This is a genomic window from Xanthomonas pisi DSM 18956, assembly GCF_001010415.1.
GTDB classification, from domain to species: Bacteria; Pseudomonadota; Gammaproteobacteria; order Xanthomonadales; family Xanthomonadaceae; genus Xanthomonas; species Xanthomonas pisi.
The window spans coordinates 1-57,201 of sequence record NZ_JPLE01000035.1 but is presented as its reverse complement, the minus strand read 5'-3'; the positions used below and the strand labels follow the sequence as shown (position 1 = coordinate 57,201).

Below are 57,201 nucleotides of genomic sequence, written 5' to 3'. Positions count from 1 at the left end.
GGATCTTCGATTCGCCGGATCTGGCGGGCGAGGCGTTCCGCGAATTCGTGACGCTGTTCTACCAGCGCAACGGGCTCGTCACCGGCCAGGTGAGCATCGGCGGGCAGGCGGTGGACCTGCAGGACGTCGATATGCCGGTGCTCAATATCTACGCCGAACACGACCATCTGGTGCCCCCGGATGCCTCGCGTGCACTGCGTGGGCTGGTCGGCAGCGACGACTACAGCGAGCTGAGTTTTCGCGGTGGACACATCGGGATCTACGTGTCCGGACGTGCCCAGCGCGAGGTGCCGGTGGCCATCCATCGCTGGTTGCAGGAGCGCGACCGCAGCGCCTGACGCGCCGGGTGCAACCGCGCCGATCTTGTGTGCGACCGCATGCCGCCGCCCATCACGGTCCGCTGCCGCCCGGCTTTTTAGACTGCGCGCTACGTTTCAAGGAGCCTTGCCATGGCCACCACTGCACTGTCCCGTTCCCTCAATGACCGCATGATCGCCGGCGTCGTCGGCGGCATTGCGCGTCGTTTCGGATGGAGCTCCACGCTGCTGCGCATCGTGTTCGTGATCGTCTCGATCGCGTCGGCGGCGTTCCCCGGCATCCTGGTCTACCTGATCCTGTGGCTGCTGATCCCCAATCAGGCCGACTGAGCCCGTTGCGGCACGCGCCATCGCCATGGCTGGTGCTGGGCGCGTTGTGGACGCTGCCCAACACCGTGCTTGGCCTGTTGATCGGTGCGGTCGGCAGTTGTTTCGGCGCGCGCCCACGCTGGTCGGCGCACGAGCTCGCGCTTGTCTTCCATGCCTGGCCCTGGGGGCCGGGCGGGGCGATGACGCTGGGCAATGTGATCCTGCTCAAGGGCGCATCGCTGGATCTGCAATGCAGCACCTATGCGCACGCGGCCGGCCGCTGCGAGCATCCGCCGGTGCGCCTGGGCGATCACGAGCGCGCGCACGTCTATCAATACATGCTGCTCGGGCCGCTGTTCCTGCCGGTGTATCTGATGTGCGGCGGCATCCATGTGCGCAATCCGCTGGAACGGGCGGCCGACGCCTATGCCATGCACGGCCGCGGTTGGTGGCCGTGGTGGTCGTAGGCACGACCTGGACCTGCAGTGACTGAGAACGCTCCTGCGCTAATCTCCAAGCCTGCGCGTACACCCCGGTTGTGAGGAGTCAGTCCCTCTCGCTGACAGAAACACGCTCAGCGACTGCGCTGCAAGAGAGCATCCGCTCTCAACCAACTCGCGAAAATCCGAACAGGTCCGACAGCGGGTGCGGCTTTCCTTCCAGTTGCGCACGCAGCAAGCCGGCGCCGATTGCGCTGTAGGTGATGCCGTTGCCGCCATAGGCCATCGCGAACGACACGCGCGGGCCTTGCTCGGCATGCGTGCCGAAGAAGGGCAGGCCGTCGGCGGTTTCGGCAAACGTGCCGCCCCACGCAAACACCGGGCGTAGACGCGCGTCCGGCATGGTCTTGCCGATCTTTTTCAGCAGCGTCTTCAATTTGCTTTGCACGCGCGCATCGCGGCGTGCAGGGATGTCCACGTCGTCGTCTTCGCCACCGGCCACCACACGGCCATCGGGCGTGCTGCGCATGTACAGATACGGGCGTGCGGTCTCCCACATCATGGTGTGCTTGAGCGCGCCGATCTCGCTGTCGTGCAGCGGGTCGGTCACGAAGGCGTAGCTGCTGCGATTGCGTGCCACGCGCTGCGACAGCCACTGCTGGTTGCCGTAGCCTGCAGCCAGGATCACCTGCTTGGCATGCAGCACGACGCCGTCGCGTGTGCGCAATTCGACGTGTTGATCGTGCGGGACGATGGCAGCGATGGTGGTGCGATCGAAGATGCGTGCGCCGTATTGCTCGCATTCGGCAAACAGGCGATAGCAGAGGCGATACGGGTCGACGCTGCCGGCCAGGCGGCTGAGGATTGCGCCCTCCGAGCGCACGCCGTAGTCGTGCCACAACGCCTCGCGGTCGACCCATTCCACCGGCAGCCGATGCGTCTGGCGTGCATCGAGCTCGCCACGCAGGTCCTTCAGGTCACGCCGACGGCTGGCGTAATACAGGCTGTCCTGGCGGGTGAAATCGCAACCGCCCACGCTATCGCACAGATCCTGCAGATCGACGATGGCCTGCGCGCAGGCGCCGTAGGCGAGCGCGGCAGCCGGCATGCCATGCCGCTTGGCCAGGTCGATCAGTGGCGTATCGATTTCGTACTGCAGCAGCGCCGTGCTGGCCGAGGTGCTGCCCCAGCCGATTTCGCGTTGTTCGACCACCACCACTTCATGACCATTGCGCAGCAGCTCGTGCGCAATCAGCGCCGCGGTCACTCCGCCGCCCACAATCACCACCTCGCTGTGGGTGTCTTGCTCCAGGCGTGGATAGGCACGCATCAATCCGTTACGGATCGACCAGAACGGGTAGCCACTTTTGAGGTCCATGCGATGTCGTGAGAACGGGGGATCGCGATTGGGCGGCCAAGCGCGGTGAAGTGGCCGTGAGGCGCGGCTTGCCTGGAGGCCGTCACCAAACCGCAAACAGCCGGCGTTAACGTGCGTGGAAAGCTCCTCACGGCGCGCTGGTTATGCTCGCGCCCCAACGCAGCAACTGCAACAAGAGGGTGGGGTATGTCGATTGTCCTGTACGTCGGTGGCAGCAAAGATGGCGACAAGGGCGTTGTGCCTTACGGGTTCAGCAAGTCGCGGGCGATGACCGACGCCGGCCCGGAGGTCTATGTGGAACGGATGGTGCCGCTGAAGGACGTCGGCAAGATCCGCGTCATGGCGCTGGAAACGCTGCACGAAAGCATCCTGGTCGAGCGTGCGGCCACGTATTACGCAGGTCGCGCCAGCTAAGCGCAGCCGACCGGACGACTGCGCTCACTGTCAGTGGGCGCCAAGTGTCCACTGCTGCAGGTATCGCAACGGTACTTCAGCTCTTACGCACCATCTGTCACTACCTGACGATCGCCCGCTAGAGCTTGTCAGCCGTCGAAAGACGCGCCGGCATAGTGTTATGGAGATCCTGTCAACGGGTTCCCGCGGCGGGCCGGCACTGCGAAAATGCTTTTTTCAGTGAAGCGGCTCCGGCCGCGCCGTCATGCACGATAGCCAGCTTGCCCAGCAGATCGCTCGCACCATCGCCGACGAGATCGGTGCCCAACCCGCCCAGGCGCGTGCCGCCATCGCCCTCCTCGACGAAGGCGCCAGCGTGCCGTTCATCGCCCGCTACCGAAAGGAAGTCACCGGCGGTCTGGACGATACCCAGCTTCGTAACCTGGAAACGCGCCTGACCTATCTGCGCGAGCTGGAAGACCGCCGCGCAGCGATCCTGTCCAGCATTGGCGAGCAGGGCAAACTCAGCGACGAACTGCGCAACGAGATCGCCGCTGCCGACACCAAATCGCGGCTGGAAGACCTGTATCTGCCCTACAAGCCCAAGCGCCGCACGCGTGCGCAGATCGCGCGTGAAGCCGGACTGGAGCCGTTGGCCGATGGCTTGCTGGCCGATCCGACGCAGACACCGGACGTCGCCGCTGCCGCATTCATCGACGCCGACAAGGGGGTGGCCGACAGCAAGGCTGCGCTGGAAGGCGCGCGCGCGATCCTGATGGAGCGCTGGGGCGAAGATGCCGCGCTGGTCGGCGAACTGCGCAGCTGGCTCAACGATAACGGAGTGATCCGCGCGCGCGTGGCCGAGGGCAAGGAAGAGGCCGGTGCCAAGTACCGCGATTACTTCGACCACGCCGAGTCGCTGGCAAAGATTCCGTCGCACCGGTTGCTGGCGCTGTTTCGCGCGCGCCGCGAAGAATTTCTGTACCTGGACCTGGACCCGGGCAGCGATGCCGAAGCCGGGCATCAGTACGCCGAAGGCCGCGTGGCGCGCAGCGCCGGCATTTCCAACCAGGGCCGCCCGGCCGACCGCTGGTTGCTGGACGCCTGCCGCCTGACCTGGCGCGCCAAGCTGCACATGCACCTGCTGCTGGACCTGTTCAACCAGGCCCGCGAAAAGGCCGAGGCCGAAGCGATTGCCGTATTCGGCGACAACCTCAAGGACCTGATGCTGGCCGCGCCGGCCGGTCCGCGCGTGGTGCTGGGACTGGATCCGGGTATCCGCACTGGCTGCAAGATCGCCGTGGTCGATGCCACCGGCAAGCTGGTCGCCACCGAGACGATCTACCCGCATGAACCCAAGCGGCAATGGGACCAGTCGCTGCAGACCATCAAGAAATTGTGCATGCAGCACAACGTGGAGCTGATCGCGATCGGCAACGGCACCGCCAGCCGCGAGACCGACAAGCTGGCCGGCGAGGCGATTGCGTTGTGCGGGGCGACCAAGTTGCAGAAGGTCGTGGTCAGCGAGGCGGGTGCGTCGGTGTATTCGGCGTCCGAGTTTGCCGCCAAGGAATTCCCCGAGCTGGATGTCTCGCTGCGCGGTGCGGTGTCCATCGCGCGGCGCCTGCAGGACCCGCTGGCCGAGCTGGTCAAGATCGAGCCCAAGGCGATCGGCGTGGGCCAGTACCAGCACGACGTGGATCAGTATCGCCTGGCCAAGGCGCTGGAGGCGCGGGTGGAAGACTGCGTCAACGCGGTCGGCGTGTACGTCAACACCGCCTCGGCGGCGCTGCTGTCGCGCGTGTCCGGACTGTCCGGCACGGTGGCGGAGAATATCGTGCGCCATCGCGACGACAACGGCCCGTTCAAGCGCCGCAAGGACCTGCTGAAGGTGCCGCGCCTGGGCGACAAGACCTTCGAACAATGCGCGGGGTTCTTGCGCATCGCCGATGGCGACGAGCCGCTGGATGTGTCGGCCGTGCATCCGGAAGCCTATCCGGTGGTCGAGCGCATCGTGGCCAACACCGGCAAGCCGATCAAGGCGTTGTTGGGCGATGGCAGCTTCCTGCGCGGCTTGAAGCCGGAGCTGTTCACCGATGCGCAGTTCGGTGTGCCGACCGTGCGCGACATCCTCAAGGAGCTGGAAAAACCCGGCCGCGACCCGCGCCCGGAGTTCAAGGCCGCGCAATTTGCCGAAGGTATCGAGGACATCAAGCACCTCAAGCCGGGCATGGTGCTCGAAGGCGTGGTCAGCAACGTGGCCGCATTCGGTGCGTTCGTCGATATCGGCGTGCACCAGGATGGACTGGTGCATATCTCGGCGTTGTCGGACACCTTCGTCAAGGATCCGCGCGATGTGGTCAAGGCCGGCGATATCGTCAAGGTCAAGGTGCTGGAAGTGGACGTGGCGCGCAAGCGCATCGCACTGACCTGCCGCCTGTCCGACACGCCGCCGGCTGCCGATGGCGCGTCGCAGTCGCGCGATACGCGTGGCAATGGCGGGCCGGGGCAGGGCCGTCGCGACGGTGGTGGTGGACGTGGACCGGCGCAGGGCAACGGCAAGCCGCGCACTACTGCGCCGCCGGCCGATAACGCACTGGCAGCCGCATTCGCCCGCGCCAAGCGCACCTGAGCCAGCGTGCCCGGCGGCTGTCATGGCGTGGCCGGGCAATGTAGATAGATCCGCTCGCAAGGCGGCGGGTCCGGCTGCGATTGGATCGCTTGGGCAGCTCGCTAACAAGCAGGGTTTCCACATGACCACCGACCAACTTCTGGTGCGGTGTGCTCGTCGGTTGCGGGACCCTTGGCGGCATGGATGCCGCCAAGGAGCGTCCATGGATGGATTCACGGCGTGTCCCGCAAGTGGCGAGGGCACCGCGCACTCGACTCCCTGAGCTTTGGGCGTAGGCATCGTTCTGCAGCTAAATAACGCCGCTGCTCAAAATGGCGGCGTGTGCCTTTTGGGGAGCCTAGCGGGCAGATCAATCAGGTATGCAGAGCGCTTGATCTGCAGCTTGGCTGCAGGGCCCTTGCCCGCCCACCATCGCAGGACACGCCGCAAGTACGTCCATGTAGGCGCTTACGCGGCATCCATGCCGCGTAAGGTCCCGCGACGGTGGGCAGGCAAGGACCTGTTGGGATGGTCGGTGTATGTGCTGCAAGCAGCACTCGGTTGACCACACTGTTTTAGTGCGTTTCCAGGCGATCTCACGCTTTGCTGCGTACCGCGCGCATCGGCACCACCAAGCCTTCGATCAGATCGACCAGTCCGGGCGGCTCCACCGGCTTGCCCATATGCGCATCGAAACCGGCCGCCACCGCACGGTCGCGGTCTTCTTCGTGTACGTAGGCAGTCAGCGCGATCGCCGGAATATGCCGTGGCAGATCGGCGCGACCGGCGCGCACGGTGCGGATCAGATCGTAGCCATCGCGCAGCGGCATCGCGATATCGCTGACCAGCACGTCGAAGGCTGCAGCGGCCAGACAGTGTTCGGCCGCATCCACCGAGCCGGCCGCCTGCACCTGTGCGCCGGCAAGGAGCAGAAACTGCAGCACCGCCTCGCGCGAATCCTGATCGTCGTCGACCAGCAGCACCCGCACGCCATCCAGCCGCCCATGGCAATCGGCGGGAAGCGGCCCATGATGGCTCGAGTCCGCCGATTGCGGGCGCAAACCACTGACCCCATGCTGGAACGGCAGCACGATGGTGAATGTCGCACCCTTGCCTTCGCCGGCGCTGGAGGCGCCAAGGCTGCCGCCGTGCAGATCCACCAACTGGCGCGAAATCGACAACCCCAGCCCCAGGCCGCCAACCCGGCGCGTGGTACCGGCATCTGCCTGCCGAAACCGATCGAACACATGCGGCAGGAAGTCCGGCGCGATGCCGATCCCGCTGTCCTGCACGCATAGCCGCAGACGCCCGTCCTCCACATCCAGGCCCACGCGCACGCTGCCACCGGGTGCGGTGAACTTGAGCGCATTGCTGAGCAGGTTGGTGAGCACCTGCTGCACGCGCCCGGCATCGCCAAAGAACCACAGCTCGCTGCCAGCCGGTGCATCCAGTTCCAACGCGATGTCGCGCGCCAGCGCGGCCGGCTGCATCAGCTCCACGGTGCTATGCGCCAATCCGGCAATGTCGAAATGCCCGGACTGCAGACGAATCTTGCCGGACAGGATCGCGCTCATGTCCAGCAGGTCGTCGATGATCTGCGTCTGCGCACGCGCGCTACGCTCGATGATGACCAGGCCCTTTGCCAGATTCTCCGGCGCGAAGCCCTGCGACTGCATCAGTCGCGACCATCCCAGAATCGCATTGAGCGGCGTGCGCAATTCGTGGCTGAGCGTGGCCAGGAATTCGTCCTTGACCCGGCTGGCGTGTTCGGCCTGGCCGCGCGCAGCGGTCTCCGCCTGCAGCGACAGCTTGAGCTTGGCATCCACGCGCGTGCGTTCGATCACGATGCCGGCCAGGTGCGAGGCAGAGCGCGCCATCGCCTGTTCGCGCAGCGACGGCAGATACGGGCGGTCGTAGTAGATGTTGAGCGTGCCCAACACCTGACCATCGCTGGACAGGATCGGCGTCACGCAGCACGCCACGATGCCCAGCATCGCCGAGACCGCATGATGAGGAGCGAAACTTGGTTCGGCCTGGAGATCGGCGCAGATGACCTGCCGGCCAAGATGCGCGGCGCGCGAACAGGGCGGGCCACCCGGACCGATCGGCACCGGCTCGAAGTTGCCGTGATACGCGATTGGAAAATGCGGCGCCGAGCCGAAGCTCAAGGTATGCCGCACTTCGTCCAGCACCATCACCGAGCAATACAAGCCAATCTCACCGCGCGCCTCCACGCTCAATGCAATCGCATCCAGCACCACCGGCAACGGCGCGCCGGTCGTGATCAGGCTCAGGATCGCGCGGTCGGACGCGGTGGCATCTTCGATGTGCTTGCGTTCGGAGATATCGGTGAGCGAGCCGATGTGCCCGAGAAAACGCCCATCGCTGGCGAAATGCGGCGAGGCGGTATCGATGCACCAGCGGTACTTCCCGTCGTGGCGGCGCACACGGTACTCGGCCAGGAATTCGCCGCGCCGTTCCAGTGCCTGCTCGAACGCCAACCGCACGCGCCCGGCATCGTCCGGGTGCATCACGTCCCACCAACCCTGATCCAGGGCCTGATCTTCGGCTTGTCCGGTGAAGTGGTACCAGCGCGGGTTCCAGTACACGCAGTCGCCTTGCGCATCGGACATCCAGATCATTGCCGGCACCGTCTCGCACAACGCACGGAAGCGGATTTCGCTCTCGCGCAGTTGCTGCTCGAAGGTGCGGCGATCGTGGATGTCGGTGTAGGTGCCGATCCATTCGCTGATACGGCCGTCGTCGCCACGCACGGGCAGGGCGCGTGCCAGATGCCAACGCGCCTGGCCGTCGTACCGCAGCAATTCGCATTCGATCTCGTAGGCGTGCGTGTCGAGCAGTGCGTCCTGCCACGTTTGCACCGACAACCGCAGGCCATCGGCGGTGTGGGCCTGATGCCACGCCGCGCTCTCGTTGTTGGCCGGATCCAGCCCGGTGTATTCGTACCAGCGTTGATTGAAGTAGTGCGGCTGCCCATCCGGTCCGGCAATGAAGATGATCTGCGGCAAGGTGTCTGCAAGCCGACGCAGACGCGCTTCGCTGGCCGCCAGTTGCTGCTGCGCCTTGGCCCGCTGCATCAACTCCCAGCAGCGGGCCGCCACCAGCCGCACCAGCTCGATTTCGCTCGACAACCAGCGTCGCGGTGCGCGTTGATGCACGCCGATCGCCGCGACCAGACGGCCATGTTTATGCAGCGGTATCGCCAGCGATGCGCGCAGGCCGGAGTGGCGATACTGCTCGGCCACATAGTCCGGCGCCCCCGGCGCCATCGCATCGGTAGTGAACCAGGGCCGGTTCGCCAGCAGTGCATCGCGCAGGCCTCGGGCCACTTCCATCGGGAAGTCGCCCTGCAGGCTCGGCATGTCCTGCACATGGTCGCTGATCACGCGCATGATGCTGCCGTCTTCGGCCGCCAGTCCGAATGCACAGCGATTGGCCTGCAGATGTTCGCCTAGCAGGCGCACGCTGGTGTCGATGACGTGCCGTGGGTCGGAGACGTGCTGCAAGGCGTCTTCGAGCATCAGCAGAAAACTGTCGCGCCCTTCCACGCGCCGCTGCGCGGTGACATCGAATCCGTGCACCAGGATCGCATCGACGCGGCCGTCGCTGTCGCGCATCGGCTGGTACAGAAAGTCCACGAAGGTTTCGTCGAGCATGCTGCCGGGCGTGCGCTGCAGATAGGCCGTCATCGATTCGCCGATGAAGGGCCGGCCGCTACGACGCACCTCGTCGAGCAGGCCGAGATAGCCTTGATCGGCGATCTCCGGCATCGCCTCCAGCAAGGGGCGGCCCAGCAATGGGCGCTCGCCGACAAGATCGTGGAAGCGTTGGTTGACGCTCTCGATGATGTAGTCGGGCCCCCGCAGCACCGCCATGAAGGCCGGCGATTGGTCGAGCGCTGGCGGCGCTGCAAGCGACACCGCATCGCTACGCCACTCGGGCGCGCTGCGTGCAGGCGCAGTGGCCACATACAACGCACCTACCTGCTGGCCGGCATCCACGATCGGACTGCACGACCATGTCGACAGATTCAATGCAGCGCCTGCGCCGCCGGGCGGGTTGCCAGGCCTGTCGCTTGTCGTCAGCTCGGCAAGCGGCTGGCCGAATGCAGCAGGGTGCCGTGCGCCGAACGAAGCGATGCAGGCATCGTTATAGATGCAGCGTGCGTGCTCGCCCCAGACCAACAGCATCGGGTGCGCTGCGTGCAGGCATACCGACAGCGCGGTGCGCAGCGGCTGACTGCTGCAGAGCAGTGGGTCGGCCACGCATGCCGATGCCATGACCAATGCTGCAGTTTCGCTCGTCTGCGGTAACAGGCCGGCAAACGGCGAGGCGGCATTCTCCATCCAGCAACCACCTGCAAATCTTCGATGCCTGATTCTAGTGACAACCGCTCAGGTGGCAACCGCAGCCGACACCCGGTCGGATCGCGGCCAGGCAACCGGGGACGGTCAGCTGCTGGCGCCGCTCAGCTGACGCGCACGCGACAGCGCACCGACAAGTTCTTCGGACAGATAGGGCTTGGTCAGAATGACGCCGCGTTCGAAGCCGCTTGGAATGCTGCCGCTGGCAACGCCGGTTGCCAGTACAAAGGGAATGCCGCGCTCCGACAGCAGGCGGGCAACCGGCTCGCTGGTCTGGCCATTGCCCAGGCGATAGTCCAGCACCGCGATATCCGGCGCATCGTCCTGGATCAACTGCAGCGCGTCCTGCACCTCACCGACGGGGCCGACCACAGCCGCACCGGCGTGGACAAGCTGCAACTCGAGCAGCATGGCATTCATGTCATCGTTTTCGACCACGAGTACCCGAACTCCACGCAACACCGACATTGCTTACTCCTTCACCAAGTCGGCCAGTATATCGGGGCTGGTCGGCCACGGCGCTGCCGATGCCGCTTGCACCTGAATTCGTCAGGAGCGTCCTGACACTGTTCGTTTCATTCGCAAGCCGCTATACTGCGCGGCCACGCCGAAGTGGCGGAATCGGTAGACGCAGCGGACTCAAAATCCGCCGCCCTTAAAAGCGTGTGGGTTCGAGTCCCACCTTCGGCACCAAGATGTTGCGGTAACAGCGAAAGCCCTTCCGGCGCAATCCGGAGGGGCTTTTTGCTGTATGCCGTTTTGTCGTGCCGGCGACCGCTTTCGCCCTGCCACGACGTGCGCGGCGAGTTCTCGTGAGGTGTCGGTCCTTAGCGGTCGGCATCAATGTCGTCCGCCTGCGCTGACGTCGTTGCGTTGTCTGTCGTCGGTATCGATCCATCATTGGGTGGCAGTCGTCATCCGTCACGGAGCCAGGCTTGCGCTGCGCGTAGCAGCGGTACCGGAGGGCGTTGCAGGCACGCAGCCATCACGCCCGGTGCGTACCGTGGAGGTCTCTTTCAAGCGGGTGGCCATCATGGATTTCGATTCTTCGCAGCAGTTGCGCATTCTTCGCGACATCCACGACACCAAGCCGGTATCCGACGAGGAGGGTAACTGGGCGGTACGTGCGGGCTATGCCACGCAAGCCGAAGACGGCGATATCGATCTGACCCAGGAGGGTCGCAAGGCGTTGGACGACGGGCAGGCCTGAGCTTGCCATGCAGGTGCTGTGTCGTGCTGCGTGCTGCGTGCGCGCGTGTCGCATGCACGCAGCCAGCAGCACCTGCAGGGGTTGAATACTCCGCTCCAGCCGACTGTTGTCCTGCGCATGCTGCGAACGGCCAGGCATAAAAAAACCCCGGCAAAGCCGGGGTTTTTGGATGATTGGCGTCCCCACGGGGATTCGAACCCCGGTGTCCACCGTGAAAGGGTGGTGTCCTAGGCCTCTAGACGATGGGGACGCGTATCAAAACCTCGTTGTCCATTTCAGACGGCCTAATGTCTGAAGTGGTGGAGCCAGGCGGGATCGAACCGCCGACCTCCTGCATGCCATGCAGGCGCTCTCCCAGCTGAGCTATGGCCCCGCGTTGCTGCGAGCCGGCAATCATAGCGAACTCATCGTCGTTTGCAAAGCGATGTCGAAACTTTTTTGTCGTACGCGGTGGGGGGTAACGGCGGCGCACTCCGTGCGCGTTCGAGCACCGCAAGGGCTGAATCCGAATGCACGCGATCGCACCCGGTACTTGTCGGCACGCCGCGCGCGTCTGGGTTGCGATCAGCCGGGCGTGGGTGTCGTGACAACGGCGCGCGGCGTCAGATACAGCGCGTCATCGCCGGTGCGCGCTGCGTTCGACAGGGTGCGATGGCGAGACACGGCCTCGGCCGTGCGCCGCGCTTCACGGCACGCGTGTGTACCAACGTCCATGGCGTATTTTTTTGCAGGTACACCCGGTGAACTTGACTATCTTTTCAAGAATGCATCGTGGCGTATCGCTGTCTTTGTCATGATGCGACGTGTCGCAGTCATTGGGCTTTGCGCGACCTAGGGCCGAGAACAGGGAATGAGTGATCTTGATGTCGTGTTGTTTCGCCACACCCGCCCGCTGGCTGATGCGTACTGCAGTTTGCGTGTAAGGGCTGGGCTCGGTGCAAAGACGGTCGATGCGGTTGAGCGTGCACTGGCGAGCACGCTGTCTGGCGTCTTCGGCTGCTCGGGCGATGCCTTCATGGCGATGGGGTGCAACATTGCTGATGGCGGTTGCCACCGCAGGTCTGTGACGTTGCGGTACATCCGCATTGGCAGGGACGCGGCCTGGGCAAGCAGGTGATGCAGCAACTGAGTGACTGGATGCGGGCGAATGTACCGCCCTTGGCGGAAGTCAGCTTGCTCGCCCGAGGTGCGACGCAACAGTGGTGCGCGCGCTACGGCTTTGTTCCCGCATCCTGGATCGGCATGTGTGGTCGCTTCTGACCGACCGATTGGGTGGGCAAGGGCAAATCGACATCGGACAGCCGCTGCCGACCGCCCATCATGCAAAGAAAAAGCCCCGGCAGGGCCGGGGCTTTTGGATGATTGGCGTCCCCACGGGGATTCGAACCCCGGTGTCCACCGTGAAAGGGTGGTGTCCTAGGCCTCTAGACGATGGGGACGCAGATCAAAACCTGAGTTGTCATTTCAGACGGCCTAATGTCTGAATTGGTGGAGCCAGGCGGGATCGAACCGCCGACCTCCTGCATGCCATGCAGGCGCTCTCCCAGCTGAGCTATGGCCCCACGAAACTGAGAACGAAATGATAGCGACCTGTTAATGTTCGCGCAAGCGCTTTTTCATTCCGATTGAGACAGCGCGTGCGCTCGGGCGCCGCCGCCCGACACTCACTTGACGCCATGCAGATCGCGCAGCTGCGTCGGCCGCGCGCCAAAATAGGCAGCGAGGTCGGCGATGTCCTGATCGCTCAATGCCGTGGCCTGCGCGGTCATCAACGGGTGCTGGCGATCGCCGCTGCGATAGGCCTGCAGCGCATGCGCCAGATAGTCGCCGTACTGGCCGCCGAGCTTGGGGTAGCTGGGGTCGATCGGCGCATTGCCGTCGGCACCATGGCAATCCACGCAGCTCTGGCCGGTGGCCTTGCCCTTGGCATGGGCGAGTTTGTCGCCAGCGTCGGCGCGACCGGTGGGCAGGCCGGCAGAGGAGCCGGAGCCGTGTTCGCCGCTGGCATGGCCGGCATCGCCGGCGGAATGATCGGTGGATTCGACCTGGGATTGGGAACAGGCCGCCATCATCAGGGCAGCGACCAGGACGATGGCTAGACGCGGAGCGTGCAGGGCGTTCGGCATGTGGGCGCTTACTTGAGGGTGGACAGGAAGGCGGAGATGTCGGCGATGTCCTGCTCGGAGAAACTCTGCGCCTGCGCCTGCATGGTCGGGTGTTTGCGCTTGCCTTGGCGGTATTCGGTCAGCGCCTGGGTCAGGTACTGACTGGACTGGCCGCCGATCTTGGGCACACGGTAGCTGGGATAGGCGTTCTTGTACCCGGTCACGCCGTGACAGCCCTGGCAGGTATAAGCCAGCAGACGGCCATTGGAGGGATTGCCGGTAGGGGCTGCGGGCGCGGCAGCAGCAGGTGCGCCCGCGGCAGGCGCCGGCGTGGCGGGTACGGCTGGCGTGACTGACGGTGTCGCTGATGCGCCCCCAAACGGCAGGAAGACGACCAGAGCGAGACAAGCGGCGAGCGGCTGCGGGCGCATGGTTTCGTATCCGGAAGACTGATTGAGCGTCCGCACGTGGGGGCGTGACGGAACCGGACCGAGTATGCCTGCGATTTGGCGTGGCGCAAACGGGGTGAATACGCGAACTTGAACAGACCATGACCTTTGGCGCATTGGCGACATGCATGTTCGGGTGGTCTACTTGCCTACAACACCTGTTCACGCATCCACTAGGACACGACGATGTCGCCACTCTTCTTCTTGCCCGGCCGCAGCGGAATCTGCGCCGCAGTATTGATCTCTACCAGCCTGCTGTTGGGCGGCTGCAAGGCCGGCGATGGAGAGGCCAAGGCCGCAGAAGAAAAAAAGGCAGTGGACGCGGTGCCGGTGGAAACTGCCAAGGCAGCGCGTCGCGCAGTAGCCGCCAGCTATACCGGCACCGCCGCGCTGGAGCCGCGCGCCGAGGCGCAGGTGGTGGCCAAGACGTCCGGCGTGGCATTGGCGGTGATGGTGGAAGAAGGTCAGAAGGTGTCGGCCGGCCAGGCGCTGGTGCGGCTGGACCCGGACCGCGCGCATCTGGCCGTCGCACAGAGCGAAGCCCAACTGCGCAAGCTGGAAAACAGCTACCGCCGCGCGACGCAACTGGTCGGGCAGCAACTGGTAAGCGCGGCCGATGTGGACCAGCTCAAGTTCGATGTGGAAAACAGCCGTGCGCAGCATCGCCTGGCATCACTGGAGTTGTCCTACACCACGGTGCAGGCGCCAATTTCCGGGGTGATCGCCTCGCGTTCGATCAAGACCGGCAACTTCGTGCAGATCAACACGCCGATCTTTCGCATCGTCGACGACTCGCAGCTGGAGGCCACGCTCAACGTGCCCGAGCGCGAACTGGCGACATTGAAATCCGGCCAGCCGGTGACCCTGCTGGCCGATGCGCTGCCGGGCCAGCAGTTCGTGGGCAAGGTGGATCGCATTGCGCCGGTGGTGGATTCGGGGAGCGGAACGTTCCGCGTGGTATGCGCGTTCGGCAAGGGCGCCGAGTCGCTGCAGCCGGGCATGTTCGGGCGCATCCGGATCGATTACGACCAGCGCAAGGATGCCCTGGTGATTCCGCGCCTGGCGCTGCTGGACGACGGTGAGCCGGCGGTGTTCGTGGTGCGCAATGGCAAGGCAGTGCGGGTGCCGGTGAAACTCGGTTACGCCGAAGGCCCGTGGCTGGAAGTGCGGCAGGGCTTGAAGGAAGGCGATCAGGTGGTGACCGCCGGCAAGGTGGCGCTGCGCGATGGCACGGCAGTGCAGGTCATCGGCCAGCCGGATCGCAAGCCGGTGACGGCTGCGGCACCGGCAGCCGGCAGCGAAGAGACGCACGCATGAGCGACCACGGCCCCGTGCACGACCCGCATGCACCCTTGCCCAGTGGTGGCGGGCTGGTGGTCTTCGCCACGCGGCGGCGGGTGACCATCGCCATGATCACCGTGACCATGCTGCTGTTCGGCCTGATCGCGCTGCGCAGCCTCAAGGTCAACCTGCTGCCCGATCTGAGCTATCCCACGCTGACCGTGCGCACCGAATACACCGGCGCGGCGCCGGCGGAAATCGAAACGCTGGTGACCGAGCCGGTGGAAGAAGCCGTTGGCGTGGTCAAGAACCTGCGCAAGCTCAAGTCGATCTCGCGCACCGGGCAGAGCGATGTGGTGCTGGAGTTCGCCTGGGGCACCAACATGGACCAGGCCAGCCTGGAAGTGCGCGACAAGATGGAAGCCTTGTCGCTGCCGCTGGAAACCAAGCCGCCGGTGCTGCTGCGCTTCAATCCCTCGACCGAACCGATCATGCGCCTGGCGTTGTCGCCCAAGCAGGCGCCGGCGTCGGATACCGATGCGATCCGTCAGCTCACCGGCCTGCGCCGCTATGCCGACGAAGACCTGAAAAAGAAGCTCGAACCGGTGGCCGGCGTGGCGGCGGTCAAGGTCGGCGGCGGCCTGGAAGACGAGATCCAGGTCGATATCGATCAGCAAAAACTCGCACAGCTCAACTTGCCGATCGACAACGTGATCACCCGGCTCAAGGAGGAGAACGTCAACATCTCCGGCGGCCGGCTGGAAGAAGGTTCGCAGCGCTATCTGGTGCGCACGGTCAATCAGTTCGTGGATCTGGACGAGATCCGCAACATGCTGGTGACCACGCAGAGCAGCAGCGGCAGCGCGGCGCAGGCGGCGATGCAGCAGATGTATGCGATTGCTGCGTCCACCGGGTCGCAGGCGGCATTGGCGGCGGCGGCCGAGGTGCAGAGCACCTCGTCGTCGGCCAGCAGCAGCATCGCCGGCGGCATGCCGGTGCGATTGAAGGACGTCGCGGAAGTGCGACAGGGCTACAAGGAGCGCGAGGCGATCATCCGCCTGGGCGGCAAGGAAGCGGTGGAACTGGCGATCTACAAGGAAGGCGATGCCAATACGGTGTCCACCGCCGCTGCGTTGCGCAAGCGCCTAGAGCAACTCAAGGCGACCGTGCCCGGCGATGTGGAAATCACCACCATCGAGGACCAGTCGCACTTCATCGAGCATGCGATCAGCGATGTCAAGAAAGATGCGGTGATCGGCGGCGTGCTGGCGATCCTGATCATCTTCCTGTTCCTGCGCGATGGCTGGAGCACGTTCGTGATCAGCCTGTCGCTGCCGGTGTCGATCATCACCACGTTCTTCTTCATGGGCCAGCTTGGCTTGAGCCTCAACGTGATGTCGCTGGGTGGGCTGGCACTGGCCACCGGCCTGGTGGTGGACGATTCGATCGTGGTGCTGGAGAGCATCGCCAAGGCGCGCGAGCGTGGTTTGAGCGTGCTGGATGCGGCCATCGCCGGCACCCGCGAAGTGAGCATGGCGGTGATGGCGTCCACCTTGACCACCATTGCGGTGTTTCTGCCGCTGGTGTTCGTCGAAGGCATTGCCGGGCAGTTGTTCCGTGATCAGGCGCTGACGGTAGCGATCGCCATTGCGATCTCGCTGGTGGTGTCGATGACGCTGATTCCGATGCTGAGCTCGCTCAAGGGTGCGCCGCCGATGGCGTTCCCGGACGAGCCGAGTCATCCGGATTGGCGGCCCGAGCAGCGCTGGCTCAAGCCGGTAGCGGCCGGGCGGCGCGGCGCCGGGGCGAGCGTGCGCTATGCGTTCTTCGGTGCAGCGTGGGCAGTGGTCAAACTATGGCGTGGCCTCGCGCGGGTGGTGTCGCCGGTGATGCGCAAGGCCAGCGATCTGGCGATGGCGCCGTATGGCCGCGCCGAGCGTGGCTATCTGGCGATGCTGCCGGCAGCCTTGCGTCGACCCGGCCTGGTGCTGGGACTGGCGGCGGCCGCGTTTGTCGGCACCGTGTTGCTGGTGCCGATGCTGGGCGCGGACCTGATCCCGCAGCTGGCGCAGGATCGCTTCGAAATGACCGTGAAGCTGCCGTCCGGCACGCCATTGGCGCAGACCGATGCGCTCGTCCGCGAGCTGCAGCTGGCGCACGACAAGGACCCGGGGGTGGCGTCGTTGTATGGCGTCAGTGGCAGCGGTACGCGGCTGGATGCCAATCCCACCGAAAGCGGGGAGAACATCGGCAAGCTCACCGTGGTGATGGCTGGCGGCGGGAGCCCGGAAGTGGAAGCGGCGGCGACGCAGCGGCTGCGCAGCAGCATGGTCGGGCACCCTGGTGCGCAGGTGGATTTCGCGCGGCCGGCGTTGTTCAGTTTCTCGACCCCGCTGGAAGTGGAATTGCGCGGGCAGGACCTGGGCGAGCTGGAGCGTGCAGGGCAAAAGCTGGCTGCGATGCTGCGCGCCAATGGGCACTACGCCGACGTCAAGTCGACCGTGGAAGAGGGCTTCCCGGAGATCCAGATCCGCTTCGACCAGGAGCGCGCCGGTGCGCTGGGGCTGACCACGCGCCAGATCGCCGATGTCATCGTCAAGAAGGTGCGTGGCGATGTGGCCACGCGCTACAGCTTCCGCGATCGCAAGATCGATGTGCTGGTGCGTGCGCAGCACAGCGACCGTGCCAGCGTGGATGCGATCCGCCAGCTGATCGTCAATCCGGGCAGCAGCCGGCCGGTCCGTCTGGCCGCAGTGGCCGAGGTGCTGGCGACGACCGGCCCGAGCGAGATCCATCGCGCCGATCAGACCCGCGTGGCCATCGTGTCGGCCAGCCTGAAGGACATCGACCTGGGTGGTGCGGTGCGCGAAGTCGAAACGCTGGTGCGCAAGGACCCGTTGGCAGCTGGTGTCGGCATGCATATCGGCGGGCAGGGCGAGGAGCTGGCGCAATCGGTCAAATCGCTGCTGTTTGCGTTCGGTCTGGCGATCTTTCTGGTCTACCTGGTGATGGCGTCGCAGTTCGAATCGCTGCTGCATCCGTTCGTCATCCTGTTCACCATTCCGCTGGCGATGGTGGGCGCGGTGCTGGCGCTGCTGATGACCGGCAAGCCGGTGTCGGTGGTGGTGTTCATCGGCCTGATCCTGCTGGTGGGCCTGGTGACCAAGAACGCGATCATCCTGATCGACAAGGTCAACCAGTTGCGCGAAGAAGGCGTGCCCAAGCGGCAGGCCTTGATCGAAGGCGCACGCTCGCGCCTGCGGCCGATCATCATGACCACGCTGTGCACCCTGTTCGGCTTCCTGCCATTGGCGGTGGCGATGGGCGAGGGCGCGGAAGTGCGCGCACCGATGGCGATCACCGTGATCGGCGGCTTGCTGGTGTCCACGCTGCTGACGCTGCTGGTGATTCCGGTGGTGTACGACCTGCTGGATCGCCGCGCAGATGCGTACTACCTGGAGCGCGGCCGGCGCATGGCGCGGCAGCAGGCGCAGGCACGCGAGACCACCGACGGGCTGGAGGCGCTATGAGCGTTGCGGCTTTCAGCATTCGTCGCCCGGTCACCACCATCATGTGCTTCGTGTCGCTGGTGGTGGTGGGCTTGATCGCCGCCTTTCGCTTGCCGTTGGAGGCGTTGCCGGATATCTCGGCACCGTTCCTGTTCGTGCAATTGCCGTACACCGGTTCCACGCCGGACGAGGTGGAGCGCAACCTGGTGCGGCCGGCCGAAGAAGCCTTGGCCACGATGACCGGCATCAAGCGCATGCGCTCCACCGCCACCGCGGACGGCGCCAATATCTTTATCGAGTTCTCCGACTGGGACCGCGATATCGCCATCGCCGCATCGGATGCCCGCGAGCGGCTGGATGCCATTCGCGACGATTTTCCTGACGATCTGCAGCGCTTCCATATCTTCAAGTGGTCCAGCAGCGACGAGCCGGTGCTCAAGGTGCGCCTGGCCAGCCAGACCGATCTGACTGGTGCATACGACATGCTCGACCGCGAGTTCAAGCGGCGCATCGAACGCATTCCCGGCGTGGCGAAGGTCGAAATTTCCGGCGCCCCGCCCAACGAGGTGGAGATCGCCATCGCGCCGGATCGCCTCACCGCGCACGATCTCAGCCTCAACGACCTGAGCGAGCGGCTGGGCAAGCTCAATTTCTCGGTGTCCGCCGGGCAGATCGATGACAACGGGCAGCGCATCCGCGTGCAGCCGATCGGCGAGTTGCGTGATCTGCAGGAGCTGCGTGAGCTCGTACTCAATGCCAAGGGCCTGCGCCTGGGCGATATTGCGCAGGTCCGCCTCAAGCCCACGCGCATGAACTACGGGCGCCGGCTGGACGGGCGCCCGGCGATCGGCCTGGATGTCTACAAGGAGCGCAGCGCCAATCTGGTGGAAGTGTCCAAGGCTGCGCTGAAAGAGGTCGAAGACATTCGCGCCGAGCCTGCGATGCGCGATGTGCAGATCAAGGTCATCGACAACCAGGGCAAGGCCGTGACCTCGTCGCTGGCCGAACTCGCCGAAGCCGGCGCGGTGGGCCTGCTGTTGTCGATCACCGTGCTGTTCTTCTTCCTGCGGCATTGGCCATCGACGTTGATGGTGACGCTGGCGATCCCGATCTGCTTTGCGATCACGTTGGGCTTCATGTATTTCGTCGGCGTTACGCTCAATATCCTGACCATGATGGGCTTGCTGCTGGCGGTCGGCATGCTGGTGGATAACGCGGTGGTGGTGGTGGAAAGCATCTACCAGGAGCGCGAGCGCATGCCCGGGCAGCCGCAACTGGCGGCGCTGCTCGGCACCCGCAGCGTGGCGATTGCGCTGAGCGCAGGCACCTTGTGCCATTGCATCGTGTTCGTGCCGAATCTGTTCGGCGAGACCAACAACATCTCCATCTTCATGGCACAGATCGCGATCACCATCTCGGTCTCGCTGTTGGCGTCGTGGCTGGTGGCGATCAGCCTGATCCCGATGTTGTCCGCGCGCATGAAGACGCCGCCGATGGTCACTTCCGACCATGGGGTGATCGCCAGACTGCAACGCCGCTATGCGCGGCTACTGACGTGGACGCTGGCCCATCGCGGCTGGAGCGTGACCGGCATCATCCTGGTCAGCGCCATCAGCCTGGTGCCGATGAAGCTGACCAAGGTGGACATGTTCGGCGGCGATGGGGGCAACGAGGCCTTCATCCAGTATCAGTGGAAAGGCTCCTACACTCGCGAGCAGTTGGGCGAAGAGATCGGCCGTGTGGAAAATTATCTCGAAGCCAATCGCGCCAAGTACCACATCACGCAGATCTATTCGTGGTTCAGCGAAGTGGAAGGCAGCAATACGGTGGTGACCTTCGACGCGAGCAAGGTGAAGGATCTGCCGCCGCTGCTGGAAAAGATTCGCAAGGAACTGCCGCGCTCTGCGCGCGCCGACTACAGCATCGGCAATCAGGGCGATGGCGGCAGCGGCAACCAGGGCGTGCAGGTGCAGTTGGTTGGCGACTCCACCGAGGCGCTCAAGTCGCTGGCCGATGACGTCATTCCGCTGCTGGCGCAACGCAAGGAATTGCGCGACGTGCATGTGGATACCGGCGATCGCACCAGCGAGCTGGCGATCCGGGTAGACCGCGAACGTGCGGCTGCATTCGGCTTCAGTGCGGAGCAGGTGGCCAGTTTCGTGGGGCTGGCATTGCGCGGCACGCCGTTGCGCGAATTCCGTCGCGGCGACAATGAAGTGCCGGTGTGGGTGCGTTTTGCCGGTGCCGAGCAAAGCAAACCCGAAGACCTGGCCGGCTTCACCGTGCGCACCAAGGATGGCCGCAGCGTGCCGTTGCTGAGCCTGGTGGACGTGCAGATTCGCCCGGCCGCCACCCAGATCGGGCGTACCAATCGCCAGACCACGTTGACCATCAAGGCGAACCTGGCCGAAAAAGTCACCGTGCCGGAAGCACGCGCGGCGATGGAAAAGCCGCTCAAGGCGATGAGTTTCCCCGCCGGCTACAGCTACACCTTCGACGGCGGCGATTACCAGAACGACGGCGAAGCGATGGGCCAGATGGTCTTCAATCTGGTGATCGCGTTGGTGATGATCTACGTGGTGATGGCGGCGGTGTTCGAATCGCTGCTGTTCCCGGCAGCCATCATGAGCGGCGTGCTGTTTTCGATCTTCGGCGTGTTCTGGCTGTTCTGGATCACCGGCACCTCGTTCGGCATCATGTCCTTCATCGGCATCCTGGTGCTGATGGGCGTGGTGGTGAACAACGGCATCGTGATGATCGAGCACATCAACAATCTGCGTCGCCGCGGCATGGGCCGTACTCAGGCGCTGGTGGAAGGCTCACGCGAGCGCTTGCGCCCGATCATGATGACGATGGGCACCGCGATCCTGGCGATGGTGCCGATCTCGCTGACCAGCACCACGATGTTCAGCGACGGCCCGCCGTATTTCCCGATGGCGCGCGCCATCGCCGGCGGCCTGGCGTTTTCCACGGTCGTGAGCCTGCTGTTTCTGCCGACGATCTACGCGATTCTCGACGACATGAGCAGCGGCGCAGCGGCACTGGTGCGGCGTGCACGCGGTCTGCCGAAGACGCCGCCGGCAAGCGTTGCGTTGGAGTCGTGATCGACTCACCACGCGTCGTTTGAAGCCGCTCTCCCGGCGGGAGCGCCGCTGGCGTGATCGCCTGCCGACAAGCCTCCCCCATCCGCCCTGCGGGCACCTTCCCCCGCACGCGGGGGAAGGGAAGCCGTAGCTGGGGAAGGGACGGCGTGCGCGAGGAAGGAGCCTCGCAGTTGTGCTGGAACAGCAAGATCGCCTGCGCCTTAGCCCCTCTCCCGCCTGCGGGAGAGGGGTTGGGGTGAGGGCACAAATACTCCGAGTACAGCCAATCAGCCGCTGGCGTCGGCGAAAGCGACAACGTCGCGCGAGAGTGGAACAGCAAGATCGCCTTGCGCCTTAGCCCCTCTCCCGCCTGCGGGAGAGGGGCTGGGGTGAGGGCGCAGATACTCCGAGTACAGCCACTCAGCCGCCCGGTGTCACCACCAGGTACAGCGTTCGGTCAATCAACCCGCACGCACCTGCCGAACGATCGCCGCCGCCTTGGCCGAGCTTTCCTTGACCTTGTCCCATTGGCCCTGGGCCAGCCAGTCCTTGGGCACCATCCACGAGCCGCCGATGCACAGCACGTTCGGCTGCGACAGGAACTCCGCCGCGTTGGTTTCGCTGATGCCGCCGGTGGGGCAGAGCTTGAGGTCGGACAACGGGCCGGCCAGGCCCTTGAGCATTTGCAGACCCCCCACGGCGGTGGCCGGGAACAGCTTGCAGACGCGGAAGCCCAGTCCCATCAGAGTCAGGAGTTCGGTCGGGGTGGCCGCGCCGGGCACGGCCGGGATCGGCGCATCGGCCAGCAGCCGCGCCAACGGCGCCGGCGTGCCAGGTGTGACCAGGAAGTCCGCACCGGCATCCACCGACTGACGCAATTGCAGCTCGCTCAACACGGTACCTGCGCCGATCACGATGTTGGGCAGTTCGCGCTTGAGCATGGCCAGCGCTTCGAGCGCGATCGGGGTACGCAGGGTCAGTTCGATCGCGGGCAGGCCGCCTTCGAGCAGCGCATCGGCCACGCGGCGCGCCTGGTCCAGCGTGTCCACGGTGACTACCGGCAGGATGCCGGCGTCGCGCAGCAGCTTTTCGGCGGTGTTCTGGGTCTGGGCAATCGTCATTGCAACTCCGTTAGACGGCGACCGCCGCAGCGGCCGCTGAGAGGGAAAGGGTCAGGCGTCCTTGGACTCGTGCGGCGCAGCGGCCGCAGCAGCATCCGCGCCGAGTTCGTACTCGGCGTCGTAGCTCCACAGCGCACCGTCCGGATGGGTCGGGCCGCAGGAAATCGAAATGGCGCCCTGGTCGGCCGGGCCGACGACCTGGCGGTTGATCGCAAACAGGTTGCGGCCAAGGTCGTTGCCGGCCACGGCGGTGTTGGGGGCAACCTCGCGCGATGCCCACTCCTCGGCCGAGACCAGCACTTCCAGCGTGCCGGCTTCGCCGTCCAGGCGCACCATGTCGCCTTCGCGGACGCGCCCGATCGGACCGCCACGCGCGGCTTCCGGCGTCATATGGATCGCTGCGGGGAACTTGCCCGAAGCACCCGACAAGCGGCCGTCGGTGACCAGCGCCACGCGGCGGCCCTGGTTCTGCAGCAGGCCGAGCAACGGGGCCATCGAATGCAGCTCGGGCATGCCGTTGGCGCGCGGGCCCTGGTAACGCAGCACCACCACGAAATCGTGCGGCAGCACGCCGGCCGCATGCAGCTTGTTGAGTACCTGCGGGGTATCGATCACCACCGCAGGCGCTTGGATCTTGCGGTGCTGCGGCTTGACCGCCGACAGCTTGATCAGCGAGCGCCCCAGATTGCCGCGCAGCAGGCGCAGACCGCCTTGCGATTCGAATGCATCGCCGACCGGGCGCGCCACGCTGTCGTCGGCGGTAGTCGCTGTACCCGGGACATAGGTGACCTTGCCGTCCTGCAGGCGCGGTTCGTTGACGTAGGCACGCATGCCGCCTTCGACCACGGTCGGCAGATCGTCGTGCATGTAGCCGGCGTCCATCAGCTCGCGGAACACGAACGCGGTGCCGCCAGCGGCCTGGAAGCGGTTTACGTCGGCCTCGCCATTGGGGTAGATGCGGGTCAGCAACGGCACGGTCTGCGAAATCAGATCCATGTCGTCCCAGGTCAGCACGATGCCGGCCGCACGCGCCACTGCGATCCAGTGGATGGTGTGGTTGGTCGAGCCGCCGGTCGCCATCAGCGCGACCACGGCATTGACGATGGCGCGCTCGTCGATCAGGCGACCGAACGGGCGGAAGTCATCGCCCAGCGCGGAGATCGCCAGGGCCCGTGCGGTGCCCTCGCGTGTCAGCGCATCGCGCAGCGGCAATTCCGGGTTGACGAACGAGGCGCCGGGCAATTGCACGCCCATCGCTTCGAGCAGCACCTGGTTGGAATTGGCGGTGCCGTAGAAGGTGCAGGTGCCGGGCGAGTGGTACGACGACGACTCGGCCTCCAGCAGCTCGGCGCGGGTGGCTTCGCCGGCGGCATAGCGCTCGCGCACTTCGGCCTTTTGCTTGTTCGGGATGCCCGGCGTCATCGGGCCGGCCGGCATGAAGATCGCAGGCAGATGGCCGAACGCCAGCGCGCCGATCAACAGGCCAGGCACGATCTTGTCGCATACGCCCAGGTACACCACGCTGTCGAACATGTCGTGGCTGAGGCCGATCGCTGCAGCCTGAGCGATGTTGTCGCGCGAAAACAACGACAGCTCCATGCCCGCGCGGCCCTGGGTGACGCCGTCGCACATCGCCGGTACACCGCCGGCCACCTGCGCGGTGGCGCCGAGCGCACGCGCGGCATCGCGAATCAGTTGCGGGTAATGCTCGAATGGCTGATGCGCCGACAGCATGTCGTTGTAGGCGGTGATGATGCCCAGGTTGGGCGTGGCCGCACCGCGCAGACGCGATTTATCGGTCGGTTCGGAGGCCGCAAAGCCGTGCGCAAGATTGCCGCAGCTCAGACGGCTACGGAACGGGCCCTCACGCAGGGCGGCATCGAGACCGGCCAGATACGCCGCGCGCGACGGCGCGCTGCGCTTGCGGATACGGTCAGTGACAGCTTGGATGTTCGGATGCAGGCTCATTGGCTACCGGCTATGAGAAACGGGGGGAGGAAAGCACGCGGTTTTGATTCTAATTACCCGCACATGGATGTGCGGGCTCTTGCGAGGGACTCGCACCGAAGCGGGTCTTGCGAGGGACTCGCATATTTGAATCCCCGCACAAGGATGTGCGGGCTTCTGCGAGGGACTCGCATTCAATTGCACCAATGCACCCGCAGGCGCGGACCGGGCTGCTGCAGCGCGACGCGAATCGGGTACTCGCTGATGTCTTCGCCGGCGAGCGCGGCTTGCAGCACATCGAGCTTCTGCTTGCCGCGCAACAGCAGCAGGCGCGTGGGGACTGCGGCGAGCCCGGCAGGTGTCAGCGTGATCCGCAGCGGCCACTGGTTTGCGCCTGGGCAACCGGTTGCGTCCAGCGACGCATACGGCTGGGGGCTGGCCAGCGCCTTGGGCAGATCGGTCGAACCGGGAAACAACGAGGCGGTATGACCGTCGCCGCCCATTCCCAGCACCGCCAGGCACGCCGGCTCGGCATGCGTGGCCTGCAGGTTGGCGGTGTGCACGCACTCGGGCAATTGCTTGCCGGGGCGCACCAACGGGATGAAGGTCGCGGCCGACGCATGGGTCAGGAAGCTGTGGTTGACCAGCCAGGCGTTGCTGTCCTGATCCTGCGGCGAGAGCCAGCGCTCATCGACCAGGCCCACTTCCACCCGCGACCAATCCAGCGGGCGGTGTGCCAGCGATTCATAGACGGGCGCCGGCGTGGTGCCGCCGGAGAGCAACATGCGTGCCTGCCCACGGCGCGAGATTTCCTGTTCCAGCAGATCGGCCATCTCGCCAGCGACCGCTTCGGTCCACTCGGCGGGGTCTTCGTAGCGCACCATGGTGATGCGCGGGTTGTCCTGCAGGTTCATCGCTGCTCTCCCGGATGCTGACGCTGCGCATCCACCGCATACGCCGCGGCGCCCAGCAGGCCGGCGTGCGGATGCATGACCGCCAGCGAGGGCACGCGCGACATGATCGCGGAGAACCGGCCCTTGTGCTCGAAACGCTGGCGAAAGCCGGAATGCTGCAGCGAATCCAGCACCTTGGGCACCAGCCCGCCGGTAAGGAACACGCCATCCCAGGCACCTTGCATCAACACCATGTCGCCGGCGATCGCGCCGAAGATGGCGCAGAACAGGTCGATGGTGCGCGCCGAGCGCGGGTCGCCTGCGGCAGCGCGTGCGGTGATGTCTTTGGGTTCCAGCGGGCCCGGGTCGATGCCGGCGATTTCGCTCAATGCGCGATGGATGTTGACCAGGCCGGGGCCGCAGATCAGCCGCTCGTTGGACACCCGGCCGAACTGCTCGGAGAGGATTTCCAGTACACGGATTTCTTCCGGCGTGCCGGGAGGAAAGCTGACGTGGCCGCCTTCGGTTTCCAGCGGAAAACAGCGCCCATTGCGGATGATCAGCCCGCCCACGCCCAGGCCGGTGCCGGGGCCGATCACGCCGTAGTTGCGCGGTTGATCGATCGGCGCCGGGCGCCAGCTGGCGCCGCCCACCTGCACCACGTCCTGCGGACGCAGCAGGCTGATCGCCATGGCCTGCGCGGCAAAATCGTTGATCAGGTGCAGGGTGCTGAAACCGAGCATGCTGGCGGTGCGCGTGCGCGAGATCACCCACGGATGGTTGGTGATGCGCGCTTCGTCGCCATCGACGCGGCCGGCCACGGCGAACACGCCCTGGGTGGCCTGCACGCCGATCTGGTCGAGGTAATACCGCGCGGCTTCGCCGAGCGAAGCGAACTCCACCACCGCGAACTCACGCGAGGTGTCATCCAGCAGCGGCACCGAGGCGTCGACATCGGCCAGCGCAAAGCGCGCGTTGGTTCCGCCGATATCGGCGACCAGCACCGGCTTGGAAGGAGCGGTCATGCGTTGTTTCCCTGTGCGTCGGTGGCAGGAGGCAGGAACGGTGCGGCGGTGTCCGGGCCCCAGCTACCGGCGGGGTAGGGCTGCAGCGGCAATTGCGCCGCGGCCCAGGCGTCGCTGACGCTGTCGATCCAGGACCAGGCAGCCTTGACCTCGTCGTCGCGCACGAACAGCGCCGGATTGCCATTGAAGGCATCCACGAACAGACGCTCGTAAGCGATGCGACGGTGCAGGCCGGTCGGTACCGACAATTCCAGCTCCAGCGGCTGCAGCTCGATCGCGCCCCATTCCGGGCCGGCCAGGCTGCTCATCAGGCCGAGCTCGATGTTTTCCTGCGGCTGCAGCTGGAAGGTCAGCCGGTTGGGCACCGCATTCTGGCGGTCCGGACGCTCGAACAACCAGTGCGTCACCGGCTTGAGCGTTACCACGATGCGGGTGGAACGCTCGGCCAAGCGCTTGCCGGTGCACAGATGGAACGGCACGCCGGCCCAGCGCCAGTTGTCGATATGCGCGGTCACCGCGACGAAGGTTTCCACGTCGCTGCCTTCCGGCGGGTGGTAGGCCTGCGCCGGCTGGCCGTTGATGGTGCCGGCGGTATATCGGCCGCGCACGCTGTCATGGGCGGCATGCTCGGCGGTCATCGGACGCAGCGCACGCAGCACCTTGACCTTTTCGTCGCGGATGCGGTCGGCCTCCAGCGAGGCCGGCGGCTCCATCGCCACCAGACACAGCAGCTGCAGGATATGGCTCTGCACCATGTCGCGCAGCGCGCCGGAGCGGGCGTAGTAGGCATCGCGCCCGTCGACACCTTCGCTTTCGGCGACCAGGATCTGCACCGACTCGATATAGGTGCGGTTCCAGACCGCCTCCAGCAACGTGTTTCCGAAGCGCAGCGCGATCAGGTTCTGCACCGCCGCCTTGCCCAGGTAATGGTCCAGACGGAACACGCGGTCCTCGTCGATCAGCGCGCCGATCGACTGCAGGATCTCGCGGGCGCTGTCCGAGTCGTGGCCGATCGGCTTTTCCAGCATCAGCCGGTGCGGTGCGGCCAGCGCGCCGCCCAGTGCCAGGCCCTGGCACGTGCTGATGTAAAGCCCCGGCGGGATCGCCAGGTAGCTCACGATCTGGCGGGACGCAAGCTCGCGGACCGCATCGGCCACCGACTCGGCATTGCGCAGGTCCACCGAGCGGTAGTCCACGCGCTGCAGCAGCGTCTGGATCTGCTCCGGGGTGGCAATCGGCAGCGCTTCGGTCAGACGCGGGCGCAGCACTTCACGGAAGGCCTCGGTATCGTGCGGCGACAAGGCCAGTGCACGGATACGGAAGTCCTCCGGCAGCAGGCCGTCGACGAACAGGCGCAGCAGGGAGGGGAAAAGATAGCGCTGGGCGAGATCGCCGGTGGCGCCGAACAGGATCAGGGTGTTGTGCATGGACCGAGTTTCAGATTCTGGGGACATCGTTATCAGCGGCTCGTCGGAAAGGCGCCGGACAGCCGGCGGTCGGTACGTCTGTTCCTGGGCGACACTTGCGTGCGCGCAGCGGGGGATGGACGCTGACGCCCAATCCCCGATTGTTGCAGCAACTGGTGGTCAGCGGTTAGCGCCTGGGCGGTATACCTGCACCTGCGTGGCGGAATGCCCGCCCGCGCGATGCAGGTAACGTCGCCGGAAACAGCGGCGTGAGTCGGTAGCGGCATGGTTCCTCCGAGATCGATGTTGCCATGTGAAAACGATTACATGTCAGAATAAACCAATGCATTCGTTTGCAGGGGATTTCCTCGCAGACGGGTCGGTCGTCATTGCCATCGGGAGGGCCGAGGGCAGGGCGCACACAACACGTTGAGGCCGAACGATGGCGAAAGTGCAGTTGGAAGGTGTCCGCAAGGTCTATGAAAACGGCCAGGTGGCGGTGCAGGGCGCAAGCTTCGAAGTGACCGATGGCGAGCTGATGGTGCTGGTCGGGCCGTCCGGCTGCGGCAAGTCGACGTTGTTGCGCATGATCGCCGGGCTCGAGGACATCAGCGCGGGCACGCTCAAGATCGGCGAACGCGTGGTCAACGACGTGGCGCCGAAGGACCGCGACATCGCCATGGTGTTCCAGAGCTATGCGCTGTATCCGCACATGACCGTGGCGGAAAATCTGGCCTTCGGCCTCAAGCTGCGTGGTCACCCGAAGCAGGTCATCGCCGAGCGCGTCAATAACGCTGCCGAGCTGCTGGGCCTGACCCCGATGCTCGACAAGCTGCCCAAGGCGATGTCCGGCGGCCAGCGCCAGCGCGTGGCGCTGGGGCGGGCAATGGTGCGCGAATCGTCGGTGTTCCTGCTCGACGAACCGCTGTCCAACCTGGACGCCAAGTTGCGCCACAGCGTGCGCACCGAGATCGCGCAGCTGCATCGCAAGCTCGGCACCACCATGATCTACGTCACCCACGACCAGGTCGAAGCGATGACGCTGGGCCAGCGCATCGTGGTGCTCAAGGACGGCGTGATCCAGCAGATCGACAGCCCGATGGCGCTGTACGACCGTCCGGCCAACTTGTTTGTCGCCGGCTTCCTCGGTAGCCCGGCGATGAATGTGCTGCAGGGTCGGCTGGATGAGCAGGACGGCCTGCATCTGGTGATGGCCGACGGCTGGCGGGTGCCGCTGGGCGCCGCGCGGGTCGATCGCCGCTGGTTCGGCCAGGACGTCATCGTCGGTGTGCGCCCCGAGCATCTGCAGCCGTCCAGCGATGCGCACCTGGGCTTCGATGCCCAGGTGGAGGTCATCGAGCCGGTCGGCAACGAGATCTTCCTCAACCTCGATCGCGGCGGGCAGCCGTTGGTGATCCGCGTGGCGCCGCAGGCGCTGCCGGCGGTCGGGCAACCGCTGCGCTTGGCATTGCGCAGCGACGCGTTGCATTTCTTCGACCCGGCAACCGGGCAGCGGCTGGAGCCGGCTTAACGCTCCAGCCCGGGAATGATGGCGAGGGCGCGCGCGGCGTGCGCGCCCACTTTGAAGGCCTTGGCAGAGTCCACGGCCAGGTCCAGTGGCAACACCGCCAGCGCCAGATCGCCGGCAATGCTGACCACCGTGCCGATGGCTGCACCGTCCAGGTCGACGCTATCGCCCGCCTGGGCGGCCGCTTCCGTCTCCAGGAGCTGCAACGCACGCTTGGCCTTGCCCAGGAAATGCGTGCGCGCAACGATTTCCTGACCCGGGTAGCAGCCTTTCTTGACGCTGTAAGCCTGCAGGCGGTCCAGCGCCAGTTGCTGCGGCGTCCAGTGTTCGCGCTGCGCATCCGGCAGCCGAACCAGGCCCAGTTGCAGATCCGCACGGCGCCATTGCACGTCCATGTTCGGCAATTCGATAGGCGCTGCCAATGCCTGGTCGGTGATGAGCAAGAGCGTGCGCGGCAAGCCGGCGCTGCCCATATCCAGCGCGACACGCTGCGTTCCGATATCGGCCCGCGCGCCTCGCGCATGCTCGGGCGCTTGCAAACCGCCATACGCAAGAAGCGCGACGGCGTTGATTTTCAGCTTGCGCCGGAACACGAAGCGGCCGAGCTGTGCGGCGATCTCGCCTGCGTTGCCGTCAGGCAACAGCATCAGCAGGTTGGTGTCGTCCTCACGCAGGAGTGCGAAGATGGCGATCACGCGCCCCTTCGCCGTCAACCACGCATTCCACTGCCAGTGTCCGATCGCCAGGGCCTGCACGTCGTTGGCGAATTGGGCATGCGCAAACGCCACTGCATCCGCGCCGACGAGTCGGACGTATTGCATATCGCGCAGGGAGCCAAAACCCTGTGGAATAAGATTCAGGTTGTCAGCCATGGATGGGGAGGACTAAAATCGCAACGTTGTGAGACCACTATGATAGGCCATCCAACCCCCACCCCAGCGCAGGATTCCGAGACGCAGCCTTCCCCTCAGGAGACCATTCCCGAGAAGAAGCCACTGCCGAAGGAGATTGGTGGACGCGACGGCCCCGAGCCAACGCGCTACGGCGACTGGGAAAAAAATGGACGCTGCATCGATTTTTGAGCAGCTTCTAGCCACAGCGGCCTAGTGCCGCCCAGCCGAGAAAACGAGCCCAGCGAATGGCGATCCGCGAACGTCCCACTTCTCCACATCTGCAGGTATATCGCTGGCAGATCCAGATGGCGACCTCGATCCTGCATCGAGCCACCGGCGTCATCCTTTCCGGAGGCGCGCTGGTCATCGCCGTCTCGCTGCTGTTGCTGATGCTCGGCGAGGAGCACTGGCATTGCCTCACCCAGCAGCTGGGCGCCTGGTACGGCCAGATGTTCCTGTTCGCATGGTCCTGGGCCTTTACCTATCACCTGGCCAACGGCATCCGCCACATCGTCCAGGATTTCGGCCGCGGCTTCAGCATTCCCGCCTTCATCCGCAGCAGCTGGACATCGGTGATCGCCAGCCTGGTGTTGACCGCTGCGATCTGGGCCTATGTCCTGACCGGAGCTTCCGCATGAGCCGCTATCGCACTCCGTTGAAGAATGTGCGCGGTCTGGGCGCGGCCAAGACCGGCACCGAACATTTCGTGATGCAGCGGCTGACCGCCACAGCCCTGGTCGTGCTGGCGATCTGGTTCGTGGCGTTCGTGCTGAGCCTGCTCGGTTCCGACTACATGACTGCAGTCGCCGCCGTGTCCAAACCGTGGAACGCCGTGCTGCTGGTCGGTTTCCTGGTGGCGATGTTCTGGCATGCGCAGCTTGGCCTGCAGGTCGTGCTCGAGGACTACATCCACAATTCGTTGCTGGCGCTGGCGTTGCAGACGACGGTGAAGTTCGTCGCCGTGCTTGGCGCGATCGTCAGCATTTTCGCAGTGGCGCGCATCGCGCTGGGCGGTGCCTGAGTCATCGGGCACACAGAACAGGAATCCAGATTAGATGTCTGCTTACAAGATCACTGAACACAAGTACGACATGGTCGTGGTGGGTGCCGGCGGCGCCGGCCTGCGTGCCACGTTCGGCTTGGCCCAGAAAGGCCTGCAGACGGTTTGCCTGACCAAGGTCTTCCCGACCCGTTCGCACACCGTCGCAGCGCAGGGCGGTATCTCCGCCGCGCTCGGCAACATGGGCGAGGACGATTGGCGCTACCACTTCTACGACACCATCAAAGGCTCCGACTGGCTGGGCGACCAGGACGCGATCGAGTACATGTGCCGCGAGGCGATTCCGGCCATCATCGAGCTGGAACACTACGGCGTACCGTTCTCGCGGACCGAAGAGGGCAAGATCTATCAGCGCCCGTTCGGCGGCATGACCACCAAGTACGGCGAAGGCCCGTCGGCGCAGCGCACCTGCGCGGCAGCCGACCGTACCGGTCACGCCATGCTGCATACGCTGTATCAGCAATCGCTGGCGCATAACGCGCGCTTCATGATCGAGTACTTCGCGCTGGACCTGATCTTCGACGAAGAAGGCGTCTGCCGTGGCGTGCTGGCGCTGGACATGGCCGAAGGCTCGCTGCATCTGTTCCGCGCCCACGGCGTGGTGCTGGCCACCGGCGGTTACGGCCGTGCCTACTTCAGCGCAACCTCCGCACACACCTGTACCGGTGATGGCGGCGGTCTGGTGATGCGTGCCGGCCTGCCGGTGCAGGACATGGAGTTCGTGCAGTTCCATCCCACCGGCATCTACGGTGCGGGCTGCCTGATCACCGAAGGCGTGCGCGGCGAAGGCGGCATCCTGCGCAACAGCAACGGCGAGCGCTTCATGGAGCGCTACGCACCGCATTACAAGGATCTGGCCTCGCGCGACGTGGTGTCGCGTTCGATGACCGTGGAGATCCGCGAAGGCCGCGGCGTCGGCGAGCACAAGGATCACATCCTGCTCGACCTGACCCACCTCGGCCCGGAAGTCATCAACGAAAAGCTGCCCGGCATCGCCGAGAGCGCCCATATCTTTGCCGGTGTGGACGTGACCAAGCAGCCGATCCCGGTGCTGCCGACGGTGCACTACAACATGGGCGGCATTCCGACCAATTTCTACGGCGAAGTCGTGCGCAAGCAGGGCGACGACCCGGATGCGGTGGTGCCTGGCCTGTACGCGATCGGCGAAGCGGCCTGCGTGTCGGTGCACGGTGCCAACCGCCTGGGATCCAACTCGCTGCTGGATCTGGTGGTGTTCGGCCGTGCGGTGGCAAACCGCTGCGCCGAGACGGTCAAGCCCAACCAGCCGCACAAGACCTTGCCGTCCGATGCCTGCGACAAGGCGCTGGGCCTGCTGGACAAGTTGCGCTATGCCAACGGCTCCACGCCGACCTCGGTGATCCGCGACAACATGCAGCGCACCATGCAGTCCGACGCCGCAGTGTTCCGCACCAGCAAGACATTGAAGGAAGGCGTGGACAAGATGGCCGAGATCTTCGCCACCTTCGAAGACGTCAAGGTGTCCGATCGCTCGCTGGTCTGGAACTCGGATCTGATCGAGACCTACGAGTTGAACAACCTGCTGCTCAATGCAGTGGCGACGATCAATTCGGCCGAGCAGCGCAAGGAAAGCCGCGGCGCGCATTCGCACGAGGACTTCCCGGACCGCGACGACGTCAACTGGCAGAAGCACACGCTGGTCACCGTCGACGACAAGGGCAAGTGCGAATTCGAGTATCGCCCGGTGCACATGTACACGCTGAGCAAGGACGTGGACGTCGTCCCGCCGAAGCCGCGCGTTTACTGATCGATGCGCATGCAAGGCTCCCTCGCTGTATCGAAGCCGGTCGCCGGGTTGTCCTGGCGCAGCGGCAGGCGCTTGCAGCGGCCGGGACGTTCGACCACGCAGGAGCAGCGCCGGCAACACGCCGGTCGCTGCACCGCCGCTTCGGTGGCGGCATCCATCGTCTTTACCTTCATGCGCACGGTGCGGCTGTCGTTCGCACCGCGCATCGCCTGAGCCAACGAGAGCAGCTATGGCAGAGTTCACCCTCCCCAAGAATTCAAAGATCGGCAAGGGTAAGCATTACCCTGCGCAGGGCGCCAAGAACACGCGCACCTTCAAGGTCTACCGCTGGGATCCGGATGGCGACGCCAACCCGCGCACCGACAGCTATGAGATCGATCTCGACAAGTGCGGCCCGATGGTGCTGGACGCGCTGATCAAGATCAAGAACGAGATCGACCCGACGTTGGCGTTCCGTCGTTCGTGCCGCGAGGGCATCTGCGGCTCGTGCGCGATGAACATCGACGGCACCAACACGCTGGCCTGCACCAAGGCGATCGATGCCTGCGGCAAGGCCGAAGTGCCAATCTACCCGCTGCCGCATATGGATGTGATCAAGGATCTGGTTCCGGATCTGACCCACTTCTATGCGCAGTACGCGTCGATCAAGCCGTGGATCCGCACCCAGACCCCGCCGCCGCCGGATCGCGAGCGCCTGCAGTCGCCGGAAGACCGCCGCAAGCTCGATGGCCTGTACGAATGCATCCTGTGCGCGTGCTGCTCGACCAGCTGCCCGAGCTACTGGTGGAATGGCGAGCGTTACCTGGGGCCGGCAATCCTGCTGCAGGCGTACCGCTGGATCATCGACTCGCGCGACGAGGACACCGGTGCGCGCCTGGACGATCTGGAAGACCCGTTCAAGTTGTATCGCTGCCACACCATCATGAACTGCGCACGGACCTGCCCGAAGGGCCTGAATCCTGCGCTGGCGATCGCCGAGATCAAGAAATTGATGATGGCCCGTCGCGCCTGATCGCAGGGCACTGAGGTCTCGCGAGAGCGGGATGTGGTTCGCAGCGGCACCGGCCCTTGGGTCAGGTGCCGCTGTCGTTTTCGCCCCCGCCGCAGGCGGGGTGGAGAGAGGAATGGACGAACAGACCTTGTTGAAAAAGCTGCGCTGGCGTTGCCGGCGCGGCATGCGCGAACTGGATCAGCTGTTCGGGCGCTATCTGGATCAACGTTGGGCGCAGGCTTCCGATGCCGAGCGCGCAGTTTTCCTACAGCTGCTGGATTGCGAAGACGATAAGTTGTGGCGCTGGTTCATGGGTTACGAGGCTTGCCCGGATGTCGCCAACGCCGCACTCATCGCCGATATCCGCGCCTTGCCGGCTTGAGTGGCGGCCTTCGCGCGGGCTCGTTTGCGCACTGAGTCTTCTCGTGCTGCTGGCGCTGTGTGCCATCTGGCGCAGCGGCATGCCGGCCTGGCCGGCTGTGGTGCTGTCCATCGTTGCGCCGGCTTCGGTCGGCAGGTCACTACGGCTGCTGTTGCGTTCGCCAGTGCGGCAGCTGGTTGTGCCCTGGGGGGAGAGCCCCGCCAGCATTGACGGCGCGCAGGTGCAGAACCTGCAGGTTGTCTGGCGCGGGCCGATTGCGGTGGTGGCGTGGACCGGGCCGGATGCGCGCCGCGAACGCCTGCATTTCTGGCCGGATACCCTGCCTACAGCGCAACGACGTGAACTGCGTCTGGCCGCGCAGGCACACGCGATTTCGTCCGGGCGGCCGCAAGTGGCACCATAGCGTCCCTTTCCCGGTTGAACCGCATGTTCAAACCTATCCCGGTCGCCATCGGCTTGCGCTACCTGCGTGCCAAGCGGCGCAATGGCTTCATCTCGTTTATCTCGATGGCATCGATCCTGGGCATCGCCCTGGGCGTGACCGTGCTGATCACCACGCTGGCAGTGATGAGCGGTTTTCAGAAGGAAATCCGCGACCGTCTGCTGCAGATGGCAGCGCATGCCACCGTCAGCGCCGAAGGCGCGCCGATGCGCGATTGGCAGCATGCGGTCGAGGTCGCCATGGCCGACCCACGCGTTGCCGGCGCCGCACCGTATATCGAAACCGAATCGCTGCTGCAGGGCCCGCGCAAGCAGCCGGCCATCGTCCGTGGCATCGTTCCGGCCGAAGAGAACAAGGTGTCGGTGCTGGCCAAGAAGATGCAGCAGGGGTCGGTCGACAGCCTGACCCCGGGCTCCTACAACATCGTCATCGGCAAGGAACTGGCGATCTGGCTGGGCGTGGACGTGGGCGACAGCATCGTGGTGCTGCTCAGCGATACCCAGGCCACGCCATTGGGCGCGATGCCGCGGCTCAAGCGCTTCACCGTCAGCGGAATCTTCGAGGCGGGCTATAACGAGATCGACCGCGGCCTGGCCGTGGTCAACATGCAGGACCTGGCGCGCGTGCTGCGCATGGACGGCGTCACCGGCGTGCGGCTGCGCCTGCACGACATGGATCAGGCCTGGCCGGTGGCGCGCGATCTGGCGGTGAGGTTGCATGGCCCGTACCGGGTCAGCGACTGGACCCAGGAAAACGCCAATCTTTACCACTCGTTGAAGATGGAAAAGACCGTGATGGGCATCCTGCTGTCGCTGATCGTGGCGATGGGCGCATTCAACCTGGTGTCCTCGCAGGTCATGCTGGTCACCGACAAGCAGGCCGATATCGCGATTCTGCGCACGCTGGGCTTGTCGCCCGGCGGGGTGATGCAGGTGTTCATGGTGCAGGGCTCGTTGATCGGCTTCATGGGCACGATCATGGGCGTGATCGGCGGCATCGTGCTGACGCTCAATCTGGAGCGCATCCTGGGCGTGATCGAGACGATCTTCAGCGTCAAGTTGCTGCCCGAGGACGTGTATTACATCACCGGGTTGCCGACCGATATGCAGACCCAGGACGTGGTGGTGATCACCGTCGTCGCGCTGGTGATGAGTTTTCTGGCGACCTTGTATCCGGCATGGCGCGCCTCGCGTACCCAGCCGGCGGAGGCGTTGCGTTATGAATGAGATCCGGGAATCGCGCGTGCAGAAGGCAACCCCAGCAGATGTGGTGATCCGGGCCGAGGCACTGGCCAAGACCTATGCCGAAGGCAAGATGCGCACGCCGGTGTTCGATGGGCTGGATCTGTCGGTGGCAACCGGCGAGACGGTCGCGATCGTCGGCGCGTCCGGCGCGGGCAAGAGCACCCTGCTGCATCTGCTCGGCGGGCTGGATATTCCGACCTCGGGCGAGGTGTATGTCGCAGGCCAGCGCATGTCGGCGCTGTCCGATGGCGAGCGCGGCAGGTTGCGAAACCAGGCGTTGGGCTTCGTGTACCAGTTCCATCATCTGCTGCCTGAATTCACCGCGCTGGAAAACGTGATGATGCCGGTGCTGCTGTCGGGCAAGGATGTGGCGGTGGCGCGTGGACAGGCATTGCAGTTGCTGGAATCGGTCGGGCTCGGCCATCGCATCGAGCACAAGCCCAGCGAACTGTCGGGCGGCGAGCGTCAGCGCTGTGCGGTGGCGCGTGCACTGGTGAACAAGCCGGGGTGCGTGCTGGGCGACGAGCCCACCGGCAATCTCGACGACAAGACCGCCGGCACGGTGTTCGAACTGATGCTGGAACTCAATCGTGCGCAGCGTACCAGCCTTGTGTTGGTCACTCACGACCGTAGCCTGGCGCGTCGCCTGGATCGGGTGCTGGAGCTGCATCAAGGCAAGCTGCGCAAGTTGGCGCCCTCGGCCGTGTGAGTGCCTGCGACGCGATCGGGGTGCCGGTCGCGTTGCGCAATGAAACGGATCTCTCGCGACATGGCGCTGCGGGCGGGGTGCGCAGCGCGGCGCCGCAGCCCGGTGCGTCGCTGCCGTGGTGCAATCCCAGGGCGCAGTTCCAGGAACGGCTAACGCAACGTGGCGAGCCGTTGCCAGGTAGGGCATGGGCGGCGCGCTCGGAACCGCAGTGAACGCGTGGTCATGCGGCACCGAGCATCGGCAGCGTCCGCCCGGCGGTGAGCACAATCGTGTTTTCGGGCGGCTCTCAACCTCTGGGTTCCATGCTTATCCACATCGCTGCAGGCCGGTGCGACCTGCAGCGACGCGTTGGCTGCGGTCAGGGAATGATGCGCAGTGCCCGCAACCGGGTGAACAACTCGAAGAACGAAGCGCGGCTGTCGTAGAAGTCCAGAAAGCCCAGTTCGCGGCTCTTGGTCATGTCGTTGACGCACTCGATCTCGCGTCCGAGGTCGGCATCGGTGTGCCACCACGAGGCCAGGCGATTGACGTCCGACTCGACCAGCGTGTGCTGCGCGGCCAGCTCGGCCCACAGTGCTGGCGCGGTCTCGGTCAGGCGCGCTTCCAGTGGCTGCGGCGTGTCGGGGCAGGGGGCGGCATCGAGGCCGAAGAACGCTGCAATCTCGCCCCACATCCAGCGCCAGCGGAACACATCGCCGTTGACGGTGTTGAAGGCCTGATTGCGTGCTGCCGGACTCAGGCCTGCCCATGCTAGCTGCTTGCCAAGCAGGCCGGCATCGGTGAGATCGGTGAGGCTGTTCCATTGCGCTTGCGAGCCGGGGAACACAAACGGCTGACCGGTGTGCTTGCACAACGACGCGTACACAGCCAGCGTCACGCCCATGTTCATCGCATTGCTGCCGTTGGCCATGCCGATCATGGTGTGCGAGCGATGCACGCTCCATCCGAAACCGTGCCGTTGCGCGTGCGCAAACAGCAGGTCTTCGAGCGTGTAGTAGAAGTTTTCGCCCGGCTGGCGCGGCTCGCTCTCGCGGAACGGCGTTTCGGCCTTGCCGCTGCCGTAGTTTTCGAACGCGCCCAGATAATGCTTGGTGCCGGTGACCAGCGCCATGTGCTGCAGCGGCGCGTCGCTCAACGCATCGCACAGGTGCCGCATCATCGCGCCGTTGGCCTCGACGTTCTCGCGTTCGGTGTCGCGACGCGTCCATGTACAGAAAAACACGTGGGTAATCGGCAGGCCGCGCAACGCGTTGTTGGTGTTGTCGGCGTCCAGCAGATCGGCAGCGACAGGAATGACGCCGTCGTGCTGCAGCGGGCGGCGCGCCAGGCCGTAAACAGTCCAGCCATCGGCTACCAGCACGTTGGCCAGGTTGTAGCCGGAGATGCCGGTCACGCCGACAATCAATGCAATGCCTTTACGCATGTGGGGGAACTCCTCAGAGACAGCGTCGAACATAATCGCTCGGCCATGAAATCGGGGCGAATGCGGCGCCGTGCGATTTGCTGGGCTGATCTGGCGATTGTTGCATTGGCCACGTTGCATCGTTCTACGCGGTTTTACTCGTTCGGCTCGACTAAAGGGATGTGCGGGGTTCGATCAAGCTGACCACGAGTTTCATCGCTGATGGTCCTGGCCGAAAACCGGCGTCAGCGTTGCGCATGCGCATCTAATAGCGGCATGTCGGCAACGCGCTACAGCAGATCGCGCTACATTAAATCTGGTCTCTTCTGACCCTCTTGTGCGCAAACCACCGCTGCCGCCAAGCCGCCGGTTGGTTTAGCGTTGCTCTTGGGATCAGGACGATCGGGATTGAGCGGCAACATGGATGTGTCAGATCACGCAGCGCCATTGCCGCGGCTTGCATCGGCAGTGCCGGTCGCAGGCGCGTTGCTGCTGGGCGTGGTCGTTTGTGCGTGGTCGCCGGTGCTGTTGCCGCAAGCGCTGTATGCCGCCTGTCTGTTGGCGGGCGTGCTCGGCAACGCGCTCGCCCTGTGGCTGCGGCCGCGGCGGGCCTGGTGGATGCTGGCGCTTGCAACCGCGACGGTGGGTTTCGGGCTGACTGGCTGGCAAGTGGCCGAGACCTTGCAGTCGCAATTGCTGCCGCGTGACGAAGCGCGCGAGATCAGCGTGCGTGGCCGCATTGTCGGGCTGCCGGTGGCCGAGCAACGGCGTACGCGGTTCCAGTTGCGCGTCGATCACGATCGAGCGCAGCCGGTGGCCCTGCGCGGCAAGCTGTTGCAACTGGCCTGGTACGACGCCTTCGGTGCCGACCAGATCGGCCCGCGCGCCGCGCTGCGGGCGGGGGCACATTGGCAACTGCAGCTCAAGCTGCGTGCACCGCGCGGTCTGCGTAATCCGGGCGGGTTCGATGCCGAACGTCAGGCGTTGGCGCAGCGCATCGTCGCCACCGGGTACGTACGCGACCTCGGCGCTGCGCGGGAGCTTGTCGCTCCGCATGGCGTGGATGCCTGGCGCGACCGGATGTCGCTGCGGATCGCCGAGCAGGTCTCCGGCCCTTCCGCGCCTTACCTGCGCGCACTTGCATTGGGCGACACGCGTGGACTGGACGATGCGGCATGGGCAACCCTGCGCGCGACCGGGCTGAGCCATTTGATCGCCATCTCCGGATTCCATGTCGGCCTGGTTGCCGCGTTCTTTGCACTGACGGTGGCCGGCGTGTGGCGATGGCGGCCCGGCCTGGGTCTGGTGCTGCCGCGCGTGCATGCTGCAGCCATCGCCGCGCTGCTCGGTGCCGCTTCGTACGCGGTATTGGCAGGGTTGGCGTTGCCCACCGTACGCACCGTGCTGATGATCGCCGTCGTCGCGCTGGCGCGGCTCGCGCGGCGACGCGCCACGACCGCGCAGATTCTCGCGCTGGCGCTGCTTGCCGTGCTGGCATGGGACCCATTGAGCGTGCTGGTGGCAGGCTTCTGGCTCAGTTTTGCCGGTGTCGCCTGGCTGGTGTGGTGCCTGCCCGCAGATGACCGCAGCATCCTGCGCGGCTTCCTGTCTGCGCAGACCGTCGCCACCGTCGGCTTGCTGCCGCTGACGGTCAGCTTGTTCGGGCAGGCATCGCTGGTGGGGCCGTTGGCCAATCTTGTCGCCATCCCCTGGTGGACCTTTGTCGTGGTGCCGCTGTGCCTGCTGGGAACAGCGCTTGAAGCCTTGCACGCCGGTGCGGGCGCCTGGGCGTGGCAGTTGGCCGGCTGGTGCTTCGAGCTGACCTGGCCGGGGTTCGTCTGGCTTGGGCAGACCACGCTGGCGTTGTGGTGGGTGCCCGAATCCGATGCGATTGCGCTGATTGCAGCGTTGCTGGGCGCGTTCTGGCTATTGCTGCCGCGAGGCACCCCGGGCAAGGCCGTTGCGATGCTGCTGTGGCTTCCGCTGCTATGGCCGGATCGTGCCTTGCCCGGCGCTGGCGAAGCCGACCTGCAGGTGCTGGATGTCGGGCAGGGTCTGGCAGTGCTGGTGCGCACGCAGCGGCATGCGCTGCTGTTCGACACCGGCCCGGCAGTACGCGATGGGTTCGATGCCGGCGAGCGCGTGGTGCTGCCTGCCCTGCGTGCGCTTGGGGTGCGTCAGCTGGATGCACTGGTGCTCAGTCATGCCGATGCCGACCATGCCGGCGGCTACGCAGCGGTGCGCGCGGGGTTACCGGTGGCGATGACGGCTGCACCGCCAGGCGCGCCACTGGATGTCAGCTCGCGCTGCCAGGCCGGCCGGCAGTGGGAGTGGGATGGCGTGCGCTTTCGCTTTCTGCATCCGGCTGCGGATTTTCCGTACCTGCGCAACCAATCCAGTTGCGTGCTGCGGGTCCAGACGCAGCATGCCAGTGCGCTGTTGCCTGGGGATATCGACGAGCTCATCGAGCGTCGACTGATGCGCGAGCAGGTTGCAAGGCTGCGTGCCGAGGTGGTGGTGGTCCCGCATCATGGCAGCGCAGACGGCTCGCACGCCGCTTTCATTGCCGCCACCGGAGCGCAGCTGGCGCTGGTCTCCTCCGGGTACGGCAACCGTTTTGGCCACCCCCGCGCGCAGGTGGTCCAGCGCTGGCAGGGCAGCGGAGCCGAATTGCTCGACACTGCCCAGTCCGGTGCGATCAGGGTCTGGCTCGGCGCGGACGGCCTGCAGCTGCGCGAGCGACGGCGTTGGCAGCCGCGTCTTTGGGATGCTGCGGAACGGCGGCGGTCGACTGCTATCCTATCGGCCAGCGAATAGGCGGCCGCGTCGCCGGAGGAATCGAATCGTGTTGGAGCTGGTCAAGGCGGGCGGTTGGCCGATGGTGCCGTTGCTGTTGCTGGGTGTGATCGCCCTGGCGATCGTGCTGGAGCGTCTGTGGACCTTGCGCCGCAACGAGGTGACGCCGCCGGGTCTGGGCGAGGAGGTCCGTAACTGGGCCGCGCGCGGCAAGCTGGATCCCACCCACATCGAGTCGCTGCGGCGCAATTCGCCGCTGGGCGCGCTGCTGGCTGCGGCACTGGATGTGCGCGGCCGTCCGCGCGATCTGGTGCGTGAACGCATCGAAGACACCGGTCGCCACGTGGTGCACCGCATGGAGCGCTACCTGAACGCGCTGGGCACCATCGCCTCGGCCGGTCCGCTGCTGGGGTTGCTCGGCACGGTGGTCGGCATGATCCAGATGTTCCTGGGCATCCTCGATCACGGCGTGGGCGATGTGAACCAGTTGGCCGGTGGCATCGGCAAGGCGCTGGTGTGCACCGCCACCGGCATGATCATCGCGGTGCCCGCGCTGATGGCGCATCGCTTCTTCAAGGGGCGCATTGCCGGTTACATCATCGAGATGGAACAGGAAGCCACGCTGCTGCTGGACACCATGGATGGCCGCGGGGCGCCTGTAGCGGCGGCGCCGGCAGCGTCGGGCAGCAAGCCTGTCATGGCAAAGGGCTGACGGATGCGCATCGGCAGCGACCGAAGCCAGGACGAGCCGCATATCGACCTGGTGCCATTGATTGACGTCATTCTCGTCCTCATCATCTTCTTCGTGGTGACCACGACCTTCGACGCACGCTCCACGCTGCAGCTGCAATTGCCGACTGCCAGTGACCAGAACACCAGCGCGCCGCCGCGTTCGCTCAGCGTGCTGGTCAATGCCGACGGGCATTACTTCATCAACGACCAGGAAGTCCTGCGCGCAGATGTGGAGTCGCTGAAGCAGACCATCGCCCAGATCGCCGGCGACGACCGCGAGCAGACGGTGCTGATGCGTGCCGATGCGCGTACGCCGTATCAGGCCGTCGTCACCGCGCAGGATGCGTTGGGGCAGCTCGGCTTCCGGCGTATCGCCATTGCGACCGCGCCCCAGACCGGCACTGCCGGCAAGACAAGCAAGAACGGAACCCGCCAGTGACCACCATCAACGACCGCCCGGCGCCAGTCTCGTCCTGGCGCACGTACCGTCGCCTGTTGGGCTTCGCCAAGCCGTATCGGCTGTTGCTGATCGCCGCGCTGATTGCCGCGTTGGTCGAAGCGGCAGGCACCACCGGCTTCCTGGCCTTGATGAAGCCGATCACCGACGAGACCTTCATCTACAAGAACGCCGAAGTCAGCCGCTGGCTGCCGGTGCAGATCATCCTGCTGTTCGTGGTGCGTGGCGTCGCCGGCTATGTCACCGACATGGCGATGGGCAAATCCGCACGCAGCATTGCGCGCGATCTGCGCGTCAAGGTGATGTCCAAGTATTTGCGTCTGCCGGGCTCGCGCTTCGATTCCGAGCCGGTGCCCTCGATGTTGATACGCCTGGGATCGGATTCGGATCAAGTCGCACAGGCCGCGGTGGATGCGGTCAAGGTGATGATCCAGCAGTCACTGCAAGTGATCGGCGCACTGGCGCTGATGCTGTGGCATAGCTGGCAGGTCACGCTCACCATCGTGGTACTGGCACCGGTGCTGGCCTGGGTGATGGACAAGGTGGCGCGGCGCTATCGGCGCATCAGCCACAGCATTCAGGAGAGCGGCGCGCATCTGTTGCAGGCCGCCGACCAGACCTTGTCCAGCCACCAGGAGGTCAAGATCTACGGCGCCCAGCAGACCGAAATGGAACGCTACGGGGCGCTGGCCGACCGTAACCTGCGGCTGGCGATGAAGGTCGAATCCACCCGCGGCATTTCCACCGCCACCGTGCAGATGATCGGCGCGATCGGGCTGTCGGCGCTGCTGTTCGTGGCCGGTGCGCAGGCCTTGGCCGGGCGCCTGACCGCGGGCGACTTCGTGGTGTTGATGACCTCGATGCTGACGATCATTCCAGGCCTCAAGCAGCTCACCAATGTGCAGAACATGGTGCAGCGCGGCCTGGCCTCGGCCGAGCGCCTGTTCTCGGTGCTCGACAGCCCCGACGAGCCGGATCAAGGCTCAGTGCCGCTGACGCGTGCCAAGGGCCTGATCGAGTTCCGCGATGTCACCGCCCGTTACCCAGGCCAGGTGAATCCGGCCCTGGCCGAGGTCAGTTTCGTGGCGCAACCCGGCACGGTGACCGCGATCGTCGGACGCTCCGGCAGCGGCAAGTCCAGCCTGATCAAGTTGATCCCGCGCTTCTATGAAGCAGAGTCCGGGCAGATTCTGCTCGACGGACATCCGGTGCAGGCGTACGCGCTGGCCGATCTGCGCCGGCAGATCGCGCTGGTCGGCCAGCAGGTGATGCTGTTCGACGGCAGCATCGCCGACAACGTCGCCTATGGCGAAATGCGCACCGCAGATGCCGGCCAACTGGAGCGCGCGATCCTGGGCGCCAATGCGATGGAGTTCGTGGCGCAACTGCCCGAGGGCCTGCAATCGCACGTCGGCACCAAGGGCGGGCGGCTGTCCGGCGGGCAGCGGCAGCGCCTGGCGATCGCGCGTGCCATGCTCAAGGACGCGCCGATCTTGATCCTGGACGAAGCCACCGCCGCACTGGACAACGAGTCGGAGCGACTGGTGCAGGACGCCTTGCACAAGCTGATGCCGGATCGCACCACGCTGGTGATCGCGCACCGCCTGTCCACCATCGAGCATGCCGACCAGGTGCTGGTGATGGACCAGGGCCGCATCGTCGAGCGTGGTACCCATACCGAGTTGCTGGCGCAGGGCGGGTTGTATTCGCATCTGCACGGCATGCAGTTTCGCGAACGGCAGGCATGAGCAAGCGTGGCGCCCGTACGCCGGGCTATTGGTACGACAACGCGCCGATTCCGCTGCCTGCACGCGTGCTGGCACCGATCTACGGCGCTGCCATCGCGCTGCGGCGTAGCCTGTACCGCCGCGGCTGGCGTAAACGGCATGGCGTGCCGGTACCGGTGATCGTGGTCGGCAACGTGACGGCGGGGGGCACCGGCAAGACCCCTCTGACCATCGCACTGGTGTCCAAACTGCAGGAAGCCGGCTGGACGCCTGGCGTTGCCAGCCGCGGCTATGGCCGTGATGACTCCGGCACTGCGCGATGGGTGGACGCAGACACGGCGGTGGCGCTCGGTGGTGACGAGCCGGTGTTGATCGCCTGGAAAACCGGCGCACGCGTCCGCGTGGACAGCGACCGCGTCGCCGCTGCGCGAGCGCTGGTCGAGGCCGGTTGCGACATCGTCGTCTGCGATGATGGCTTGCAGCATTATCGGCTGGCACGCGACGTGGAAATCGAGGTGGTCGACGGCCAGCGCCGCTATGGCAATGGCCGCCTGCTACCGGCCGGGCCGCTACGCGAACCGGCCGCGCGCGCGCGCGATTGCGATTTCCGCGTGGTCAATCTCGGGCAGGCCAGCGCCACACCCACCGCACAGACCACGGACGATGCCGGTTTCGGCGAATGGCAGATGCGCCTGAGCATCGACAGCGTGCAGCCGATGGACGGCAAACGGGCGCAACCCCTGAGCATGCTGGCCGGGCAGCGCGTGCATGCGGTGGCCGGTATCGCACACCCGGAGCGCTTCTTCGCCATGCTGCGTGCGCGCGGCATCGGCGTCGTGCCGCATGCCTTTCCCGATCATCACGTGTATCGCGCTGCAGATTTCAGTTTCGGCAGCCGCCTGCCGGTGTTGATGACCGAAAAGGACGCGGTGAAGTGCCGTCCTTTCGCCGACGAATGGCTGTACAGCGTGCCGCTCAAGGCGGAGTTGCCGGCTGCATTTTGGGTGAGCCTGCTGGATCGGTTGGACAAGTTGGCCAGCCGGCAGGGCGTTTGATCCTGGCGGCTTGTTGCGCGCGCAGGTGCTGCCCGCGAACGCCTCGGTTGCACCTCATCCTTTTGAGGCTGGCTGGATGCGGGATACCGCTTTAGGCTGGGTCGCAACCGGTTTGCAGAGACACTCCGCCGTCGCGCGTGGCGCCGATACGTCGACGACCTCAGCGTTCTCGCACAGTCGCGCCGGCGACAGCCGCTACACGACACCGGCGCCATGCTGTGCCGCTGCAACTGCTGCAACTGCTGCAACTGCTGCGATCCGTCGCAACGCCACGATCGACACGCGATGCTGCCGATCCAAGAACGCCACACCTGCTCGACCGTCCCGCCGCTCCAACACCCCTGCTGCAGAGAACCCGACCCATGACCAACAACCCGTCTGCCGATTTCGTCGTCGCCATTCCGGCGCGTTACGCATCCACCCGCCTGCCGGGCAAGCCGCTGCAGTTGATCGGCGACCGCCCGATGATTCAGCACGTGGCCGAGCGGGCACTGGCGGCAGGCGCGCGCGAGGTATGGGTGGCAACCGATGATGTGCGGATTGCCGACGCGATCGAGGGCGTGCCCGGCGTGCACGTCGCGATGACCGGCAGCGACCATGTTTCCGGCACCGATCGCCTGGCCGAATGCGCGCGCATCGCCGGCTGGGGCACCGATGTCTGCGTGGTGAATCTGCAAGGCGACGAACCGTTTGCGCCGGCTGCGGGTATTCGCGCGGTCGCCGAGCTGCTGCTGCGCTCGGGCGCGGAGATGGCGACGCTGGCCGCGCAGGTGGAGAGCGCACACGACCTGTTCGATCCCAATGTGGTCAAGCTGGTGCGCAGCGCAGGCGGGCTCGCGCTGTATTTCAGCCGCGCGCCGATTCCCTGGCACCGCGACAGCTTCGCCAGCCAGCGCGGCCGCTTGCCCGAGGACGGCCAATGGCTGCGCCATATCGGCATCTACGCCTATCGCGCCGGATTCCTGCAGCAATTCGCAGCGATGCCGCCCGGCCTGCTGGAGCGCATCGAATCGCTGGAACAGCTGCGTGCGATGGAAGCCGGTCATCGCATCGCCGTTGCGTTGACGCCCGAGCAGTTTCCGCCGGGCATCGATACGCCGGAGGATCTGGCACGGGCACAAGCGCGCGTGGCATCGGCATGAAGGTCTTGATCGTGTGCCTGGGCAATATCTGCCGCTCGCCGATGGGCGAGGGCGCCTTGCGCGCACGGCTGCACGCGGCACGCCTGGCGCGCCGCATCGAGGTCGACTCGGCCGGCACCGGCGACTGGCACGCCGGCGATCCGCCAGACCCGCGTGCCATTGTTTGCGCGCGCGGCCATGGCGTGGATCTCTCCGGCCTGCGCGCACGGCAGGTACGCCAGGAGGATTTCGAACACTTCGACTGGCTGCTGTGCGCCGACGGCAACAATCTGCGCGATCTGCAGCGTCTGGCGCCGGCAGCGCAACGCGACAAGGTCGCGCTGTGGTTGCCGTGGGCCGGCGTGGATGCGCGCGACGAGATCCCCGACCCGTACACCGGCGGCAGCAAGGATTTCGAGCAGGTCTGGCAGCTGGTCGATACCGCGGCGCGACGGACGGTCGCCAGACTCACCCGCGGCTAATCACGCTTGGGCATAATTGCGTCATGAACGCCCAGCTCACCCAGGAACTGCCGGAATTTCCCACCTGGCTCAATGCCAGGCCATCCACCTTGCAGGAGCATCGCGGCCGCGCGCTCGTCCTGGCATTCGTCAATGCCAGCTCGGTGTGGTGCGCAGAGCGTCTTGCCGAGCTTGCGCAATGGCAGGCGCGCAGCCCCGGGCGGCTGCAGGTGATCGTGGTGCAGGTGCCGCGCTTCGATAGCGAACGCCTGCCGCAACGCTCGCTCAAGCAACTGCGCGGGCACGGCGTCAGCGCGCCGATCCTGCTCGACAAGGACTGGGAAACCTGGCGCCGCTTCGGTATCGAATCCTGGCCCACGTTGGTCCTGCTGGATGCCTATGGCCGCGAGCGCCAGCGTCTGGTGGGCGTCACCGGTGATCTGGACAAGGCCTTGGTGGCATTGTGCGAAGGCCAGCAACCGCCCTCCGACGCCGACCTGCAGGGCATCGCAGAGCGCGAACCCGAGCCGCGGCTGGCGCTGCGTTTTCCGACCGGCCTGGCCGCCACCGAAGACCGCCTGTATATCGCCGACACCGGGCACCACCGCGTGCTCGAATGCACGCATGGCGGGCGGGTGTTGCGGCAATTCGGCCACGGCAATGCCGATCTCATCGATGGCGGTACCGGCGAGGCGGCCTTTCGGCGCCCGCAGGGCCTGGCGCTGGAGCGCGATCAGCTGTACGTCGCCGATACCGGCAATCATGCGCTGCGGCGCATCAACCTGCGCAGCGGGCAGGTGGACACCTTGTGCGGCACCGGCCGCTCGGGCGAGCCGGTCGAAGGGCCGCTGGCGTTCGCTGGTGCGTCTGCTTTGAACTATCCGCAGGGGCTGGCCATTGCCGACAACCAGGTGTTGATCGCCATGGCCGGCGACAACCGTGTCTGGAGCTACGACCTGGGGCGGGCTGCACTGAGCGCACGCGCCGGTACCGGCGCCCTCGAAATCCGCGACGGCAGCGGCCACCTCGCCGCATTCGCCCAGCCGGCCGGCTTGGCAGCCGTGCAGCAGGTGGCCTACGTCTGCGACGGGTTGGGTTCGTCGATTCGCACCATGCAGCTGCGCGGCGATCTGGTGCAGACACTGGTGGGCGGGCAGGGCATCTGGCAGTTCGGCGACGAAGACGGCCCACGCGGCACCGCGCGCCTGCAGTTTCCGCAAGCCATCGCACTGGCCGCCGATTCGCCGCTGCTGTGGATTGCCGACACCGGCAACGGACGGCTGCGTTGCCTGCGCCTGGGCGGCGGTGAGCTCAGCACGGTCGAGCTGCCGCGTCGTCTGCACGGACCGGCAGGGTTGGCGGTCGCCGCCGGCGCAGTCTGGATTGCCGAAACCGACGCCCACGCCGTCTTGCGTTACGACCTTGCAAGCGGCGCATTGAGCGATGTTGCGATAGAAGAATGAGCGCAAGGCCCAAAGCCGACTTCGATGGAAAGGCGTTTGCTGCGCAACTGAGCACCGCACCCGGCGTTTATCGCATGTATGCGGCCGACGACACCTTGCTCTACGTCGGCAAGGCCGGTGCGTTGCGCAAGCGTGTGGGTAGCTATTTCAACGGCACGCCAAAGAATGCGCGGCTGACCTCGATGCTGTCGCAGGTCGCGCGCATGGACGTCACCGTGACCCGCAGCGAGGCCGAAGCGCTGCTGCTGGAAAACCAGCTGATCAAATCCCTGTCGCCGCGCTACAACGTGTCATTGCGCGACGACAAGAGTTACCCGTATGTGCTGCTCACGCGCGAAGACTGGCCGCGCATCGCGTTGCACCGCGGCCCGCGTGCGGTGCAGGGGCGCTATTTCGGCCCCTACACCGGGGTGACCGGCGTGCGCGAAACGCTGAGCCTGATGCACAAGCTGTTCAAGCTGCGCAGTTGCGAAGACAGCGTGTTTCGCAACCGCTCGCGGCCGTGCCTGCAATACCAGATCGGCCGCTGCAGCGGCCCGTGCGTGGATTTGGTGGCCGCGCCCGATTACGCCGAATCGGTACGCCGCGCCACCATGTTCCTGGAAGGCAAGAGCGACCAGCTCGGCGAAGAAATCATGCAGTCGATGCAGCAGGCCAGCGAGGCGCTCGAATTCGAGCGCGCCGCGCGTCTGCGCGATCTGCTGTCGTCGCTGCGCGGCATGCAGAACCGCCAGTACGTCGACGGCCGCGCCGCCGACCTGGACGTGCTGGCCTGCGCCACCCAGTCCAGTCAGGCCTGCGTGTTGCTGCTCAGTTTCCGCGACGGCCGCAATCTGGGGACGCGCTCGTTTTTTCCCAAGACCAACGGCGAAGACAGCGCCGACGAAATCCTGGCCGCATTCGTGTCGCAGTACTACGCCGAACACGGGCCGCCACGCGAAATCTTGCTGGATCGCGAAATCCCCGATGCCGAACTGATCGAGGCTGCGCTCAGCGCCGCCGCCGAGCACAAGGTGGCGTTGAAGTGGAACGTGCGCGGCGAGCGTGCCGGCTACCTGCTGCTGGCCACGCGCAATGCGCAGCTGACCCTGGTCACCGAGCTCACCAGCCAGAGTGCGCAGCACGCACGCAGCGAAGCGCTGCGCGAGATGCTCGGCCTGCCCGAGCAGGTCAAGCGCGTGGAGTGCTTCGACATCAGTCACACCATGGGCGAAGCCACGGTCGCCTCGTGCGTCGTGTTCGACGCCAGCGGCCCGGTGCGCGGCCAGTATCGCCGCTTCAATATTTCCGGCATTACGCCGGGCGACGATTACGCGGCGATGCACCAGGCGATCGAACGGCGGTTCCGACGTGCAGTGGAAGAAAACGGCGTCCTCCCCGACGTGCTGCTGATCGACGGCGGTGCCGGCCAGCTGGCGCAGGCGCAGGCTGCACTGGCCGACCTGGGCGTGGAGAACGTGATGCTGGTCGGCGTGGCCAAGGGCGAGGAGCGCAGGGCAGGGCACGAGGCGCTGATCATGGCCGATGGCCGCGAACTGCGACCGGGTGCGGCATCGCCGGCACTGCAATTCATCCAGCAGGTGCGTGACGAAGCGCACCGCTTTGCGATCACCGGCCACCGCGGGCGCCGCCAGAAAGCGCGCATGACCAGCAAGCTCGAGGACATCCCCGGCATCGGCCCGCGACGTCGCGCGAGCCTGCTCAAGCATTTCGGCGGCCTGGTCGGTCTCAAGGCGGCCGGCGAAGCCGAGATTGCGCGGGTAGACGGGGTCAATGCCGCACTTGCCGCACGAATCTACGCTAACCTGCATGGGCTGGCGCTCCCCGATGCGCCAGGCGAGTCGAGCCCGTAATGAAGTTGACCATCCCCACGTGGCTGACACTGCTGCGGATCCTGATGATCCCGGTGTTGGTCGTGGTGTTCTACCTGCCCTACACCTGGACGAACTTTGCTTCCGCCGGTGTGTTCGCGCTGGCCGCCATCACCGACTGGCTGGATGGCTGGGTTGCGCGGCGGTACCACCAGTATTCCGCGTTCGGCGCGTTCCTCGATCCGGTCGCCGACAAGTTGATGGTCGCTGTCGCCTTGTTTCTCATCGTGCAGGGTCATCCCACACCGTGGATGGCGTTCTGGGCGGCGGTCATCGTGGGCCGCGAGATCGCCGTGTCCGCCTTGCGTGAGTGGATGGCGGAGATCGGCCAGCGCGCCAAGGTGCGGGTTGCAGCGATCGGCAAGATCAAGACCACTGCGCAGATGGTCGCGCTGCTTTGCCTGCTGTATTCGGTCACTCCCGGGCAGATGCCCACGCATGAAATCTGGCTGGGCAATCTGATCTTCCGTGCCGGCTATTGGACATTGGCGATTGCGGCACTGCTGACGTTGTGGTCCGGTTTTCAGTATCTGCAGGCAGCATGGCCAAGTCTGCGCGCGGACGAAAAAGCGGCGATCAGCAACAAGCCGAAAAAAATCGAAAGCAACAGTTGACAGCTATCCTGTTCGCTGTAGAATTTCGCCTCCCAAGCGGGAATAGCTCAGTTGGTAGAGCGCAACCTTGCCAAGGTTGAGGTCGCGAGTTCGAGTCTCGTTTCCCGCTCCAGATTTAGACAAGGCCCCCTGTCCGAGGTCTCGTTGTTTCAAGGCAGGATGCCTTGGGTTTGATGTTTCGGCCTGGTGGTAGAGTGGTTATGCAGCGGACTGCAAATCCGCGTACGCCGGTTCAATTCCGGCCCAGGCCTCCATACTGCAGTCGCTGTTTCGCATCGGCAACGATGGCGGGACTAGCGCAACGAAGTGACAAGCTGTACAATTTAGTTTCACGCGGGAATAGCTCAGTTGGTAGAGCGCAACCTTGCCAAGGTTGAGGTCGCGAGTTCGAGTCTCGTTTCCCGCTCCAATTCTTATGCTATGGACTTCCACTGAAGTCCATAGCTCCTTGATCCCACAGTGGTTTCTGTCTGTGGAGCATCTAGCGAAGTCTGCTGAAATCCACCCCCAGCCACGCATTTTTAGTACATAAATTAGTACTGAAAATCCGGGCGCTGGGTTGTCCGGTTTTCGGCTGTGCTGCTTCCATCGACGTCGGTACACCTCTCCTCATCCTGAAGGAGAGTTCGATGGCTTTGACAGATACTGCCGTGCGGCAGGCCAGGACAACTGGCAAGGACTACACCCTCAACGACGCGCACGGCTTGCTGCTCTTCGTGAGTGCCAAGGGCAAGAAGAAGTGGCACTTCCGTTTCTCATGGCTGGGCCAGCAGTCTCGCATCGCCCTCGGCCCGTACCCAGAGATCAGCCTCAAGGAGGCGAGGGGCCGCCGGGATGAACTCCGAGCGCAGCTTGCCAATGGGGTCGATCCCCGCGCCCATCTTCGCCAGGCCGAAGAAAAGGCGCAGGCTGCAGCGACGCATACCTTCCAGGCAGTGTTTCAGTCATGGCGGGACTTCAAGGCATTGAGCCTGAAGGCTGGCCGGCAAAGCACGCTGTCGCAGATCAATCGCATCTTCGATAAGGACGTGCTCCCTTGGCTCGGCGCGGTCTCCATCTTTGACGTGACGCCGGCACACCTGCTGGAAGTGTTGCGCAAGATCGAGCGCCGCCATGCGCTGACCACTGCGGAGAAGGTGCGCACGTGGTTCAACCAGATGTTCCGCTACGCGATGGTGGAGAAGGGCCTGCCTGCGAACCCTGCCAGCGATCTGGACATCGTGGCCGTGCCCAAGCCGCCGGTGAGCCATAACCCGTTCCTGCGCATAGAGGAACTGCCCGCGTTCCTGCGGACATTGCGCAAGTACCGTGGCTTCAAGACCACGCGCCAGGGCATTCAATTGCTGTTCCTGACCGGCGTTCGAACAGGCGAGTTGCGCGCGGCGGTGCCCGAGCAGTTCGATCTGGAACGAGGCCTCTGGACTATCCCCGCAGTGATCGTCAAGCAACTGCAGTTGAAGATGCGCAAGGAAGGCAAGACCGTGCCGCCCTATGTGGTGCCACTGTCGACTCAGGCCATTGCCATCGTCCGCGAACTGCTCGACGCGCAGGCACGGCGGCCAGCGCAGCGATATCTGCTGCCCAATCGTGACGACCTCAAAGAGCCTATCAGCGAGAACACGCTCAATGGCGCGCTGCGTCGCATGGGCTACGAAGAGCAGCTGACCGGTCATGGCATCCGGGGCACCATCTCCACCGCACTGAATGAGCTCGGCTACCGTGTGGAGTGGATTGATTCACAACTGTCGCACGCCGACCCCAACCAGATTCGTGCCGCTTACAACCATGCGGCCTACGTGGAGCAGCGCCGTCTGATGATGCAGGACTGGGCCAACCGACTGGATCGTTGGGAGGCCGGGGAACAGGTTGAGGAAGCGGGCGCATCGCCCGTGGCCCCAGAAAGCCTGGAAGTGATCGAGGCCTATCTCAAGGCGCTCGCCTCGGGGCAACTGCGGCCCAAGGACGATGCACTGCAGTTGCTGGGCCAACTCTTTGCCCGAGCCGGTGAGGGTGGAAATGCTTTCGTGCGCGCACGTCCATAAGCAAGCGGGGTGATTCAGAGGACACATCGAAGTCGCCGCGGCGGTTAGCGGTTGCTGCAGCACCGTACGTGCGACTTCGGGCGGGGATGAAAAATGGCCGCTATCAAAATACTTCTGCTTCCATCGAAGGGACGCAAGTCAATATCTGACGAGGGCCTAGCGAGCATTCAAGATCCTGGCGCGAACGCGCTGCATTCGAGCCAGGTGTCGCATGGGAGCCGTGGATTGTGCATTTACGGCGACCTGAGGTTGGGGCTAGCACATAAATGCTGGCTGCTGGAACTGGTCAGTGCCTAGGCTCTGCAATCCAAGCCTCTGGGTGTAGTTCGTAGCAGTCCAAGGCTAAAACTAGAGGCGAACAACGTACTTACCGGTCGAAGCGCGGGAAACTCTCCACGCTCGACTTCAACTCGTTCACCAGAACCTGAGCGTCATCAACGATGCGCTGAAGTGACGCGCCGCCATCCATGTAGACCCTCATGGACACTAGTTGGAGCAGGCCAAGACCGATCCGGCGCAGATCGAGTCGCGTGCTTTCCGGGAGCAAGGACAGCCTAAAGTAAGTCCATTTTGCGATTTGCTGACCCACGCCATAGGTCTCCTGCTGGGCCTTCTCGACGCGTCCGTCGAAGATTTCTTTCCCGGCACGATCCCATATCTGGGCCAACTTGCGAGCCAGCTTGGCAACCGTCTCCAGAACTTCACGCTGAGTCTCTTCGCTGACTTGGACAGGATCGACCAGTTCGCGCATCAACTCTGCAGCAGCGAAGCCTGCAGCGTTGGACACGTCGTCAAAGCTGTCCCCTCCGCCTAGGTAGTGCCGAAACTGCGCGAGCTCATCGAGTTTCTCTGCTGTGGCGTCCAACTTTTCATTGACACGGCTCTCTACAGCCCAGTCGGTAACGGACAGGTCGCTCAGCTTCGACGCATAGTTTTCTGCATCAGCCGACCATTCGTCCACCCAGGGCTTCAGGCTTCGCATCTCGGCGTCCGTATCGCTCCAGCGCCGCACATTGGCAAGCACATCGGCCAGCGCCGATAGCTCAGGGTGATTCTTGGCACCCTCAGCAGGCTCGCCGGATACCAAGGCAGCACGAATCTCCGCAGGCGTCGCCGGTCGGGAGACAGTGCCGTGCCGAATGTATGCACGCGAATCCACGTAGTACAGAGATTCCGAACCCTTCTTAACGGTGACGACGAGAACGCCGCCCCCATTGACCGATGCCCAATTGATTTGAGGCCGGACAGGAGGGTCGATGATCTGGCAAACGCCCACTACCCTTCTTTCAAAATCGTCTCGCACCGCTGGGTCATGTGCATTTGCAATTCCTGGAATCGAGCCATCGTCTGCCACGCCAAGAAGGAGCTGGCCACCGCCGCTGGAAGCGAAGGCTGCGATCTCCTTTGCAAGATCTCGTACCTGCTTTGGCAACTCCCGCTTGAACTCGACACTCTCACTCTCGCCGCATTGAGCAATCCGAGGAAGCGCTTCAGATAGCTGGGCGTCAGCCCATGGTTCGATGGTCATGGCGACATCATGCACAAATCTGGCCAGATGCCGTCAGAAGCCGAGCATCGTCCTGAATCTGCTTGGACCAAGCGATTGCTTGAAGCGCCTTCGACGCTCTGGCCACGAGCTATTATCTGTCCTCTCACTGGTGTCCGAATCCTAGTCATGACCAATCAACTCGTAGACGTTGTCAATGAATTGGCCGAGAAGCAAGTTGGGTTTTACGCAATGCATGACAGTCCGCATGGTCAAACGACTGTTCCGCTCTCTGCCGAGGAAGTGATTAGGTATGCGGCCGATCCTGTTGGATACTTCGCCGAACACTATGGTGTGAGTCGAGAGGACTATCTCGCGTGGCACCGTTCAGGCTACAAAGTAGTCTGCTCCGGCTTTACCAAATCCGGCAAGCCCTGCAAGGCAATTGTTACGGGCCTTTCCATGGTGGCCAGCCCCGCAGTATGGGCAGCAGGAAGGCGCGGCCGCTGCATAACACACGGATAAGCGACCAATCAGCCGAGTCCGATCCAGACTAGACGGGCTCGACTGTCGCCTGTCTCTGCGAACGCCATTGAACTTGCCAACGGCGGCTCCGTAAGTCCATGCTGTGCTAGGGAGCGCATAGCTGGGCGCTATTGGACATGAGTACGGTCGCGGCACTAAACATGAGTTTCTGTCGATTTCGCGCCACTCAAGTTGAGCAAATGTCGTCTCGCTTGCTGCGTAGATGTTCGTGTCGCGCGCGCGAAACGAGGCCCATGCTGGCCGCTGGCACAGCCAGCGACTGCCTAGGGCCCGGATCGGGGAGGCTGTTGATGGCCGCTATCGGCCAGAAGCGGACGTTCAAGAAGCTGCGCAATGAGCATTCGAAATCTCGAGATGCCGCCCCATCAAAATAACGCTTCGGTTCTTCCTGTACGCACTGTTGCTTTTGACGCTTCACCTTCAGAATATATTAGACAGAAGTTAATCATGTACAGAACAGAGCTTCACACAATTCTTGTTCGCGCTCTAGGTCGTGCTGCATGGACGCGGTCAACGCGAGATGAAGATAACTTTAGGCAAGTTATCTGTTCGCATTTATATGAGGACATCTCGCCAAACAACACTGAGATTCCGTCCACTAGATCAAGCGATGGAGATATTCGCGTTTTCGGCAGAAAAATAGAAATAAAATATGTCAACGCCACAAAACGAGACAAACTTGACGATTTGCTAGCGGATATCGACTTGCTTCTGAATTCCAAAGTCGAATTTTGTGTAATCTCTGTGCGATTTGATCACGAGGAGAGAGATGCGCACCTTGTAAGAGCTGTAGACTTGCCACTCATAGCCCGTTCCGGCGCCACTGCGCCCGTGTCGACGCATGTGAATGGCGGTACGAGCTACTACGGGCCAGGTATATTTTTGCCGGCATGCTACACGCACGCGAATAATCGAATTCCAGTTTCAGCTGGCGGCAAGTCCAGAAAAACAAATTCTTTTATTTCAGTTGAACAGTCACACAATATTGAGCGGTCTTGCTTCTTGCAGATCGGAGCCGATTTGCTGCATGTGGATGTAATTGGTTCACGGGAAGATGGGCTGATGACTTTCCTTTACAAACGTGCGGATGACCTTGATTTCGGCCCTCCCAGTGCGTCTCATGCCATAATGATTCCTTATGCACCTGCCCCGATTCAAGTTGCGACTTTAGAACGCGGCGATGTGAAAACAAAACCTCAGATGGCAGGGCGCGCGATTAGCGTTATTGAGCGCGATGTTCCGTGCTTCCGAATTTAGTCAATTTTGGCGACAGTCGAAACACTTGAGGCTGAAGCCGAACGACCTTTTTTATAAAATTTCGCATTAGCCTGGTCAAAAGAAATCAAAGAGTCCGATTCGGGCCCATTGGTGCCTTTCGAACCTCCGCAGCTTAAAGTTGCCGTGCGGCAGATGCAGTCGCCTGAGCTAAGTTGACCACACGATGTTTTCACGAACTGGCCTAGCCGTTGCCGACCAGTCCAAGACTATGTTGCTTGATGCCGGTCCCTGGCAGGGGGGCCTGCTATTCTTGCTCATGAACTGAAAAGAATGCCTGTTGCAGGAATCTACGATGAACAATGAGAACGGATTCCGGGAAGTCAACCCGGTCTATGCAGGTTACCCCCTTAAGGAGTATGGCTGGATCTATATCGCGATAGACATGCGTGACATGAGCTTCAGCAAGATCGGCCTTACTACGAAAGAAACCCCCAGCCGCCGAATTGCCGAAGGTCGGACGTATAACCCGTTTCTTACATTGTTCACGACCTATGAGCTGGCGAAGTGCACATTCGGAATCTCGCGGGAGGAATTGAGCGCTATTGAGGGCTACATCCACAATAGGGGGTCGGCTTTTGGTCCTCCGCTCAAACATCTCGATTCGGGACGTGACTCCGAATGGTTCCAGATACGCCCCGACTATGCCGAGAGTCAAGTGGACTGGATCATCGCAAAACGCGGCTTTACTGTTGATAACGAAGAACTGTATGAGTACTACGACGGACCAAATAACCGAAATGGGATCAGTGTCCGGTCGATGCGAAAAATCAAAAAAATAATCAGACCAACGCCAATAGACATGTATAACCTTGCGCAAGCCGCCGGCTACGACGTGGGTCTGATCAAGCCCTATCTAGACTATCTGGAAGAATTTCACGCTTGGTGCAATCCTGACCAAGTTTGGCTCTAATCTCTGGGTGTGAAAAACAGCATCGCTGGCCTTATCTTATCCTGATCAGGCGTCATACAGCGGAGTCATTAAGGTATCGGAGCGCGCGTCAGCTTTACGGAGTTGGATCCCTATCGAGGGACTGCCGCATTGATGGGATTAAGGTCGGCAATTCGCAGCTGAGCTCGGTATGCTGACAGAGCAATGGCTGTTGCCACCATAGACACTGGACCGTGAGTGAAACAGGTAAACCTGAAGGAGTCAGCCACGTGACGGTGCTGAAGGCGGCTTCTGGCCGATACCGGCATCGTAGTCGAGTTGATAGGCCGGCTCCTGGCGAAGAGCCGACGTCCCCCCGCCCTGA

47 protein-coding genes, 8 tRNA genes, 1 other RNA gene and 2 pseudogenes (1 of these 58 only partly in view) are annotated in these 57,201 nt (G+C 64.4%); 39 read left to right on the top strand and 19 right to left on the bottom strand.

Annotated features, from left to right (window positions below; translation table 11 throughout):
* The 3 genes from Y887_RS09580 to Y887_RS09570 all read left to right on the top strand — a co-directional run.
* Positions 1–338 carry the end of a class III poly(R)-hydroxyalkanoic acid synthase subunit PhaC gene (locus Y887_RS09580; RefSeq protein ID WP_046964103.1) on the top strand. It extends 739 nt beyond the left edge of the window, so 338 of the gene's 1,077 nt are visible here — the last part of the coding sequence; the start codon falls outside the window, past its left edge; its stop codon occupies positions 336–338.
* Positions 339–449: 111 nt separating this feature from the next.
* On the top strand, positions 450–647 hold the full coding sequence (locus Y887_RS09575) for a PspC domain-containing protein (protein WP_046964102.1): 198 nt from the start codon (positions 450–452) through the stop codon (positions 645–647).
* 5 nt (positions 648–652) lie between these two features.
* On the top strand, positions 653–1,093 hold the full coding sequence (locus Y887_RS09570) for a hypothetical protein (protein ID WP_046964101.1): 441 nt from the start codon (positions 653–655) through the stop codon (positions 1,091–1,093).
* Positions 1,094–1,232: 139 nt separating this feature from the next.
* On the opposite strand, the gene Y887_RS09565 is transcribed toward Y887_RS09570, so the two are convergent.
* Positions 1,233–2,444 (bottom strand): NAD(P)/FAD-dependent oxidoreductase, encoded by a 1,212-nt coding sequence (locus tag Y887_RS09565; protein WP_046964100.1) that lies wholly within the window; start codon positions 2,442–2,444, stop codon positions 1,233–1,235.
* A gap of 186 nt (positions 2,445–2,630) precedes the next feature.
* Here Y887_RS09565 and Y887_RS09560 point away from each other — a divergent pair, with 186 nt between their 5' ends.
* A complete protein-coding gene (locus tag Y887_RS09560) occupies positions 2,631–2,858 on the top strand; it encodes a hypothetical protein (RefSeq protein ID WP_046964099.1) in 228 nt (75 codons plus the stop codon).
* A 244-nt stretch (positions 2,859–3,102) separates the two neighbouring features.
* Complete coding sequence (locus Y887_RS09555; RefSeq protein ID WP_046964098.1) at positions 3,103–5,469, top strand: Tex family protein; 2,367 nt, start codon at positions 3,103–3,105, stop codon at positions 5,467–5,469.
* 575 nt (positions 5,470–6,044) lie between these two features.
* Here Y887_RS09555 and Y887_RS09550 read toward each other — a convergent pair.
* On the bottom strand, positions 6,045–9,749 hold the full coding sequence (locus Y887_RS09550; RefSeq protein ID WP_425476739.1) for a PAS domain S-box protein: 3,705 nt from the start codon (positions 9,747–9,749) through the stop codon (positions 6,045–6,047).
* A 171-nt stretch (positions 9,750–9,920) separates the two neighbouring features.
* Positions 9,921–10,301 (bottom strand): response regulator, encoded by a 381-nt coding sequence (locus tag Y887_RS09545; protein ID WP_046964096.1) that lies wholly within the window; start codon positions 10,299–10,301, stop codon positions 9,921–9,923.
* A gap of 138 nt (positions 10,302–10,439) precedes the next feature.
* Between Y887_RS09545 and Y887_RS09540 the strand changes: the two genes are divergently transcribed.
* Both Y887_RS09540 and Y887_RS09535 read left to right on the top strand, forming a co-directional pair.
* Positions 10,440–10,526 (top strand) — tRNA-Leu (locus Y887_RS09540).
* 310 nt (positions 10,527–10,836) lie between these two features.
* Positions 10,837–11,043: a hypothetical protein gene (locus Y887_RS09535; RefSeq protein ID WP_162199162.1), complete on the top strand. Its 207-nt coding sequence runs from the start codon at positions 10,837–10,839 to the stop codon at positions 11,041–11,043.
* Positions 11,044–11,217: 174 nt separating this feature from the next.
* Here Y887_RS09535 and Y887_RS09530 read toward each other — a convergent pair.
* From Y887_RS09530 to Y887_RS21325, 3 genes are all read right to left on the bottom strand, one after another.
* Positions 11,218–11,293, bottom strand: a tRNA-Glu gene (locus Y887_RS09530).
* A gap of 47 nt (positions 11,294–11,340) precedes the next feature.
* Positions 11,341–11,416, bottom strand: a tRNA-Ala gene (locus Y887_RS09525).
* A 312-nt stretch (positions 11,417–11,728) separates the two neighbouring features.
* The gene (locus Y887_RS21325) at positions 11,729–12,097 is read right to left on the bottom strand and encodes a hypothetical protein (RefSeq protein ID WP_245879469.1); all 369 of its coding nucleotides are present in this window, start codon (positions 12,095–12,097) and stop codon (positions 11,729–11,731) included.
* Between Y887_RS21325 and Y887_RS21320 the strand changes: the two genes are divergently transcribed.
* Entirely contained in the window at positions 12,091–12,303 is a 213-nt protein-coding gene (locus tag Y887_RS21320; RefSeq protein WP_245879470.1) for a GNAT family N-acetyltransferase, read from the top strand. The two genes, Y887_RS21325 and Y887_RS21320, sit on opposite strands and share 7 nt — an antisense overlap.
* Before the next feature lie 103 nt (positions 12,304–12,406).
* Here the strand turns inward: Y887_RS21320 and Y887_RS09515 are convergent.
* From Y887_RS09515 to Y887_RS09500, 4 genes are all read right to left on the bottom strand, one after another.
* Positions 12,407–12,482: transfer RNA gene (locus Y887_RS09515), tRNA-Glu, on the bottom strand.
* A 47-nt stretch (positions 12,483–12,529) separates the two neighbouring features.
* A tRNA-Ala gene (locus tag Y887_RS09510) sits at positions 12,530–12,605 on the bottom strand.
* 102 nt (positions 12,606–12,707) lie between these two features.
* On the bottom strand, positions 12,708–13,169 hold the full coding sequence (locus Y887_RS09505) for a c-type cytochrome (RefSeq protein ID WP_005995424.1): 462 nt from the start codon (positions 13,167–13,169) through the stop codon (positions 12,708–12,710).
* 8 nt (positions 13,170–13,177) lie between these two features.
* A complete protein-coding gene (locus Y887_RS09500; RefSeq protein WP_046964094.1) occupies positions 13,178–13,579 on the bottom strand; it encodes a c-type cytochrome in 402 nt (133 codons plus the stop codon).
* Between the two features lie 204 nt (positions 13,580–13,783).
* Between Y887_RS09500 and Y887_RS09495 the strand changes: the two genes are divergently transcribed.
* Genes Y887_RS09495 through Y887_RS09485 form a run of 3 tightly spaced genes read left to right on the top strand, consistent with a single transcriptional unit; the run spans position 13,784 to position 21,491 of the window.
* Positions 13,784–14,914 (top strand): efflux RND transporter periplasmic adaptor subunit, encoded by a 1,131-nt coding sequence (locus Y887_RS09495; RefSeq protein ID WP_046964093.1) that lies wholly within the window; start codon positions 13,784–13,786, stop codon positions 14,912–14,914.
* Positions 14,911–18,408, top strand: coding sequence for an efflux RND transporter permease subunit (locus Y887_RS09490; protein WP_046964092.1), 3,498 nt, complete (start codon positions 14,911–14,913; stop codon positions 18,406–18,408). Before Y887_RS09495 ends, Y887_RS09490 begins: the two co-directional genes overlap by 4 nt.
* Positions 18,405–21,491 carry an efflux RND transporter permease subunit gene (locus Y887_RS09485; RefSeq protein WP_046964091.1) on the top strand — a complete coding sequence of 1,029 codons (3,087 nt, stop codon included), beginning with the start codon at positions 18,405–18,407 and terminating at the stop codon, positions 21,489–21,491. The genes Y887_RS09490 and Y887_RS09485 overlap by 4 nt, the downstream gene beginning before the upstream one ends.
* A 440-nt stretch (positions 21,492–21,931) precedes the next feature.
* Here the strand turns inward: Y887_RS09485 and Y887_RS09480 are convergent, their stop codons facing one another.
* The 5 genes from Y887_RS09480 to zwf form a co-directional block, all read right to left on the bottom strand.
* Entirely contained in the window at positions 21,932–22,591 is a 660-nt protein-coding gene (locus tag Y887_RS09480; protein ID WP_046964090.1) for a bifunctional 4-hydroxy-2-oxoglutarate aldolase/2-dehydro-3-deoxy-phosphogluconate aldolase, read from the bottom strand.
* Positions 22,592–22,642: 51 nt separating this feature from the next.
* Positions 22,643–24,559: a phosphogluconate dehydratase gene (gene edd, locus Y887_RS09475; protein WP_046964089.1), complete on the bottom strand. Its 1,917-nt coding sequence runs from the start codon at positions 24,557–24,559 to the stop codon at positions 22,643–22,645.
* A gap of 173 nt (positions 24,560–24,732) precedes the next feature.
* Entirely contained in the window at positions 24,733–25,452 is a 720-nt protein-coding gene (gene pgl, locus Y887_RS09470) for a 6-phosphogluconolactonase (protein WP_046964088.1), read from the bottom strand.
* Entirely contained in the window at positions 25,449–26,456 is a 1,008-nt protein-coding gene (glk, locus tag Y887_RS09465; protein WP_046964087.1) for a glucokinase, read from the bottom strand. The genes pgl and glk overlap by 4 nt, the downstream gene beginning before the upstream one ends.
* Entirely contained in the window at positions 26,453–27,883 is a 1,431-nt protein-coding gene (zwf, locus tag Y887_RS09460; RefSeq protein ID WP_046964086.1) for a glucose-6-phosphate dehydrogenase, read from the bottom strand. The genes glk and zwf overlap by 4 nt, the downstream gene beginning before the upstream one ends.
* A 421-nt stretch (positions 27,884–28,304) precedes the next feature.
* Here zwf and Y887_RS09455 point away from each other — a divergent pair, with 421 nt between their 5' ends.
* Positions 28,305–29,393, top strand: coding sequence for an ABC transporter ATP-binding protein (locus tag Y887_RS09455; RefSeq protein WP_046964085.1), 1,089 nt, complete (start codon positions 28,305–28,307; stop codon positions 29,391–29,393).
* Here the strand turns inward: Y887_RS09455 and ygfZ are convergent.
* Positions 29,390–30,262, bottom strand: a complete 873-nt coding sequence (gene ygfZ, locus Y887_RS09450) for a CAF17-like 4Fe-4S cluster assembly/insertion protein YgfZ (protein ID WP_046964084.1) — start codon at positions 30,260–30,262, stop codon at positions 29,390–29,392. The genes Y887_RS09455 and ygfZ overlap by 4 nt on opposite strands.
* On the opposite strand from ygfZ, the gene Y887_RS21085 reads away from it, so the two are divergent.
* The 10 genes from Y887_RS21085 to lolD all read left to right on the top strand — a co-directional run bounded on the left by Y887_RS21085 (position 30,164) and on the right by lolD (position 36,897).
* Positions 30,164–30,472, top strand: coding sequence for a DUF1674 domain-containing protein (locus Y887_RS21085; RefSeq protein ID WP_245879471.1), 309 nt, complete (start codon positions 30,164–30,166; stop codon positions 30,470–30,472). The genes ygfZ and Y887_RS21085 overlap by 99 nt on opposite strands.
* Before the next feature lie 56 nt (positions 30,473–30,528).
* A complete protein-coding gene (gene sdhC, locus Y887_RS09445) occupies positions 30,529–30,921 on the top strand; it encodes a succinate dehydrogenase, cytochrome b556 subunit (RefSeq protein WP_046964083.1) in 393 nt (130 codons plus the stop codon).
* Complete coding sequence (sdhD, locus tag Y887_RS09440) at positions 30,918–31,304, top strand: succinate dehydrogenase, hydrophobic membrane anchor protein (protein ID WP_046964082.1); 387 nt, start codon at positions 30,918–30,920, stop codon at positions 31,302–31,304. Before sdhC ends, sdhD begins: the two co-directional genes overlap by 4 nt.
* 34 nt (positions 31,305–31,338) lie before the next feature.
* Complete coding sequence (sdhA, locus tag Y887_RS09435; RefSeq protein WP_005995652.1) at positions 31,339–33,129, top strand: succinate dehydrogenase flavoprotein subunit; 1,791 nt, start codon at positions 31,339–31,341, stop codon at positions 33,127–33,129.
* A gap of 3 nt (positions 33,130–33,132) precedes the next feature.
* The gene (locus tag Y887_RS18965) at positions 33,133–33,342 is read left to right on the top strand and encodes a hypothetical protein (RefSeq protein ID WP_084725992.1); all 210 of its coding nucleotides are present in this window, start codon (positions 33,133–33,135) and stop codon (positions 33,340–33,342) included.
* A gap of 16 nt (positions 33,343–33,358) precedes the next feature.
* On the top strand, positions 33,359–34,141 hold the full coding sequence (locus Y887_RS09425) for a succinate dehydrogenase iron-sulfur subunit (RefSeq protein WP_046964080.1): 783 nt from the start codon (positions 33,359–33,361) through the stop codon (positions 34,139–34,141).
* A 112-nt stretch (positions 34,142–34,253) separates the two neighbouring features.
* Complete coding sequence (locus Y887_RS09420) at positions 34,254–34,502, top strand: FAD assembly factor SdhE (protein WP_046964079.1); 249 nt, start codon at positions 34,254–34,256, stop codon at positions 34,500–34,502.
* A complete protein-coding gene (locus Y887_RS09415; RefSeq protein WP_084725991.1) occupies positions 34,453–34,905 on the top strand; it encodes a hypothetical protein in 453 nt (150 codons plus the stop codon). The genes Y887_RS09420 and Y887_RS09415 overlap by 50 nt, the downstream gene beginning before the upstream one ends.
* 23 nt (positions 34,906–34,928) lie before the next feature.
* A complete protein-coding gene (locus Y887_RS09410; RefSeq protein WP_046964128.1) occupies positions 34,929–36,170 on the top strand; it encodes a lipoprotein-releasing ABC transporter permease subunit in 1,242 nt (413 codons plus the stop codon).
* Positions 36,163–36,897: a lipoprotein-releasing ABC transporter ATP-binding protein LolD gene (lolD, locus tag Y887_RS09405; protein ID WP_046964078.1), complete on the top strand. Its 735-nt coding sequence runs from the start codon at positions 36,163–36,165 to the stop codon at positions 36,895–36,897. Before Y887_RS09410 ends, lolD begins: the two co-directional genes overlap by 8 nt.
* Before the next feature lie 147 nt (positions 36,898–37,044).
* On the opposite strand, the gene Y887_RS18960 is transcribed toward lolD, so the two are convergent.
* A non-coding RNA gene (locus Y887_RS18960) (sX9 sRNA) lies at positions 37,045–37,121 on the bottom strand.
* A gap of 134 nt (positions 37,122–37,255) precedes the next feature.
* Positions 37,256–38,320 (bottom strand): SDR family oxidoreductase, encoded by a 1,065-nt coding sequence (locus Y887_RS09400; RefSeq protein WP_046964077.1) that lies wholly within the window; start codon positions 38,318–38,320, stop codon positions 37,256–37,258.
* 399 nt (positions 38,321–38,719) lie between these two features.
* Here Y887_RS09400 and Y887_RS09395 point away from each other — a divergent pair.
* From Y887_RS09395 to Y887_RS09330, 14 genes and pseudogenes are all read left to right on the top strand, one after another.
* Positions 38,720–41,251: pseudogene (locus tag Y887_RS09395) on the top strand (DNA internalization-related competence protein ComEC/Rec2); the annotation flags it as partial.
* Positions 41,145–41,807 (top strand): MotA/TolQ/ExbB proton channel family protein, encoded by a 663-nt coding sequence (locus Y887_RS09390; protein ID WP_046964076.1) that lies wholly within the window; start codon positions 41,145–41,147, stop codon positions 41,805–41,807. The pseudogene Y887_RS09395 and the gene Y887_RS09390, both read left to right, overlap by 107 nt.
* Before the next feature lie 3 nt (positions 41,808–41,810).
* On the top strand, positions 41,811–42,266 hold the full coding sequence (locus Y887_RS09385; protein WP_046964075.1) for an ExbD/TolR family protein: 456 nt from the start codon (positions 41,811–41,813) through the stop codon (positions 42,264–42,266).
* Positions 42,263–44,032 (top strand): lipid A export permease/ATP-binding protein MsbA, encoded by a 1,770-nt coding sequence (gene msbA / locus Y887_RS09380; RefSeq protein ID WP_046964074.1) that lies wholly within the window; start codon positions 42,263–42,265, stop codon positions 44,030–44,032. Before Y887_RS09385 ends, msbA begins: the two co-directional genes overlap by 4 nt.
* Positions 44,029–45,066: a tetraacyldisaccharide 4'-kinase gene (gene lpxK / locus Y887_RS09375; protein ID WP_046964073.1), complete on the top strand. Its 1,038-nt coding sequence runs from the start codon at positions 44,029–44,031 to the stop codon at positions 45,064–45,066. The genes msbA and lpxK overlap by 4 nt, the downstream gene beginning before the upstream one ends.
* Positions 45,067–45,428: 362 nt before the next feature.
* Positions 45,429–46,208, top strand: coding sequence for a 3-deoxy-manno-octulosonate cytidylyltransferase (gene kdsB, locus Y887_RS09370; protein ID WP_046964072.1), 780 nt, complete (start codon positions 45,429–45,431; stop codon positions 46,206–46,208).
* Positions 46,205–46,669: a low molecular weight protein-tyrosine-phosphatase gene (locus tag Y887_RS09365; RefSeq protein WP_046964071.1), complete on the top strand. Its 465-nt coding sequence runs from the start codon at positions 46,205–46,207 to the stop codon at positions 46,667–46,669. The genes kdsB and Y887_RS09365 overlap by 4 nt, the downstream gene beginning before the upstream one ends.
* A gap of 23 nt (positions 46,670–46,692) precedes the next feature.
* A complete protein-coding gene (locus Y887_RS09360; RefSeq protein ID WP_046964070.1) occupies positions 46,693–48,111 on the top strand; it encodes a nhl repeat protein in 1,419 nt (472 codons plus the stop codon).
* A complete protein-coding gene (gene uvrC / locus Y887_RS09355; protein WP_046964069.1) occupies positions 48,108–49,964 on the top strand; it encodes an excinuclease ABC subunit UvrC in 1,857 nt (618 codons plus the stop codon). The genes Y887_RS09360 and uvrC overlap by 4 nt, the downstream gene beginning before the upstream one ends.
* Complete coding sequence (pgsA, locus tag Y887_RS09350) at positions 49,964–50,596, top strand: CDP-diacylglycerol--glycerol-3-phosphate 3-phosphatidyltransferase (RefSeq protein ID WP_046964068.1); 633 nt, start codon at positions 49,964–49,966, stop codon at positions 50,594–50,596. Before uvrC ends, pgsA begins: the two co-directional genes overlap by 1 nt.
* Before the next feature lie 36 nt (positions 50,597–50,632).
* A tRNA-Gly gene (locus tag Y887_RS09345) sits at positions 50,633–50,708 on the top strand.
* Between the two features lie 68 nt (positions 50,709–50,776).
* Positions 50,777–50,850, top strand: a tRNA-Cys gene (locus Y887_RS09340).
* 79 nt (positions 50,851–50,929) lie between these two features.
* A tRNA-Gly gene (locus tag Y887_RS09335) sits at positions 50,930–51,005 on the top strand.
* A gap of 220 nt (positions 51,006–51,225) precedes the next feature.
* Positions 51,226–52,473, top strand: a pseudogene (locus Y887_RS09330) (tyrosine-type recombinase/integrase); the annotation flags it as partial.
* Positions 52,474–53,005: 532 nt separating this feature from the next.
* Here the strand turns inward: Y887_RS09330 and Y887_RS09325 are convergent.
* A complete protein-coding gene (locus Y887_RS09325) occupies positions 53,006–54,166 on the bottom strand; it encodes an AlbA family DNA-binding domain-containing protein (protein WP_046964067.1) in 1,161 nt (386 codons plus the stop codon).
* 147 nt (positions 54,167–54,313) lie between these two features.
* On the opposite strand from Y887_RS09325, the gene Y887_RS20240 reads away from it, so the two are divergent.
* From Y887_RS20240 to Y887_RS09320, 3 genes are all read left to right on the top strand, one after another.
* Entirely contained in the window at positions 54,314–54,649 is a 336-nt protein-coding gene (locus Y887_RS20240; RefSeq protein ID WP_146093433.1) for a hypothetical protein, read from the top strand.
* Positions 54,650–55,003: 354 nt separating this feature from the next.
* The gene (locus tag Y887_RS20235; protein WP_146093434.1) at positions 55,004–55,927 is read left to right on the top strand and encodes a hypothetical protein; all 924 of its coding nucleotides are present in this window, start codon (positions 55,004–55,006) and stop codon (positions 55,925–55,927) included.
* Between the two features lie 313 nt (positions 55,928–56,240).
* Positions 56,241–56,858, top strand: coding sequence for a GIY-YIG nuclease family protein (locus Y887_RS09320; RefSeq protein ID WP_046964066.1), 618 nt, complete (start codon positions 56,241–56,243; stop codon positions 56,856–56,858).
* Positions 56,859–57,201 lie beyond the last annotated feature (343 nt).

Coding starts and splice junctions, on each gene's coding strand:
- ygfZ (WP_046964084.1), bottom strand. CDS start 30,262: ATGGCTGACAACCTGAATCTTATTCCACAGGGTTTTGGCTCCCTGCGC.
- pgl (WP_046964088.1), bottom strand. CDS start 25,452: ATGAACCTGCAGGACAACCCGCGCATCACCATGGTGCGCTACGAAGAC.
- Y887_RS20235 (WP_146093434.1), top strand. CDS start 55,004: ATGAGCATTCGAAATCTCGAGATGCCGCCCCATCAAAATAACGCTTCG.
- Y887_RS09320 (WP_046964066.1), top strand. CDS start 56,241: ATGAACAATGAGAACGGATTCCGGGAAGTCAACCCGGTCTATGCAGGT.
- Y887_RS09325 (WP_046964067.1), bottom strand. CDS start 54,166: ATGACCATCGAACCATGGGCTGACGCCCAGCTATCTGAAGCGCTTCCT.
- Y887_RS09455 (WP_046964085.1), top strand. CDS start 28,305: ATGGCGAAAGTGCAGTTGGAAGGTGTCCGCAAGGTCTATGAAAACGGC.
- edd (WP_046964089.1), bottom strand. CDS start 24,559: ATGAGCCTGCATCCGAACATCCAAGCTGTCACTGACCGTATCCGCAAG.
- Y887_RS09545 (WP_046964096.1), bottom strand. CDS start 10,301: ATGTCGGTGTTGCGTGGAGTTCGGGTACTCGTGGTCGAAAACGATGAC.
- pgsA (WP_046964068.1), top strand. CDS start 49,964: ATGAAGTTGACCATCCCCACGTGGCTGACACTGCTGCGGATCCTGATG.
- Y887_RS09565 (WP_046964100.1), bottom strand. CDS start 2,444: ATGGACCTCAAAAGTGGCTACCCGTTCTGGTCGATCCGTAACGGATTG.
- glk (WP_046964087.1), bottom strand. CDS start 26,456: ATGACCGCTCCTTCCAAGCCGGTGCTGGTCGCCGATATCGGCGGAACC.
- Y887_RS09555 (WP_046964098.1), top strand. CDS start 3,103: ATGCACGATAGCCAGCTTGCCCAGCAGATCGCTCGCACCATCGCCGAC.
- Y887_RS09550 (WP_425476739.1), bottom strand. CDS start 9,749: ATGGCATCGGCATGCGTGGCCGACCCACTGCTCTGCAGCAGTCAGCCG.
- Y887_RS09485 (WP_046964091.1), top strand. CDS start 18,405: ATGAGCGTTGCGGCTTTCAGCATTCGTCGCCCGGTCACCACCATCATG.
- Y887_RS09505 (WP_005995424.1), bottom strand. CDS start 13,169: ATGCCGAACGCCCTGCACGCTCCGCGTCTAGCCATCGTCCTGGTCGCT.
- Y887_RS09420 (WP_046964079.1), top strand. CDS start 34,254: ATGGACGAACAGACCTTGTTGAAAAAGCTGCGCTGGCGTTGCCGGCGC.
- Y887_RS09415 (WP_084725991.1), top strand. CDS start 34,453: ATGTCGCCAACGCCGCACTCATCGCCGATATCCGCGCCTTGCCGGCTT.
- lpxK (WP_046964073.1), top strand. CDS start 44,029: ATGAGCAAGCGTGGCGCCCGTACGCCGGGCTATTGGTACGACAACGCG.
- Y887_RS09360 (WP_046964070.1), top strand. CDS start 46,693: ATGAACGCCCAGCTCACCCAGGAACTGCCGGAATTTCCCACCTGGCTC.
- zwf (WP_046964086.1), bottom strand. CDS start 27,883: ATGCACAACACCCTGATCCTGTTCGGCGCCACCGGCGATCTCGCCCAG.
- Y887_RS09490 (WP_046964092.1), top strand. CDS start 14,911: ATGAGCGACCACGGCCCCGTGCACGACCCGCATGCACCCTTGCCCAGT.
- sdhA (WP_005995652.1), top strand. CDS start 31,339: ATGTCTGCTTACAAGATCACTGAACACAAGTACGACATGGTCGTGGTG.
- Y887_RS18965 (WP_084725992.1), top strand. CDS start 33,133: ATGCGCATGCAAGGCTCCCTCGCTGTATCGAAGCCGGTCGCCGGGTTG.
- Y887_RS09400 (WP_046964077.1), bottom strand. CDS start 38,320: ATGCGTAAAGGCATTGCATTGATTGTCGGCGTGACCGGCATCTCCGGC.
- Y887_RS20240 (WP_146093433.1), top strand. CDS start 54,314: ATGACCAATCAACTCGTAGACGTTGTCAATGAATTGGCCGAGAAGCAA.
- Y887_RS09480 (WP_046964090.1), bottom strand. CDS start 22,591: ATGACGATTGCCCAGACCCAGAACACCGCCGAAAAGCTGCTGCGCGAC.
- Y887_RS09385 (WP_046964075.1), top strand. CDS start 41,811: ATGCGCATCGGCAGCGACCGAAGCCAGGACGAGCCGCATATCGACCTG.
- uvrC (WP_046964069.1), top strand. CDS start 48,108: ATGAGCGCAAGGCCCAAAGCCGACTTCGATGGAAAGGCGTTTGCTGCG.
- Y887_RS09575 (WP_046964102.1), top strand. CDS start 450: ATGGCCACCACTGCACTGTCCCGTTCCCTCAATGACCGCATGATCGCC.
- Y887_RS21085 (WP_245879471.1), top strand. CDS start 30,164: ATGCGCAAACGCCACTGCATCCGCGCCGACGAGTCGGACGTATTGCAT.
- sdhC (WP_046964083.1), top strand. CDS start 30,529: ATGGCGATCCGCGAACGTCCCACTTCTCCACATCTGCAGGTATATCGC.
- Y887_RS09495 (WP_046964093.1), top strand. CDS start 13,784: ATGTCGCCACTCTTCTTCTTGCCCGGCCGCAGCGGAATCTGCGCCGCA.
- Y887_RS09410 (WP_046964128.1), top strand. CDS start 34,929: ATGTTCAAACCTATCCCGGTCGCCATCGGCTTGCGCTACCTGCGTGCC.
- Y887_RS09425 (WP_046964080.1), top strand. CDS start 33,359: ATGGCAGAGTTCACCCTCCCCAAGAATTCAAAGATCGGCAAGGGTAAG.
- Y887_RS09500 (WP_046964094.1), bottom strand. CDS start 13,579: ATGCGCCCGCAGCCGCTCGCCGCTTGTCTCGCTCTGGTCGTCTTCCTG.
- lolD (WP_046964078.1), top strand. CDS start 36,163: ATGAATGAGATCCGGGAATCGCGCGTGCAGAAGGCAACCCCAGCAGAT.
- sdhD (WP_046964082.1), top strand. CDS start 30,918: ATGAGCCGCTATCGCACTCCGTTGAAGAATGTGCGCGGTCTGGGCGCG.
- Y887_RS09365 (WP_046964071.1), top strand. CDS start 46,205: ATGAAGGTCTTGATCGTGTGCCTGGGCAATATCTGCCGCTCGCCGATG.
- kdsB (WP_046964072.1), top strand. CDS start 45,429: ATGACCAACAACCCGTCTGCCGATTTCGTCGTCGCCATTCCGGCGCGT.
- Y887_RS09560 (WP_046964099.1), top strand. CDS start 2,631: ATGTCGATTGTCCTGTACGTCGGTGGCAGCAAAGATGGCGACAAGGGC.